The 57,671-nt window shown below is 53.4% G+C and carries 55 protein-coding genes, 1 tRNA gene and 1 other RNA gene (2 of these 57 only partly in view); 38 read left to right on the top strand and 19 right to left on the bottom strand.

The window, feature by feature from the left end:
• The 4 genes from A6A26_RS17625 to A6A26_RS17610 form a co-directional block, all read left to right on the top strand.
• Positions 1-574: the end of a sigma-54-dependent Fis family transcriptional regulator gene (locus A6A26_RS17625; protein WP_063879934.1), read on the top strand. Its footprint begins 1,313 nt before the window's first position; 574 of the gene's 1,887 nt are visible here — the last part of the coding sequence; the start codon falls outside the window, past its left edge; its stop codon occupies positions 572-574.
• 94 nt (positions 575-668) lie between these two features.
• Positions 669-1,616: a sulfonate ABC transporter substrate-binding protein gene (locus A6A26_RS17620; RefSeq protein ID WP_063879933.1), complete on the top strand. Its 948-nt coding sequence runs from the start codon at positions 669-671 to the stop codon at positions 1,614-1,616.
• A gap of 323 nt (positions 1,617-1,939) precedes the next feature.
• The gene (locus A6A26_RS17615; protein WP_063879932.1) at positions 1,940-2,332 is read left to right on the top strand and encodes a type II toxin-antitoxin system RelE/ParE family toxin; all 393 of its coding nucleotides are present in this window, start codon (positions 1,940-1,942) and stop codon (positions 2,330-2,332) included.
• The gene (locus A6A26_RS17610; RefSeq protein WP_063879931.1) at positions 2,322-2,675 is read left to right on the top strand and encodes a type II toxin-antitoxin system MqsA family antitoxin; all 354 of its coding nucleotides are present in this window, start codon (positions 2,322-2,324) and stop codon (positions 2,673-2,675) included. The genes A6A26_RS17615 and A6A26_RS17610 overlap by 11 nt, the downstream gene beginning before the upstream one ends.
• A 90-nt stretch (positions 2,676-2,765) precedes the next feature.
• Here the strand turns inward: A6A26_RS17610 and A6A26_RS17605 are convergent.
• The 5 genes from A6A26_RS17605 to pmrA form a co-directional block, all read right to left on the bottom strand.
• Positions 2,766-2,890: non-coding RNA, RtT sRNA (locus tag A6A26_RS17605), on the bottom strand.
• Positions 2,891-2,931: 41 nt separating this feature from the next.
• A tRNA-Ser gene (locus tag A6A26_RS17600) sits at positions 2,932-3,019 on the bottom strand.
• 206 nt (positions 3,020-3,225) lie between these two features.
• Positions 3,226-3,765, bottom strand: a complete 540-nt coding sequence (gene msrA / locus A6A26_RS17595; protein WP_063879930.1) for a peptide-methionine (S)-S-oxide reductase MsrA — start codon at positions 3,763-3,765, stop codon at positions 3,226-3,228.
• A 354-nt stretch (positions 3,766-4,119) separates the two neighbouring features.
• Entirely contained in the window at positions 4,120-5,190 is a 1,071-nt protein-coding gene (gene pmrB, locus A6A26_RS17590) for a two-component system sensor histidine kinase PmrB (RefSeq protein ID WP_063881194.1), read from the bottom strand.
• A gap of 5 nt (positions 5,191-5,195) precedes the next feature.
• Positions 5,196-5,873, bottom strand: a complete 678-nt coding sequence (gene pmrA, locus A6A26_RS17585) for a two-component system response regulator PmrA (RefSeq protein ID WP_063879929.1) — start codon at positions 5,871-5,873, stop codon at positions 5,196-5,198.
• A 96-nt stretch (positions 5,874-5,969) separates the two neighbouring features.
• Between pmrA and A6A26_RS17580 the strand changes: the two genes are divergently transcribed.
• The 18 genes from A6A26_RS17580 to A6A26_RS17495 all read left to right on the top strand — a co-directional run bounded on the left by A6A26_RS17580 (position 5,970) and on the right by A6A26_RS17495 (position 26,288).
• Positions 5,970-6,317 carry a hypothetical protein gene (locus A6A26_RS17580; protein WP_063879928.1) on the top strand — a complete coding sequence of 116 codons (348 nt, stop codon included), beginning with the start codon at positions 5,970-5,972 and terminating at the stop codon, positions 6,315-6,317.
• Between the two features lie 462 nt (positions 6,318-6,779).
• Positions 6,780-7,568: a trehalose-phosphatase gene (gene otsB / locus A6A26_RS17575; RefSeq protein ID WP_063879927.1), complete on the top strand. Its 789-nt coding sequence runs from the start codon at positions 6,780-6,782 to the stop codon at positions 7,566-7,568.
• Entirely contained in the window at positions 7,565-9,001 is a 1,437-nt protein-coding gene (gene otsA / locus A6A26_RS17570; protein WP_063879926.1) for an alpha,alpha-trehalose-phosphate synthase, read from the top strand. Before otsB ends, otsA begins: the two co-directional genes overlap by 4 nt.
• A gap of 1,027 nt (positions 9,002-10,028) precedes the next feature.
• A complete protein-coding gene (gene flhD / locus A6A26_RS17565) occupies positions 10,029-10,379 on the top strand; it encodes a flagellar transcriptional regulator FlhD (RefSeq protein WP_006120236.1) in 351 nt (116 codons plus the stop codon).
• Positions 10,379-10,957 carry a flagellar transcriptional regulator FlhC gene (flhC, locus tag A6A26_RS17560; RefSeq protein ID WP_063879925.1) on the top strand — a complete coding sequence of 193 codons (579 nt, stop codon included), beginning with the start codon at positions 10,379-10,381 and terminating at the stop codon, positions 10,955-10,957. Before flhD ends, flhC begins: the two co-directional genes overlap by 1 nt.
• Positions 10,958-11,087: 130 nt before the next feature.
• Positions 11,088-11,975 carry a flagellar motor stator protein MotA gene (gene motA, locus A6A26_RS17555; RefSeq protein ID WP_063879924.1) on the top strand — a complete coding sequence of 296 codons (888 nt, stop codon included), beginning with the start codon at positions 11,088-11,090 and terminating at the stop codon, positions 11,973-11,975.
• Positions 11,972-13,234: a flagellar motor protein MotB gene (motB, locus tag A6A26_RS17550; RefSeq protein ID WP_063879923.1), complete on the top strand. Its 1,263-nt coding sequence runs from the start codon at positions 11,972-11,974 to the stop codon at positions 13,232-13,234. The genes motA and motB overlap by 4 nt, the downstream gene beginning before the upstream one ends.
• An 11-nt stretch (positions 13,235-13,245) precedes the next feature.
• Entirely contained in the window at positions 13,246-15,240 is a 1,995-nt protein-coding gene (cheA, locus tag A6A26_RS17545; RefSeq protein ID WP_172823927.1) for a chemotaxis protein CheA, read from the top strand.
• A 23-nt stretch (positions 15,241-15,263) separates the two neighbouring features.
• Positions 15,264-15,761: a chemotaxis protein CheW gene (cheW, locus tag A6A26_RS17540; RefSeq protein WP_013026106.1), complete on the top strand. Its 498-nt coding sequence runs from the start codon at positions 15,264-15,266 to the stop codon at positions 15,759-15,761.
• Between the two features lie 265 nt (positions 15,762-16,026).
• Entirely contained in the window at positions 16,027-17,589 is a 1,563-nt protein-coding gene (locus A6A26_RS17535) for a methyl-accepting chemotaxis protein (protein WP_063879921.1), read from the top strand.
• A gap of 109 nt (positions 17,590-17,698) precedes the next feature.
• Positions 17,699-19,375 (top strand): methyl-accepting chemotaxis protein, encoded by a 1,677-nt coding sequence (locus tag A6A26_RS17530; protein WP_063881193.1) that lies wholly within the window; start codon positions 17,699-17,701, stop codon positions 19,373-19,375.
• Positions 19,376-19,457: 82 nt separating this feature from the next.
• Positions 19,458-20,330, top strand: a complete 873-nt coding sequence (cheR, locus tag A6A26_RS17525) for a protein-glutamate O-methyltransferase CheR (RefSeq protein WP_063879920.1) — start codon at positions 19,458-19,460, stop codon at positions 20,328-20,330.
• Entirely contained in the window at positions 20,330-21,379 is a 1,050-nt protein-coding gene (locus A6A26_RS17520; protein ID WP_063879919.1) for a protein-glutamate methylesterase/protein-glutamine glutaminase, read from the top strand. The genes cheR and A6A26_RS17520 overlap by 1 nt, the downstream gene beginning before the upstream one ends.
• Before the next feature lie 39 nt (positions 21,380-21,418).
• Positions 21,419-21,808, top strand: coding sequence for a chemotaxis response regulator CheY (cheY, locus tag A6A26_RS17515; protein WP_013026101.1), 390 nt, complete (start codon positions 21,419-21,421; stop codon positions 21,806-21,808).
• A gap of 9 nt (positions 21,809-21,817) precedes the next feature.
• Positions 21,818-22,459, top strand: a complete 642-nt coding sequence (gene cheZ, locus A6A26_RS17510) for a protein phosphatase CheZ (RefSeq protein WP_063879918.1) — start codon at positions 21,818-21,820, stop codon at positions 22,457-22,459.
• Positions 22,460-22,661: 202 nt separating this feature from the next.
• Positions 22,662-23,813: a flagellar biosynthesis protein FlhB gene (gene flhB, locus A6A26_RS17505; RefSeq protein WP_063879917.1), complete on the top strand. Its 1,152-nt coding sequence runs from the start codon at positions 22,662-22,664 to the stop codon at positions 23,811-23,813.
• Positions 23,806-25,899, top strand: a complete 2,094-nt coding sequence (gene flhA, locus A6A26_RS17500; RefSeq protein WP_063879916.1) for a flagellar biosynthesis protein FlhA — start codon at positions 23,806-23,808, stop codon at positions 25,897-25,899. The genes flhB and flhA overlap by 8 nt, the downstream gene beginning before the upstream one ends.
• A complete protein-coding gene (locus tag A6A26_RS17495; protein ID WP_063879915.1) occupies positions 25,896-26,288 on the top strand; it encodes a flagellar protein FlhE in 393 nt (130 codons plus the stop codon). Before flhA ends, A6A26_RS17495 begins: the two co-directional genes overlap by 4 nt.
• A 101-nt stretch (positions 26,289-26,389) precedes the next feature.
• Here the strand turns inward: A6A26_RS17495 and aqpZ are convergent, their stop codons facing one another.
• Entirely contained in the window at positions 26,390-27,085 is a 696-nt protein-coding gene (gene aqpZ, locus A6A26_RS17490; protein WP_063879914.1) for an aquaporin Z, read from the bottom strand.
• Positions 27,086-27,411: 326 nt separating this feature from the next.
• Entirely contained in the window at positions 27,412-29,142 is a 1,731-nt protein-coding gene (gene argS, locus A6A26_RS17485) for an arginine--tRNA ligase (protein WP_063879913.1), read from the bottom strand.
• 631 nt (positions 29,143-29,773) lie between these two features.
• Here argS and A6A26_RS17475 point away from each other — a divergent pair.
• A complete protein-coding gene (locus A6A26_RS17475; protein WP_063879911.1) occupies positions 29,774-30,334 on the top strand; it encodes a VOC family protein in 561 nt (186 codons plus the stop codon).
• Here A6A26_RS17475 and A6A26_RS17470 read toward each other — a convergent pair.
• Positions 30,331-31,473, bottom strand: a complete 1,143-nt coding sequence (locus tag A6A26_RS17470) for a MalY/PatB family protein (protein ID WP_063879910.1) — start codon at positions 31,471-31,473, stop codon at positions 30,331-30,333. The two genes, A6A26_RS17475 and A6A26_RS17470, sit on opposite strands and share 4 nt — an antisense overlap.
• 86 nt (positions 31,474-31,559) lie before the next feature.
• Between A6A26_RS17470 and cutC the strand changes: the two genes are divergently transcribed.
• Together cutC and A6A26_RS17460 are read left to right on the top strand one after the other, a co-directional pair.
• The gene (gene cutC, locus A6A26_RS17465) at positions 31,560-32,312 is read left to right on the top strand and encodes a copper homeostasis protein CutC (protein WP_063879909.1); all 753 of its coding nucleotides are present in this window, start codon (positions 31,560-31,562) and stop codon (positions 32,310-32,312) included.
• A gap of 227 nt (positions 32,313-32,539) precedes the next feature.
• Positions 32,540-33,382, top strand: coding sequence for a hypothetical protein (locus tag A6A26_RS17460; RefSeq protein WP_063879908.1), 843 nt, complete (start codon positions 32,540-32,542; stop codon positions 33,380-33,382).
• A 3-nt stretch (positions 33,383-33,385) separates the two neighbouring features.
• On the opposite strand, the gene A6A26_RS17455 is transcribed toward A6A26_RS17460, so the two are convergent.
• Positions 33,386-34,480 carry a glycerol dehydrogenase gene (locus A6A26_RS17455; protein WP_063879907.1) on the bottom strand — a complete coding sequence of 365 codons (1,095 nt, stop codon included), beginning with the start codon at positions 34,478-34,480 and terminating at the stop codon, positions 33,386-33,388.
• 147 nt (positions 34,481-34,627) lie between these two features.
• On the opposite strand from A6A26_RS17455, the gene A6A26_RS17450 reads away from it, so the two are divergent.
• Positions 34,628-35,251: a LysE family translocator gene (locus A6A26_RS17450; protein ID WP_063881192.1), complete on the top strand. Its 624-nt coding sequence runs from the start codon at positions 34,628-34,630 to the stop codon at positions 35,249-35,251.
• A gap of 3 nt (positions 35,252-35,254) precedes the next feature.
• Here A6A26_RS17450 and cmoB read toward each other — a convergent pair whose 3' ends face one another.
• From cmoB to A6A26_RS17430, 4 genes are all read right to left on the bottom strand, one after another.
• Positions 35,255-36,223 carry a tRNA 5-methoxyuridine(34)/uridine 5-oxyacetic acid(34) synthase CmoB gene (cmoB, locus tag A6A26_RS17445; protein WP_063879906.1) on the bottom strand — a complete coding sequence of 323 codons (969 nt, stop codon included), beginning with the start codon at positions 36,221-36,223 and terminating at the stop codon, positions 35,255-35,257.
• The gene (gene cmoA, locus A6A26_RS17440) at positions 36,220-36,948 is read right to left on the bottom strand and encodes a carboxy-S-adenosyl-L-methionine synthase CmoA (protein WP_063879905.1); all 729 of its coding nucleotides are present in this window, start codon (positions 36,946-36,948) and stop codon (positions 36,220-36,222) included. Before cmoA ends, cmoB begins: the two co-directional genes overlap by 4 nt.
• 80 nt (positions 36,949-37,028) lie before the next feature.
• A complete protein-coding gene (locus tag A6A26_RS17435) occupies positions 37,029-37,424 on the bottom strand; it encodes an MAPEG family protein (RefSeq protein WP_063879904.1) in 396 nt (131 codons plus the stop codon).
• 54 nt (positions 37,425-37,478) lie between these two features.
• Positions 37,479-38,300 (bottom strand): DUF72 domain-containing protein, encoded by an 822-nt coding sequence (locus tag A6A26_RS17430; RefSeq protein WP_063879903.1) that lies wholly within the window; start codon positions 38,298-38,300, stop codon positions 37,479-37,481.
• Between the two features lie 220 nt (positions 38,301-38,520).
• On the opposite strand from A6A26_RS17430, the gene aspS reads away from it, so the two are divergent.
• The 6 genes from aspS to ruvB all read left to right on the top strand — a co-directional run bounded on the left by aspS (position 38,521) and on the right by ruvB (position 44,064).
• Positions 38,521-40,299 (top strand): aspartate--tRNA ligase, encoded by a 1,779-nt coding sequence (aspS, locus tag A6A26_RS17425; protein WP_063879902.1) that lies wholly within the window; start codon positions 38,521-38,523, stop codon positions 40,297-40,299.
• The gene (gene nudB / locus A6A26_RS17420) at positions 40,299-40,730 is read left to right on the top strand and encodes a dihydroneopterin triphosphate diphosphatase (RefSeq protein ID WP_063879901.1); all 432 of its coding nucleotides are present in this window, start codon (positions 40,299-40,301) and stop codon (positions 40,728-40,730) included. The genes aspS and nudB overlap by 1 nt, the downstream gene beginning before the upstream one ends.
• Before the next feature lie 302 nt (positions 40,731-41,032).
• Positions 41,033-41,776 carry a YebC/PmpR family DNA-binding transcriptional regulator gene (locus tag A6A26_RS17415; protein ID WP_063879900.1) on the top strand — a complete coding sequence of 248 codons (744 nt, stop codon included), beginning with the start codon at positions 41,033-41,035 and terminating at the stop codon, positions 41,774-41,776.
• 36 nt (positions 41,777-41,812) lie between these two features.
• Positions 41,813-42,340 carry a crossover junction endodeoxyribonuclease RuvC gene (ruvC, locus tag A6A26_RS17410; protein WP_063879899.1) on the top strand — a complete coding sequence of 176 codons (528 nt, stop codon included), beginning with the start codon at positions 41,813-41,815 and terminating at the stop codon, positions 42,338-42,340.
• Between the two features lie 96 nt (positions 42,341-42,436).
• Entirely contained in the window at positions 42,437-43,051 is a 615-nt protein-coding gene (ruvA, locus tag A6A26_RS17405) for a Holliday junction branch migration protein RuvA (protein WP_063879898.1), read from the top strand.
• A gap of 8 nt (positions 43,052-43,059) precedes the next feature.
• Positions 43,060-44,064 (top strand): Holliday junction branch migration DNA helicase RuvB, encoded by a 1,005-nt coding sequence (gene ruvB, locus A6A26_RS17400; protein ID WP_063879897.1) that lies wholly within the window; start codon positions 43,060-43,062, stop codon positions 44,062-44,064.
• Here ruvB and znuB read toward each other — a convergent pair whose 3' ends face one another.
• Positions 44,065-44,850 carry a zinc ABC transporter permease subunit ZnuB gene (znuB, locus tag A6A26_RS17395; RefSeq protein WP_063879896.1) on the bottom strand — a complete coding sequence of 262 codons (786 nt, stop codon included), beginning with the start codon at positions 44,848-44,850 and terminating at the stop codon, positions 44,065-44,067. It abuts the gene before it with no gap.
• Positions 44,847-45,602 carry a zinc ABC transporter ATP-binding protein ZnuC gene (gene znuC / locus A6A26_RS17390; protein ID WP_063879895.1) on the bottom strand — a complete coding sequence of 252 codons (756 nt, stop codon included), beginning with the start codon at positions 45,600-45,602 and terminating at the stop codon, positions 44,847-44,849. The genes znuB and znuC overlap by 4 nt, the downstream gene beginning before the upstream one ends.
• A 77-nt stretch (positions 45,603-45,679) precedes the next feature.
• On the opposite strand from znuC, the gene znuA reads away from it, so the two are divergent.
• The 3 genes from znuA (at position 45,680) to lpxM (ending at position 49,061) form a co-directional block, all read left to right on the top strand.
• Positions 45,680-46,627, top strand: coding sequence for a zinc ABC transporter substrate-binding protein ZnuA (znuA, locus tag A6A26_RS17385; RefSeq protein ID WP_063879894.1), 948 nt, complete (start codon positions 45,680-45,682; stop codon positions 46,625-46,627).
• Positions 46,628-46,641: 14 nt separating this feature from the next.
• Positions 46,642-47,973: a murein DD-endopeptidase MepM gene (mepM, locus tag A6A26_RS17380; RefSeq protein WP_063879893.1), complete on the top strand. Its 1,332-nt coding sequence runs from the start codon at positions 46,642-46,644 to the stop codon at positions 47,971-47,973.
• A 113-nt stretch (positions 47,974-48,086) separates the two neighbouring features.
• Entirely contained in the window at positions 48,087-49,061 is a 975-nt protein-coding gene (lpxM, locus tag A6A26_RS17375; protein WP_063879892.1) for a lauroyl-Kdo(2)-lipid IV(A) myristoyltransferase, read from the top strand.
• A gap of 29 nt (positions 49,062-49,090) precedes the next feature.
• Here lpxM and A6A26_RS17370 read toward each other — a convergent pair whose 3' ends face one another.
• The 3 genes from A6A26_RS17370 to A6A26_RS17360 form a co-directional block, all read right to left on the bottom strand.
• Positions 49,091-50,323, bottom strand: coding sequence for an MFS transporter (locus A6A26_RS17370; RefSeq protein WP_063879891.1), 1,233 nt, complete (start codon positions 50,321-50,323; stop codon positions 49,091-49,093).
• Between the two features lie 85 nt (positions 50,324-50,408).
• Complete coding sequence (pyk, locus tag A6A26_RS17365; protein WP_063879890.1) at positions 50,409-51,851, bottom strand: pyruvate kinase; 1,443 nt, start codon at positions 51,849-51,851, stop codon at positions 50,409-50,411.
• 293 nt (positions 51,852-52,144) lie between these two features.
• Positions 52,145-53,008 carry a MurR/RpiR family transcriptional regulator gene (locus tag A6A26_RS17360; protein WP_063879889.1) on the bottom strand — a complete coding sequence of 288 codons (864 nt, stop codon included), beginning with the start codon at positions 53,006-53,008 and terminating at the stop codon, positions 52,145-52,147.
• A gap of 370 nt (positions 53,009-53,378) precedes the next feature.
• On the opposite strand from A6A26_RS17360, the gene zwf reads away from it, so the two are divergent.
• Together zwf and A6A26_RS17350 are read left to right on the top strand one after the other, a co-directional pair.
• Positions 53,379-54,854 (top strand): glucose-6-phosphate dehydrogenase, encoded by a 1,476-nt coding sequence (gene zwf / locus A6A26_RS17355; protein WP_063879888.1) that lies wholly within the window; start codon positions 53,379-53,381, stop codon positions 54,852-54,854.
• A 187-nt stretch (positions 54,855-55,041) separates the two neighbouring features.
• Positions 55,042-55,680, top strand: coding sequence for a bifunctional 4-hydroxy-2-oxoglutarate aldolase/2-dehydro-3-deoxy-phosphogluconate aldolase (locus A6A26_RS17350; RefSeq protein ID WP_063879887.1), 639 nt, complete (start codon positions 55,042-55,044; stop codon positions 55,678-55,680).
• A 47-nt stretch (positions 55,681-55,727) separates the two neighbouring features.
• Here A6A26_RS17350 and purT read toward each other — a convergent pair whose 3' ends face one another.
• A complete protein-coding gene (gene purT, locus A6A26_RS17345) occupies positions 55,728-56,906 on the bottom strand; it encodes a formate-dependent phosphoribosylglycinamide formyltransferase (RefSeq protein WP_063879886.1) in 1,179 nt (392 codons plus the stop codon).
• A 171-nt stretch (positions 56,907-57,077) separates the two neighbouring features.
• On the opposite strand from purT, the gene A6A26_RS17340 reads away from it, so the two are divergent.
• On the top strand, positions 57,078-57,671 hold the 5' portion of the coding sequence (locus A6A26_RS17340) for a tellurite resistance TerB family protein (protein WP_063879885.1). The gene runs 51 nt beyond the window's last position; 594 of the gene's 645 nt are visible here — the first part of the coding sequence; its start codon is at positions 57,078-57,080; its stop codon lies off the right edge, out of view.

Genomic DNA, 57,671 nt, shown 5'->3' with positions numbered 1-57,671 from the left:
AATAAACCAGATTGCCGATTTAAAGGGCAGACGTATTGCGGTGAATAAAGGTTCCAACGTCCATTTTCTGCTACTGCAAATCCTGGATGAGGCAGGGTTGACGCCGGAGGACGTGCGGATTGTTTATGCACCGCCTAAATATCCGTTAACGCCCAGCGATCTGAATGCCGTTGATGCATGGATGATGTGGGACCCTTTACTGAGCGAGGCGGAAAGCGGGGATCAGCTTCGGGTCATTGCCGACGGTGTCGGGCGAGTGAATAACCATCAGTTCTACCTTGCGGACCATCACTTCGCGAACCATTCGCCAGACCTGCTGCAGATATTGATGACCGCCCTGGAGCAGACAGGACGCTATATTGATGCGTACCCGCAAGAGGCCGCCGGGCTGCTGGCCGGAGAGCTGGGCATGTCCGATAGCGCGCTGCGACGTGCGTTAGCCCGGCGAAGCCATCAAACACAGTCGATGAACCTGGCTATCATTCGTGAGCAGCAGAGAATCGCCGATCGCTTTTATGCGCTCGGCCTGTTTCCCCGAGCGATTAACGTGCGTGACAGGGTATGGCCGCAATGACGTTTTATGACTAAAGATAGACGTTTTACGCATTAAGCTGTTTGCGCCTGATTTGTTATGTTGCGCTGATGACAACACCACTCAGGAAAGAGACATGAAAAAAATCTTATTTAGCGCGCTGCTTGCGGTCGCGCACATTGGCACTATCGTGACGGCACAGGCAGAAGAAAAGCTCAACGTGGTGAATATCGGTTTTCAGAAGGCCAATATTTTTGCCTTACTCAAATACCGTGGCACGCTGGACAGCGAATTCAAAAAGCAGGGGATTGCGGTGCACTGGGTGGAGTTTCCGGCAGGCCCGCAAATGCTGGAAGGGCTTAACATCGGCAGTATCGATCTGGCTGCAACCGGTGATGCGCCGCCAACCTTTGCGCAGGCCGCACAGGCTGACCTGGTTTATCTGGGGCACTCGCCGGCGAATCCACAAACCGAAGCCATTGTGGTGCCCGCAGATTCGACGATAAAAAGTGTCAAGGATTTAAAAGGCAAGCGCGTCGCCCTGAACAAGGGATCGGATGTGAACTATTTGCTGGTATCAGCCCTGGAGCAGGCGGGGCTGAGCTACAAAGACATCACGCCGGTTTATCTTCCTCCGGCTGATGCACGAGCGGCATTCCAGCGTGGCGCGGTGGACGCATGGGTCATCTGGGACCCTTACCTGGCGGAAGTAGAAACCAACGCGGGAGCGCGGCTGCTCAAAAATGCCGAAGGCCTGGTGCCGCACTACACTTTTTATCTGGCCAGTCGCAAATTTGCTGACGGTCATCCCGACACCGCAAAACAGGTTCTTTCAGAACTTGAAAAGCTGAGCAGCTGGGCCAATAAAAATCAGGGCGAAGCCGCTAAAATTTTGTCTGGCTCGACGGGCCTGCCCGAACCTATCTGGCAGCGCGCGCTGGCAAGAATGCCCTTAGGGGCCGAGCGAATGACGCCGGATGTCTTTAAAGAGCAGCAGACACTTGCGGATAAATTTACGCAGATTGGATTATTGCCGGTGAAGGTGGATGTCAGCAGCGCGACATGGTCACTGGATAAAAAATAAGGGATGGATGTGTTAAGGGCCTGCCGGGTAGACCGGTAGGCCTTTTGTATTGGTGGGGGATACATTTCGTAGCGTGTAATTTTTTGGGGAGCGGCTCGCACTTCGCGTACGCAAGGCGTGAACAGGGGAGGGGGGAATCTGAATCGCTGATAGTGTGGGCGGGTGTTATTCATGGCCAGCGGTAATGGCGATGCGCACCGATTGGATTTCTTGCTTTTTCACGAATAGCTTCAGACCCATTTGGACGTAAGACCAGGAGCCTCAGGCTTGTGAAGTGTAGTAATCATTACTATAATTCTCGCCATAACGAAAAGGGACTTTTCATGGGTTTTACGCTTTATGTTCATAAACGTTTTGACAGAGTGTTTAAAAAAACGCGTCTGACAGACAGCGTCCTGTGTTACGCAGCAGGTGACGTTATTACTGGCGTGTTTGAGGCTGACTTAGGCGGGGGCGTTATTAAAAAGCGCCTTGCTCTTCGCCAGGGCAAGCGTGGCGGCGCGCGAACGGTCATCTTCTTCAGACAAGGCACCAACCTGGTTTATTACGATGGATGGGTTAAAAACTTGTCGAGGAAATACGCCAGGGAAATCGATCAAGATCAGCTGGATACCTACAGGGATGTGGCAAGAATGTTTTTCCGTGCAAACAGTGAAGTGATGAGCCTGCTCGTCAGAAGCGGAATGGTCAGAGAGGTTAAATGTAATGAAAACTGAACCCGCCGAATTGAGCGAACTACTTGAAGATGCGAAAGCGTTTCACGCGTTAGGACTGGCAACAGATGAAGAAGTGGAGTCCATAGCAAAGCGCGCAAAAAATCGTGAACTCCGCGCGCGTATTGCAGCAGTAAAGCCCATGACGGCAACTGAAATTAAAGACGTGCGCATGCGTTGGGGAATGTCGCAATCGCTTGTGGCGCTCTCATTTGGCATGACGGTCGATAGCGTATCGAAATGGGAGCGAGGTGAAATCACACCGAGCCCGCCAGTGATGCGGATGCTGCAACTTCTTCGCGATAACGGCCCTGAGCTCTTTACCTCTAAGCATCAAGGTATGTAGACGCCGAACCCCGGTCGGGGCTTCTCATCCCCCTCAGCGGAGAATAGGTAAAAAAAAGCCTGAACGTGAGTTCAGGCTCTTCTTTGAAGATGGCGGTGAGAGGGGGATTCACTCGCTGCGCTCGCCCTGCGGGTGGCCTGCGGCCATGCAAAACGGCGGGGCCGTTTTGTCGAACCCCGGTCGGGGCTTCTCATCCCCCTCAGCGGAGAATAGGTAAAAAAAAGCCTGAACGTGAGTTCAGGCTCTTCTTTGAAGATGGCGGTGAGAGGGGGATTCGAACCCCCGATACGTTGCCGTATACACACTTTCCAGGCGTGCTCCTTCAGCCACTCGGACACCTCACCGCAAATTGTCGCTGACCGCGCTGGGTCAACGGGGCGCTACTATAGGGAGTCGGCCTGAAACGGTCAAGCACTATTTTTCTCTTTTGTTCTATTCGCTTAAGCTCTGAACGAATCGCATTAAGGCTGCGCAAAAGTCGGTTTTTTAGTGCAAAAAACGCGACAGTGCACAGCGCATTTGTCGGGAAGATTCGCCAGGATGCGTAAGCTTACTGCGCGCTTTTTACCCGGTTAGCAAAACTCTTACGCAGCTTTTGCAGTTTAGGTGGAATCACCGCCATGCAGTAACCGTTGCGCTGACCGGCACCTTCCCAATAATCCTGATGATAACCTTCCGCCGGATACCATGCTTTTAACGGCTCAATGGTTGTCACGATCGGGTCATTGTGATCCTGCTGAGCGCGCGCAATGGCCGCCCGGGCTTCTGCTTCCTGCTCCGGCGTCTCAACAAAAATAGCGGAACGGTACTGTGTACCGATGTCATTGCCCTGACGATTAAGCTGGGTCGGATCGTGGGTTGCAAAGCTGATGTCCAGCAAATCACCGTAGCTAACCTTCTCAGGATCAAAACCAATACGAATGGCTTCGGCATGGCCGGTGGCACCGCTGCACACCTGCTCATAGGTCGGATTAGGGCGCTCGCCACCGGTATAACCACTTTCCACTGACTCAACGCCGATCACATCTTTAAATACCGCTTCTGTACACCAGAAACAGCCGCCTGCGATCACTGCATATTCGATAGCCATAAAGTTACTCCTGTCTGGTCTGAAGGAAAGAGGTGGGGATGGGATCGATCGTTTTCAACGCCACAAGGCAATTCACTCCGTGTCAGCCTGTAGCAGGGTCAGGAAATGACGTGAGGCGAATGACTTAGCGTAGCAGGGATTGCTTGCCTGTGCCTGAAGGGAAACCTGAGGGCAGTGCGGTTTAATGTTTCCTTAATATAAGGAAGAGATACTGCATAAAACGTTATCGGAGAGACCAATGAAAACCACTAGCGTATCCGTCAGTTCTGTTTCGTCGCGCAGCAGCAGCGAATATCTTGCTACCATGATTGCCGTCTGCACAGTGATTGCCTTCCTGGCCTGCTGGTTCAACGGCTAAAGCACGCCAGCGAAGTTTACCCTGGCGCGGCAGCCTGAACGGTCAGGGCGATTTTCCAGCAGAAATTTTCCGTTATGCAGTTGGACAATCCGGCTGACAATACTCAATCCCAGCCCGATGCCGCCATAGCGCGTATCCATGCGCACAAACGCTTTGCTCAGTTCACCGCTCATACTCTCATCAATCCCGGCCCCTTCATCCTCTATAACCAGCGACATGCCGGTGGCGTTTTCAAGCCGAACCGTAATGTTGCCTTCGGGTGGGCTATAGCGATGGGCGTTCTCGACCAGATTACGCAGCAGCATCCTGAGCAATATGGCATCGCCTTTAACCACGAAAGCGTTTTCAACGTCCAGAGTGAGTGTCTGGTTACGCGCCTCAAGCATCGCGCTCAGCTCGGCTTCCATCGGCAGGATCACCTCATCCACCATCGCGACATTCTGGTAGCTGCCAGAGGTAAACTGCTGACCGGCACGCGTGAGTTGCAGCAACTGGGCGACATTTGCAGTCATCTGATCCAGCCGCTGTAATAAAGGCTGAGTATCGACCGCCTGATTACGTTGTAACAGCTCAAGATGTAACCGCAGCCCGGCCAAAGGCGTCCGCAGTTCATGGGCAACATCGGCAGTGAAGAGTCGTTCACGTTCCAGACTGGCGGTTAAGCGCGCGACGAGCCGATTAATAGCCTGCGTCACCGCGTCAATCTCCTGCACCGAGCCTTCAAAGACAATCGGTTCCAGATTCACTTCACTGCGACTTTCGAGTTCGTGCTGCAGTTGATAAAGCGGGCGCGTAATCCATCTTACCGCCTGATAGCACAGCAGCAGCGTCAGGGTAATCATCACCAGGCTTGGCAAGGCAAGGCTGACGATGGCTTCGCGCACTTCTTTATTAACGTGCTTATCCATATTGCGGTTATGCAGATGGGCTTCAACCAAAAACTGTACCTGTTCTTTGCTTTCATGCCAGAGCCACGCAACGCTGATCAACTGAAAAAACAGCATGATCAGGCCAATCGTGAGCATCAGCCGAAAACGCATCGTGGTGCCAGAGCGATAAGGATTCATGGTTATCACGACTCTTTTTCTGTACGCGACGGCGATAAGGCATAGCCGAAACCGCGCACTGTACGGATCATGCTTTTGCCAATCTTGTCACGCAGGTTATGAATATGAACTTCAAGCGTATTGGTGGAAGGTTCATTATCAAAGTTGTAGATGTCCTGATACAGCAACTCGCGATGAACCGGATGGCCCGCCTTAAGCATCAGGCGGGACAGGATGGAGAACTCTTTTGGTGTGAGGTCCAGTAGCGTATTGTCCAGATGAATCTGGCGGTGAGTCATATCCAGCGACAGATTACCCACCTCGACGCGGGAGTCACCCTGATTAACGTGACGCCTGATCAGCGCACGAATCCGTGCCAGCAACTCATCCAGTGCAAAAGGCTTTATCAAATAGTCATCAGCCCCGGCGTCCAGTCCCGCAATGCGCTCCTCTATGGTATCGCGAGCGGTCAGGATCAACACCGGCTGCATCTGCTTTTGCCGACGCAGACGTTGCAACAAATGCAGCCCGTCTTCATCTGGTAGGCCGATATCCAGAACCAGCAGGCTATAGAGCCCATTAGCCAGATGCGCTTCTGCGGAACGCGCCGTCGAAACACCATCACAAACGTAGCCTGCACCTTCCAGCGCCAGTACCAGTCCCTGTAAGAGCAGGGTATCGTCTTCAACAATCAATATCTTCATAATCGTTTTTTGGGGACCTTTACCAACCAGCGCAGGTTATTGGAAGAGAGGTTGCAGCGCCTCCGCCTCAACAGACTCGGATTTCTCAGGACATGCATGTTGAGCATTTTGACCGAAAACCAGAAGGCCGCCTATCGAATCCGGGGAAATGCGACTTTTACATCGCACGACGAATATCTGTTACAGGCATCCCGTACTCAATGCCTGAATGATACCGCGTTTACGCCGGCGGCCTGCCCGCATTTGCTAAGACCAGAAAGCGCGTTAACGTGCACGTTTATCGTAAAGCACGCATCCCTTTCGGCAAATACAGCGTTCAGCATTGGTAAAAATAATCTAATCAGTAAAAAAGGACAGTGCGCCAATTTAAAAAGGAATCATCAGAAAAAGAGGGTAGCCATACGCTATAAGAAAAAACAATTAATCACCCTTATTATCAATTGAGGAATATTCATTTAACCCAGAAGCAAAAGCCGGGATCAAAATGTCCAGAACAGACAGGACATATTTGCCGACAATAATATTGTCGAGTCTGCCTGTGAAAGATTAGGAAAACCTTAAACAGGTCCATTTATTACATTTATGTTTCGTCTGGATTTGCGCAAAAACGATCCAGTAATCGCGAAATGCAAGTGAAATTTTCTACGACCCTGTTAAAGCGAGACGGCTGGCACGGGAAATGCATATTTCTGGCAGAACAGAAGATAGCGACTACACTTTATGTGGCGACAATGACAGTCAGCGGGTTTATCAGCATTGAAACGCGTTTGTTTTTGGAGATAACGTTATAGAATTGCAGGGTTTTACCACGCACTCTCCTTACTTCATATGGCCTTGAGCCAACCTCTTGCTGAAATCCCTCTGCTGTAATGTCCTGATGATGAACCTATTTACAGGAGAAGACACGTGACCCAGACGGCAGATAGTGATGCCTCATTCCCGTCATTGAGCGGCGGTCTGTATGCCTTCTTTTTTGATGTTGATGGCACGCTGGCAGCGATTCAGTCCCAGCCAGATGCCGTTTTCATTCCAGAAAATGTCGTCGCACAACTGCAACGGCTCTCATCTTTATGCCACGGCGCACTGGCGCTGGTCTCAGGTCGACCCGTTGAACAACTTGACGCACTGGCGGCTCCTCTGCGTGCACCAGCAGCGGGCGTTCATGGCGCAGAACGGCGCGATGCGACAGGCGAGCTGCACCGGGTGACCTTGCCGGACGACGTTGAACGTCCGCTAAAAATCATGCTTGAGAATGCGATGGCGCAGTGGCCCGGCACGCAACTTGAAGCCAAAGGCATGGCGTTTGCGCTGCATTTTCGTCGCGCACCGCAGTACGAGCAGGATGTCATGCAGCTGGCAGAGGCGGCAGTCAGCCGTTTTGATGGCCTTGCGCTGCAGCCAGGCAAATGCGTCGTTGAAATCAAACCTACCGGTATTGATAAAGGCGCAGCCGTCCATAAATTTATGCAGGAAGCGCCATTCTCAGGCCGTATCCCCGTATTTATCGGCGACGACCTCACAGATGAAAAAGGATTCGCTGCAGTGAATGCGATGCAGGGGATCTCGATAAAAGTCGGAGAAGGCCCAAGCGAGGCACGTTATCGTTTACATGACGTTACGGATGTCCATGCCTGGCTTGAAAGAACACGATTACAATTAGAGAAAGACAACGTTGGTAAGGAGTTTAGGTTATGAGTCGTTTAGTGGTTGTATCTAACCGTATCGCCATGCCAAATGGGAACAAAACCAGTGCAGGCGGCCTTGCAGTCGGTATTCTGGATGCGCTTAAGAGCACTGGCGGACTCTGGTTTGGCTGGAACGGTGAGATTAGTGAGTTTTCAGGCGAGGAAGAAAACCCGGTATCGGTCATGGAGCACGACGGTATTGAGTACGCTTCTTTCCCTTTGAGCCAGAACGAGTACGATCTCTACTACTGCCAGTTCTCCAACACCGTTATCTGGCCTGCCTTCCATTACCGCCTGGATTTAGTGCAGTTCCAGCGTGAAGCCTGGGAAGGCTACTGCGAGGTAAATGATGCGGTGGCACAGCGCCTGAAGCCATTGATCCAGCCGGATGACATCTTGTGGATTCATGATTACCACTTTTTGCCGTTCGCCGCCGCGCTGCGTCGGGCAGGCATCAACAACCGTATCGGTTTCTTCCTGCATATTCCGTTCCCTACGCCGGAAATTTTCAATGCGCTGCCTCCGCATCAGGAACTGCTGGAGATGCTGTGCGAATACGATTTACTGGGTTTCCAGACAGAATCAGATCGCGTCGCCTTTCTCGACAGCGTCAGCCAACTGACCCAGTTGCAGAACAAGGGTGATAAGAAACATCGCGCCTACGGCAACACCTTTATGACTGAGGTTTACCCTATCGGGATTGAACCAGACAGCATTAAAGAGATGGCAGAAGGGCCGTTGCCACCGAAGATGGCCGCGATGAAAAAAGAGCTCGGCGATGCGCGTAATATCATTGCCTGTGAACGGCTGGATTACTCCAAAGGGCTTCCCGAACGCTTCCTGGCTTATGAAGCGCTGCTGGAAAACTATCCTCAACATCGGGGTAAAATCCGCTACTCGCAGATCGCGCCAACGTCACGTGGTGATGTGCAGGCTTACCAGGACATCCGCCATCAGCTTGAAACCGAAGCAGGGCGCATCAACGGTAAATACGGTACGCTTGGCTGGACACCACTCTATTACCTCAACCAGCACTTTGATCGTCGCTTGCTGATGAAAATCTTCCGCCTAACCGACGTCGGTTTGGTCACACCGCTGCGTGATGGTATGAACCTGGTGGCGAAAGAGTATGTTGCGGCGCAGGACCCGGATGACCCAGGCGTACTGGTGCTGTCCCGTTTTGCCGGTGCAGCTAATGAGCTGACCTCGGCATTGATAGTGAATCCTTATGATCGGGATGAAGTGGCCGCAGCGCTGGATAAGGCCATTACCATGCCCCGTACAGAAAGGATTTCACGCTATAACGACATGATGGCGGTATTACGCAAAAACGATATCACCGCCTGGCGTGAAAGCTTCTTACGCGATCTGGAAAAGATTGCGCCACGTAGCGCAGATCATGGAATAGCGAATAAAGTGGCAACCTTTCCTAAACTCGCCTGATGCCTCAGCAAGCCACGGATGGCTTGCTGTTTGCCGTACTTATCCCTTACCTCGCAAAACCTTTTCTCACCCCCACAAAACGCGTCTGGCCTCGCCAGTCCCATGACTCAGGTTTCTAATAGGTTATCCTTAACGCAAAGCCTCACCTGACCTGCGGCTGTACGGTATGACGCCATCCTGACCTCAGGATGAGTAACAAAAATGGCAAAACACTATTTTTACCTGGTTAAGCTAAAGTTCTCTTCAATTCTGCCGATAGTCTAAGTGCACAAAAGTATCCTGCCTGCAATTCATTCACGTTCTTAATGTAACTCCTTGTTACATCGACGATCGCCTCCTAAACACCTTGCTGTCGGCCTTTATACCGGATTGTCAGAAAGCGCCTAATCCTTCTGAGCTGCCTTTCATTACTGGTTGTCTTCAGGGGCCAGTAAACGTCTAACTGTCTAATTTGAATACGAATAATTGTTTCTGGTGACAGAGTATTCCACTGGTTTTATGGTTTTGGCTGGTTCTAAATAGGGCGCAAATTGCATTCGCGAACATAAACGTGAGCTCAACCACCCTGTTTCAATTCCGTCTTGGTTTTGTTGCCAATTAAGTCCTTGTCAGGACAAATCCCTACAAAAAAACACGGATTTGTTCAAAAATTAGCCATGCAAAGTGTGATCATAAAGTATTTCTGAAGAAAATAGGGGCAAAAGTGTGACCTGCGTCACACTTTATCTAAAATTTAACCTAACTGTCGTTGTATGTGAGGATCAGACGATATAGATTTGCCTTGTTTTCGGATTAGTCTTAAAAAATGTGAAAAGACCTCACGGAAGAAGGTTAACGACTTAAGAATAAAGTGGACTGAAAAATGACTTCTGACCCGGACGTAAAAGGGTCACAAAAAGAAGCAGTGCTCAGAACCATTGGCTGTTTATGATTAATTATTTTGCCATCTTTAGATTTACCAACCAGCAGCTCGATACGCAGAGAAGTTATCTGCGGTAAGTTACGTCGCGTCTCTCAGGATGGAAAAATGGGTACATCTGAATTACTAAAACATATTTACGATATCAACTTGTCATATTTACTGCTCGCGCAGCGATTAATTAACCAGGAAAAAGCTTCGGCAATGTTTCGCCTCGGGATTGATGAAAAGATGGCAGACGCATTGTCTGAATTAACCTTACCTGAAATGGTAAAATTAGCTGAGACCAATCAACTTGTGTGTCAGTTTCGTTTTACCGATAGCACCGTTATTAATCGCCTGACGCAGGAATCACGCGTGGATGATTTACAACAAATCCACACCGGGATTCTGTTATCCAGCCGTTTACTACGCAGCGCGTCTAAAGACGCCGCGCCTACTAAAAAGAGGGCGGTATAATGGGTGAAAAAAGTATTGTTCAGGAAGCACGTGATATTCAGCTCGCGATGGAGTTGATCACACTGGGTGCGCGCTTACAAATGCTGGAAAGTGAAACCCAGCTTAGCCGCGGTCGCCTGATTAAACTGTATAAAGAGTTGCGTGGTAGTCCGCCACCAAAAGGCATGTTGCCTTTCTCTACTGACTGGTTCATGACGTGGGAACAGAATATTCACTCTTCCATGTTCTGTAACGCCTGGACTTTCTTACTGAAAACCGGTTTGAGCAAAGGTATTGATGCGGTAATTAAAGCCTATCGTCTCTATCTTGAGCAGTGCCCGCAATCGGACGAGGGCCCGCTGTTGGCGCTGACACGCGCCTGGACCCTGGTGCGATTCGTTGAAAGCGGTATGCTGGAATTATCTGACTGCAAAAGCTGCAATGGTAGCTTTATTAATCATGCACATCAGCCCATTGGCAGTTTTGTTTGCAGCCTGTGCCAGCCGCCATCACGTGCCGTAAAAAGACGTAAACTTTCTGCAGATACTGCCGATATCTTTCCACAACTGCTGGATGAACAGGTTAAACAAGCCGTTTAAATTTGTTCGCAATGTGGAAGTCATCCAGCAGCGGTTAATCCCGCTGCTTTTTTTTTGCCTCCACGTGGTGAATATCACCTGGGTCTCTGGCTTAACGTCGACCAACACGTTACGGACGTAAGGATTTTTTGTGCTGATAATTATAGGTTACATCGTTGTATTAGGTTCCGTGTTGGGCGGATACGCTTTAGTAGGCGGCCATCTTGGCGCGCTGTACCAGCCTGCTGAACTGTTGATGATCGCCGGTGCAGGTCTGGGTGCTTTTCTGGTGGGGAACAACGGTAAGGCGATTAAAAAGACGCTGAAAGCCCTGCCGATGCTGTTTCGCGGGTCCAAATACAACAAAGCGGTGTACATGGATTTAATGGCCCTGCTTTACAGGCTAATGGCGAAATCTCGCCAGCAAGGCATGTTATCGCTGGAGCGCGATATTGAAGATCCTGCGCAGAGCGAAATTTTTGCTAATTATCCCCGCATCTTAGCCGATAAACAGTTAGTAGATTTCATCACTGATTATTTACGCCTGATGGTCAGCGGCAACATGAATGCGTTTGAGATTGAAGCATTGATGGATGAAGAGATTGAAACCTACGAACACGAGTGTGAAGTGCCTGCGCAAAGTATCTCAGCAGTAGGCGATGGCCTGCCAGCCTTCGGTATCGTGGCAGCGGTAATGGGTGTGGTACATGCCCTTGCATCCGCCGACCGCCCAGCTGCAGAGTTAGGCGCGCTGGTTGCACATGCGATGGTGGGAACCTTCCTCGGGATTTTGCTGGCATACGGTTTTGTTTCGCCTCTGGCGTCAGTATTACGTCAGAAATGTGCTGAAACGACCAAAATGATGCAGTGCGTCAAAGTGACATTGCTGTCCAGCCTGAATGGCTACGCACCGCAAATCGCCGTCGAGTTTGGTCGTAAAACGCTTTACTCAGCCGAACGTCCTTCGTTCAGCGAACTGGAAGAGCACGTTCGCAACGCGAAGAACCCGGCTAAACAGACTTCGGATCAGACCTCATGAAACATGGCAATCGCCCAATTGTGCTGATTAGAAAGCGCAAACATAAAAAACATGAAGGAGGACATGGCTCATGGAAAATTGCCTATGCCGACTTTATGACGGCGATGATGGCATTTTTTATGGTGATGTGGCTGCTGTCGATCGCCAGTCCACAGCAGTTGATCCAGATAGCGGAATATTTTCAGACGCCATTAAAAGTGGCGCTGACGGGTGGACAGCGAAGCAGCGATAGCAGCAGTCCTATCCCCGGCGGCGGTGACGATGCGACCAAGAAGGATGGCGAAGTTAAAAAGGTTGTGGATATGGATGCGCAGAAACGCAAGCTGGATGAGATTCGCCTCAACCGGTTGCGTGAAAAGCTCGACCAGCTGATTGAAGCCGACCCACGCCTGAAAGCACTGCGTCCGCATTTGATCATCAATATGGTGGAAGAAGGGCTGCGTATTCAGATTATCGATAGTCAGAATCGCCCAATGTTCAAAACCGGCAGTGCTGAAGTTGAACCTTATATGCGCGATATTTTGCGTGCGATTGCACCGGTTTTGAATGATATCCCCAACCGAATCAGTATCGCGGGGCACACGGATGACATTCAGTATGCCAGGGGCGATAAAGGCTACAGTAACTGGGAGCTGTCGGCTGACCGTGCCAATGCTTCCCGTCGTGAGCTGGTGATTGGTGGCCTGGATGGCGGAAAAATTCTTCGTATCGTCGGCATGGCTGACACGATGAAACTGAAAAACCGCGGTGGTGATGATGCAGTAAACCGCCGTATTAGCCTGCTGGTCTTGAACCATGATACCGAAGCCGCGATTGAAAAAGAGAACGCTGAAAGTGACGCCGTTCAGGTCAGCGATCCGGCAGCCATTGAAAAGGTGACAGCACCCTCAGCTTCAATAGGGAATGCGATAGACAACGTGACGTCTGCGCCTTCATCCGCTGCCACATCCGCGGGTGCGGCTAAATCAGCCACATCCACGCCGCCATCATCATCGAGCGGTGCGGTAAAAACAGGAACTTCCACGCAGCCAGCGTCTTCGACGGGTGCGGTGAAAACAGCAACATCCGCACAACCAGCGTCTTCGACTGGTGCGGTAACCACAGTATCTCCTGCACCGTCAGCTTCGTCGACGAGTGCGGTGATAACAGTAACCTCTGCACCGCCAGCGTCATCGGCTGGTGCGGGTAAAATAACCTCCGCGCCGCCAGCATCATCGGCGGGTGCGGTGACTACAGCAGCCCCCTCACAGCAGAGGTGATTCCCGTGAGCATGGACATCAGCGATTTTTACCAGACGTTTTTTGATGAAGCCGATGAGCTGTTAGCGGATATGGAGCAACACCTGTTGGGACTCGATCCCCAGGAGCCAGACTCTGAACAGCTTAACGCCATCTTCCGCGCCGCCCATTCTATTAAAGGCGGAGCCGGAACCTTTGGTTTTACGGTTTTACAGGAAACAACCCATATCCTGGAAAACATTCTGGATGGTGCTCGTCGCGGCGAGATGCAGCTCAGCACCGACATCATCAATCTGTTTTTGGAAACTAAAGACATTATGCAGGAACAGCTAGATGCTTATAAAACCGCGCAAGAGCCTAACGCGGAAAGCTTCAAGTATATCTGTGAAGCATTACGCCAACTGGCGTTAGAGGCTAAAGGTCTTCCGGTTGCAGCACCGGTTGTGGTTTCACTTGATGTGCCAGTAAGTCAGGCAGAATCAGCGAAAGCGGGCGCAGACAGCGTCCACCTGCAGCTGGTCGATCTGAAAGAAAAAGACATCGACCTGATGCTGGAAGAGCTGGGTAACCTCGGCACGCTCAGCGACGTCAAGAAAGGCTCGACGTCTCTTGAGTGCCACATCACTGGCGTCGGTAAAGACGATATTGTTGCCGTACTCTGCTTTGTGATTGATGAAGCACAGATTCGCTTCCCGAGCGCAGACGCCGACGCTGCTGCAGCGGCGGAAAGCGATGCTGAGCCTGAGGTTGCAGAAGTGCAGACCGCCACCGTGACCGAATTGCCGGTTGCTGCCGTCAAGCGCGAAAGCAAACGTGTTGCCGCACCGGCCAAGACCAGCGAATCAAGCAGCATCCGTGTTGCCGTAGAAAAGGTCGATCAGTTGATTAACCTGGTGGGCGAACTGGTGATTACCCAGTCTATGCTGGCGCAGCGTTCAGGTGAGCTGGACCCGGTTGCCCATGGCGAACTGCTGAACAGCATGGGGCAGTTGGAGCGTAATGCACGCGACCTGCAAGAGTCGGTGATGTCGATTCGTATGATGCCGATGGAATATGTGTTCAGCCGCTTCCCGCGTCTGGTTCGCGATTTGGCCAGCAAACTGGGCAAAGAAGTCGAGCTGACCTTACTCGGCAGTTCTACCGAACTGGATAAAAGCCTGATCGAACGTATCATCGATCCGTTAACGCATCTGGTGCGTAACAGTCTTGACCACGGTATTGAGTCGCCGGACAAGCGTATTGCCGCAGGAAAAGTGGCAACGGGCAACCTGACGTTGTCGGCAGAACATCAGGGCGGCAACATCTGTATTGAAGTGTCAGATGACGGTGCGGGCCTTAACCGTGAACGTATTCTTGCTAAAGCGCTCACATCCGGCTTGCCGGTTCACGAAAACATGAGCGACGAAGAAGTTGGCATGTTGATTTTCGCCCCAGGCTTCTCCACCGCAGAACAGGTAACCGATGTGTCTGGTCGTGGTGTGGGCATGGATGTGGTGAAACGGAATATCCAGGAAATGGGTGGTCACGTTGAAATTGCCTCTAAACAAGGTAAAGGCACCACGATCCGTATCCTGCTGCCGCTGACGCTGGCCATTCTGGACGGTATGTCAGTGCGCGTAGCCGATGAGGTCTTCATTCTGCCGCTGAACGCGGTGATGGAATCATTACAGCCTCGCGCAGAAGAGTTAAAACCGCTGGCGGGTGGCGAGTGTGTTCTGGAAGTCCGTGGTGAATATCTGCCGCTGGTTGAGCTGTGGAACGTCTTTGATGTGAAAGAGGCCAAAACAGAAGCGACGCAAGGCATCGTGGTGATTCTGCAAAGCGCGGGCAAGCGTTACGCGCTGCTGGTAGACCAGTTAATCGGTCAGCATCAGGTTGTCGTTAAAAACCTGGAAAGCAACTATCGCAAAGTACCAGGTATTTCAGCCGCCACCATCCTCGGCGATGGCAGCGTGGCGTTGATTGTTGACGTTTCGGCGTTGCAATCACTTAACCGTGAAAAACGTGTGGCCGGCGCTGCCGCCTGATTGATAACGAAAAGGTAAATAACATGAGTGGAATGGCAACCGTGACAAAAATTGCTGGCGAAACCGTTGGTCAGGAATTCCTGGTGTTCACGCTGGGTGATGAAGAGTACGGCATCGATATTCTTAAGGTTCAGGAAATTCGCGGCTACGATCAGGTAACCCGCATTGCTAACACGCCTGACTTTATTCGTGGCGTGACCAACCTGCGTGGCGTTATCGTGCCCATCATCGATTTGCGTGTGAAGTTTGCACAGGCCGATGTTGAGTACAATGAGAATACGGTCGTAATCGTCCTTAATCTGGAAAACCGCGTAGTCGGTATCGTGGTTGATGGCGTTTCTGATGTCCTGTCGTTGACGCAGGAACAGATCCGTCCTTCACCAGAGTTTGCGGTGACAATGTCCACCGAGTACCTGACCGGTCTGGGTGCACTGGGCGACCGCATGTTGATTCTGGTTGACATCGAGAAGCTGCTGAGCAGCGAAGAGATGGCGCTGGTAGACAACCTGCGTACTGCCTAATCTTCCTTCACGGGTCAGTGAACGCTGGCCCGTGTTGATCTCCATAGCTTTCTGCATTCTCGCCTGCTTCAAACGCGTTAACAGCGTTCGCAATATGTTAATTCTTCTTGCGTTGTCTGTGATCGTTCCCGCTAAATAACACAATTGACTGATATCAATAATTACAAAAGCCTTAAACGCTGCTTTTTCCTCGATCTTCACTAAAACATCTCATCTTCCCGCCGATACAGCCCCTGCACTTTACTTATTACGCTCGGGGAAAACGATGTTAAAACGAATAAAAGTGGTGACCAGTCTTATTGCGGTACTGATGCTTTTCGGTGCCATGCAGCTGCTATCGGGCAGTCTGTTCTGGTCAGCGCTGCACAAAGATAAAGAGGCCTTTGCCCTGTCGCAAATTTCCACCCGAAATGTTGCGGCGATGACCGATGCTTATATGGCGCTGAATCAGTCACGTACCACGCTCAACCGCGCCATGCTGCGCTTACAAACCAGCCTGGCGACACAGATGAATGGCGGTCAGCTGGAGAGCCTGACAGATAAAGCCATCAGCGAAGCCAACAAAGGTGAACAGTTCCTGACGGAGTTTAACGCCATTCCTGAAACGCCAGGGGCCGATACCGAATTGCGCGATCAGCTGCAACACAATTTTGCCGCCTACCTGACCGGACTGCGCGGCATGATCGCCAGCCTGAAAGCGAAAGATCTGGAAGGTATGTTTAAACAAAACATTGAGCAGAAACAGCAGGCGATGCAGGCCACCTATTCAACATGGCGCATGAAGCAGAGTGAACTGTCTGCGCACGGGGCAGAGCAGAACCAGCAGGCCTTTACCCAGATGATGTGGCTGCTTGGCATGGTTGGCGTACTGGTTATCGTTGTCATCATGGGCTGTTGGTTTGGGCTGCGCCAGCTTCTTATCCATCCTCTGCAACGTCTGCTGGTGGATATTCGGACCATCGCCTCTGGCGACCTGACGCAACCCATTCTGGTGGAAGGCCGCAATGAGATGAGTCAGCTGGCAGAGGGCATTCATGAGATGCAACGCTCTCTGGTTTCCACGGTGGGTGAGGTGCGCAGTGGATGTGATGCCATTTTCACCGGCGCCAGCGAAATCGCCGCTGGCAACAACGATCTTTCTGCCCGTACGGAAGAGCAGGCAGCATCGCTTGAACAAACCGCTGCCAGCATGGAGCAGTTAACCGCGACGGTGAAACAGAATGCGGATAATGCCCGCCAGGCTTCTCAGCTGGCGCAAACGGCATCGGAAACTGCGCTGCAGGGTGGCAAGGTGGTGGACGGTGTTGTAACCACCATGAAAGAGATTGCCGGCAGTTCGAAGAAAATTGCTGACATCATTAGCGTGATCGATGGCATTGCTTTCCAGACCAACATTCTGGCGCTTAACGCCGCCGTCGAAGCGGCACGTGCAGGTGAGCAGGGCCGTGGCTTTGCCGTCGTGGCGGGTGAAGTGCGCAATCTGGCGCAGCGCAGTGCCCAGGCCGCTAAAGAAATTAAAGGCTTGATCGAAGACTCCGTCGCGCGCGTTGACAGCGGTTCCCTCCAGGTTGAAAGCGCAGGCAGCACCATGAATAACATCGTTGGCGCTGTAACGCGCGTCACCGACATCATGGGCGAGATTGCGTCTGCTTCTGACGAACAAAGTCGCGGCATCGACCAGGTAGGTCAGGCCGTAACGGAAATGGATCGCGTGACGCAACAGAACGCCTCACTGGTTGAAGAGTCCGCCGCCGCCGCCGCTGCGCTGGAGCAACAGGCCAGCTCACTGTCACAGGCCGTGGCCGTATTTAAAATTTCCCGCTTATAAGTTTTCCAACACTTTTTACGGCCGGCGTGAACCTCTCTTCACGCTGGCCGTAAAGTTCCGCACGTCCGGGCCGATAAACAGAATCGAATTGCTAATGAATGAGGTTTCTATGTTTAGTCGAGTACGTGTTGTCTCCGGTCTTCTATGTGTATTGGCACTGTTCGCATTACTGCAAATTTTTTCAGGTGGTGTGTTTTACAAGACGGTGACGGAAGATAAAGAAAACTTTGCCTATAACCAACGTCTGAGTACTCTTCAACGCGCCATGGGCACCTCCTGGGTGGCACTGGTTCAGGCGCGAAATACCTTAAACCGCGCCGGAATTCGTTATTTACAGGACGGACAAATGGCGGGTTCAGGTGCCACGGTAAAAGAATTAGTGGCGCTGGCAGATAGCGAATTAAAGCGCGCCGAGGAAGGCTATGCCTTGTTCAACGCGAATCTTTCTGAGAAAGGCAAAAGCGCAGCTAACGTGCTGACGCTGCAGGCGAACTATAAGCAGTTCCATGACGGGCTCGCTGAACTGATTGTGTTTCTGGGTAACGGTAACTTTAAGGGATTTGTTGATCAGCCGACGCAGAGCTATCAGGACAAATTCCAGAAAGACTACGATGACTGGCTCAATTATAACCTTAAGCTGAGCCAGCAGGGTGTGGATGCCAATGATGCCGCCTATAAGAGCATGATTATGCTGGTGATCGGTACGCTGGCGGTCACGCTGTTAGTGATCGTGCTGGTATGGAACCTGATGCGAAGCCTGCTTATTCGCCCGCTTAAACAAAGCATCGAACACATTCAACATATCGCGAATGGCGATCTGACGCAGCCGATTCATATCTCGGTGCGTAACGAAATTGGCGATTTGCTGACCTCCCTGCAAGACATGCAACAGGCGCTGGTACGTACTGTCAGCACCGTACGTGACGGTGCTGATGCGATTTATACCGGTGCCAGCGAAATTGCTGTTGGCAATAACGATCTCTCGTCCCGAACGGAACAGCAGGCGGCGTCGCTGGAGCAAACGGCGGCCAGCATGGAGCAGCTTACCGCAACCGTGAAGCAAAATGCGGAAAACGCCCGTCAGGCTTCGAAGTTGGCGCTTAACGCCTCTGAAACCGCGCAGCAGGGCGGCAAAGTCGTGGATGGCGTGGTGACAACCATGAAAGAGATTGCCGGCAGTTCGCGCAAAATTGCCGACATTATCAGCGTGATCGATGGTATCGCTTTCCAGACCAATATTCTGGCGCTTAACGCCGCTGTTGAAGCCGCGCGCGCAGGCGAACAGGGCCGTGGCTTTGCTGTCGTCGCGGGTGAAGTGCGTAACCTGGCCCAGCGTAGTGCGCAGGCGGCCAAAGAGATTAAAGGGCTGATTGAAGATTCTGTTGGTCGGGTTAACACCGGTTCAGTCCTGGTCGAAAGCGCGGGCGACACCATGAGTGAAATCGTCAGCGCGGTGACGCGCGTTACCGACATCATGGGTGAAATTGCCTCTGCATCCGACGAGCAAAGCCGTGGCATTGACCAGGTGGGCCAGGCGGTGACGGAGATGGATCGCGTGACACAACAGAATGCTTCACTGGTTGAAGAGTCTGCTGCAGCCGCGGCTGCACTGGAAGATCAGGCCAGTAACTTAAAACAAGCGGTTTCTGTCTTCAATATTGGTAAAGAAATTGTCACGCAGGCCGTTAACAAGACTACGGCGGTAAAAAATTTACGTTTAGAAAGTCCGTCAGAAGGTATTCGCCAGCCATCACCACGCGGTGATGAGAACTGGGAAACCTTCTAATTGCCTGGATGGCCCAACCGCTGATGTGCGGTTGGGCGTAGCAGCAGATGTTCAACAGGTTTAGTTCAGGCCAGGTGCAAAGATGAAGAAATCGACGTTATTAGATCAACCGGAGGCGACCACGCTGCTGTCACAAATGGTACAGCGCCTGCCCCTCTCCGATACCCATTTTCGCCGTATCAGCCAGCTCATTTATCAGCGTGCGGGTATTGTGCTGGCCGATCATAAGCGCGAGATGGTTTACAACCGTCTGGTTCGTCGTCTGCGCACGCTGAATATTGATGACTTTGGTCGCTACCTGGCGCTGCTAGAGAATGATCAGAACAGTGCAGAGTGGCAGGCGTTTATTAATGCGTTAACCACCAACCTGACGGCTTTTTTCCGTGAGGCGCATCATTTTCCAATCCTGGCGGAACATGCACGTAAACGTCAGGGTAATTTTAGCGTCTGGAGTACGGCTGCCTCAACCGGCGAAGAACCTTACTCTATCGCGATTACGCTGGCAGAAACATTGGGCGCGGGACCGGGTAAATTCCAGGTTCACGCCAGTGATATCGATACTCAGGTGTTGGAAAAAGCCGTGGCGGGCGTTTACCGCCAGGAAGAGCTGCGCACGCTGTCGCCTGCACAGTTACAGCGTTTCTTTTTACGTGGCACGGGTCCGCATGCTGGCATGGTTCGTGTACGTCCGGAACTGGCGAACATGGTGAACTACAGCCAACTTAATTTGCTGGCAAACGACTGGGCCTTACCCGGACCTTTCGATGCGATTTTTTGCCGCAACGTAATGATCTATTTCGATAAAGAAACACAAGAAAAAATTCTACGCCGTTTTGTTCCCCTGCTTAAGCCTGGCGGCATCCTGTTCGCCGGACACTCAGAGAACTTCAGCCAGATTAGTAAAGAGTTTTGGCTGCGTGGGCAAACCGTGTATGGACTGACGAAGGAAAGATGATGAGCAAAATTACCGTGATGTGCGTAGATGACTCTGCGCTGATGCGGCAACTGATGACCGAAATCATCAACAGTCATCCTGATATGGAAATGGTGGCGACTGCCCCCGATCCATTAGTGGCACGCGATTTAATTAAACAGTTTAATCCGCAGGTGTTAACGCTGGATGTGGAAATGCCGCGCATGGATGGCCTGGATTTTCTTGAAAAACTGATGCGTTTACGGCCGATGCCCGTCGTTATGGTGTCATCACTGACCGGACAGGGCTCAGAAATCACGTTGCGCGCGCTGGAGTTAGGCGCCATTGATTTCGTCACCAAGCCGCAGTTGGGTATTCGTGAAGGCATGCTGGCCTACAGCCAGATGATTGGTGACAAAATTCGCGCCGCTGCCCGGGCACGTTTGCATGTGCGTAACGTGATGCCAGCACCGCTCACGTTGAAAGCCGGCCCGTTGCTGAGTAGTGAAAAGTTGATTGCCATTGGTTCATCAACGGGGGGCACAGAAGCGATTCGTCACGTTTTGCAACCGTTACCCGCGACCAGCCCGGCGCTGCTGATTACACAACATATGCCGCCAGGTTTTACCCGTTCCTTTGCTGAACGGCTGAATAAGCTGTGCCAGATCACGGTGAAGGAAGCGGAAGACGGCGAGCGTATTCTGCCAGGCCATGCCTACATTGCGCCCGGCGCGATGCATATGGAACTGGGCCGTAGCGGTGCCAACTACGTGGTGAAACTGAATGAAGGTCCGCCGGTCAACCGGCATAAACCTTCCGTCGATGTCTTATTTAAATCGGTTGCGATCAACGCAGGGCGTAATGCCGTCGGCGTCATCCTGACCGGTATGGGTAACGATGGGGCTGCAGGCATGCTGGAAATGCATCGCGCCGGCGCCTGGACCATCGCACAAAATGAAGCAAGTTGTGTCGTTTTTGGCATGCCACGCGAGGCGATAGCCAGCGGTGGCGTGAGCGAAGTAGTGGATTTAAGCAACATCAGCCAGCATATGCTGGCGAAAATTAGCGCCGGACAGGCATTGCGTATATAACAGGCCCGTCCTGCCGGGCGAGATAACACAGGAGTAGATATGGCTGATAAAAACATGCGCTTTTTGGTAGTGGACGACTTCAATACGATGCGTCGTATTGTGCGTAACCTGCTGAAAGAGCTGGGCTTCAATAACGTAGAAGAAGCAGAAGACGGCGTTGATGCGTTAGGCAAACTCAAGGCAGGTGGTTTCGATTTCGTGATCTCTGACTGGAACATGCCGAATATGGATGGCCTGCAACTGCTGCAGACCATTCGTGCCGATGCTGCCATGGCGAGTCTGCCGGTACTTATGGTGACGGCGGAAGCGAAGAAAGAAAACATTATTGCTGCCGCTCAGGCGGGTGCAAGCGGCTACGTAGTTAAGCCGTTTACGGCCGCCACGCTTGAAGAAAAGCTGGGCAAAATTTTTGAAAAACTGGGTATGTAAGGAGATGTGATGAGCGACCTTCCGAAATCAGCTGAGCAAGCCGCGGCACATGATATTATTTCCCGCATCGGTTCACTGACCCGCATGCTGCGTGACAGTCTGCGTGAGCTGGGGCTGGATCAGGCCATTGCAGAAGCTGCTGAAGCCATTCCTGACGCCCGCGACCGTCTGGACTATGTAGTACAAAAGACCGCCCAGGCGGCCGACCGGGCGCTGAACAGCGTCGAAGCTGCGCAACCGCACCAGGATAAAATGGAAGCGGGAGCGGTAGCGCTGAAAGGACGCTGGGATGCGTGGTTTGAAAATCCAATTGAACTTGCCGACGCGCGCGAACTGGTGACGGATACGCGTGAGTATTTAGGGGAAGTGCCTGAGCACACCTCTTTTACTAACAAGCAGTTGCTCGACATCATGATGGCGCAGGATTTCCAGGACCTTACCGGTCAGGTTATCAAGCGCATGATGGATGTGATCCAGGAAATCGAGCGCCAGTTGTTAATGGTGCTGCTGGAAAACATGCCAGAAGTCAGCGCCGAGAAACGTCAGGTTGGCACCACGCTGCTCAATGGCCCGCAGGTAAACTCTGCTGCGCCAGGCGTTGTGGCTAACCAGGACCAGGTTGATGACCTGTTGGATAGCCTGGGCTTTTAACCGCCAGCCTGTCTGGCGATGGCTGACCCACTACCGGGTCGCCATCGCCCCCTTCTTCAAGATGGCCTGTTTCTGACAGGCCACTTCTCTTTTCTCTTTTGCCATCCGTGAAAGAGCGCGTGTTTTTCACGTTTTATCCACGCTTTAACCAAACCCAAATTTGGCATTCTATGCTCAGAATTCCTGCCAACCGAGGTGTGTGGTGTCAGAAAATAGCGACGAAGACAAAACAGAATCGCCCACGGCCCACCGACTTGAAAAAGCACGTGAAGAAGGCCAGATTCCGCGTTCGCGCGAACTGACCTCATTGCTGATGCTGTTAGCCGGCATCATGATTTTATGGATTGGCGGCACCATGATGGCTCACCGACTGGGTGCCATGGTGTCAACCGGGTTACGTTTTGACCACGGCATGGTCACCGATGACAAAATCATTATTGCCCATGTCGGCAATCTGATTATGCAGGCTCTTGGCGCACTGTTGCCGTTACTGGGTGGACTGGTTCTGGTCGCCATCGCCTCGCCGATGCTACTGGGCGGCGTGGTGATTAGCGGTAAATCCATCAAAGTGGATTTCGGCAAGCTTAATCCGCTGACGGGCTTTAAACGTATGTTTGCGGCGCAGGCATGGACCGAACTGTTTAAAGGGATACTGAAAACCATCCTGGTTGGCTGTGTGGCAGGCTGGTACATCTGGACGCACTGGCCGGATATGCTGCGTCTGATTGCCGAGTCACCCACAACGGCACTGATTCACGGCATGGATATGATTGCCATCTGCTGTTCGCTGGTCATGCTCGGGTTGATCCCCATGGTGGGCTATGACGTTTTCTGGCAACTGTACAGTCACTTTAAAAAGCTACGCATGTCGCGTCAGGAAATTCGCGATGAGCATAAGCAGCAAGAGGGTGATCCGCATGTTAAAGGACGCATCCGTCAACAGATGCGTGCCGCAGCCCGGCGTCGCATGATGGCCGATGTCCCCAAAGCGGATGTGATCGTCACTAACCCGACGCACTATTCGGTTGCCCTGCAATATAACGAGAAAAAGATGAGTGCACCGAAGGTTATCGCCAAGGGCGCAGGGGATATTGCCTTACGCATTCGTGAACTGGGCGCGGAACATCGTATCCCGGTTCTGGAAGCACCGCCGCTGGCGCGTGCGCTGTACCGACATACTGAAATTGGACAACACATTCCGGGCGCGCTGTATGGCGCTGTGGCAGAAGTGCTGGCCTGGGTCTGGCAGCTACGTCGCTGGAAGCGCGAAGGCGGCCTGATACCCGTAAAACCTAAAGACCTGCCGGTCCCGGCAGAGATGGACTTTGCAGGAGAGAACAAAAACGATGGCTAATCTGGCCGCTAAACTACGCCTACCGGGCAACTTCAAAGACATGCAGTGGCAGGTGCTTGCTGGCCCGGTCCTGATCATCATGATTTTGTCGATGATGGTCCTGCCGTTACCGCCATTCATCCTGGATCTGTTGTTCACCTTCAACATTGCCTTGTCGATTATGGTGCTGCTGGTCGCGATGTTTACCCAGCGGACGCTGGAATTTGCGGCGTTCCCGACCATTTTGCTGTTTTCGACCTTACTGCGCCTGGCGCTGAACGTCGCCTCAACCCGTATCATTTTGCTGGAAGGTCACACGGGTGCGGCCGCAGCCGGACGGGTGGTTGAAGCCTTTGGCCACTTTCTGGTCGGGGGCAATTTTGCCATCGGTATTGTGGTGTTTATCATCCTGGTGATTATCAACTTTATGGTTATCACCAAAGGTGCTGGCCGTATCGCTGAAGTGGGCGCGCGTTTTGTGCTTGATGGGATGCCCGGTAAACAGATGGCCATCGACGCCGACCTGAATGCGGGGTTGATTGGTGAAGATGAGGCGAAACGCCGCCGTGCCGAAGTCACCCAGGAAGCCGACTTTTACGGCTCAATGGACGGTGCCAGTAAGTTCGTACGCGGCGATGCCATCGCGGGCATTATGATCATGGTGATCAACGTGATCGGTGGACTGTTGGTCGGTATCGTTCAGCACGGGATGGCCGCAGGACAGGCGGCAGAGACTTATACGTTGCTGACCATTGGTGACGGCCTGGTCGCCCAGATCCCGGCGCTGGTTATCTCCACGGCGGCAGGTGTGATTGTGACCCGCGTAGCGACCGACCAGGACGTGGGTGAGCAGATGGTGGGGCAGCTGTTCAAAGATCCCCGCGTGTTGATGCTGAGTGGCGGGGTGATTGGTTTGCTGGGCTTAGTGCCGGGCATGCCAAACTTTGTTTTCCTGCTGTTCACCGCCGCATTGCTGGGCCTGGCATGGTGGTTACGTGGCCGTGAAATGCAGCCTAAAACGAATATCGAATCGCCGGGCAGCCTCACCAAATCCATGGACACACCGGCATCGGCTGAAGCCTCCTGGACCGATGTCCAACTGGAAGATACGCTGGGCATGGAAGTGGGCTACCGCCTGATTCCGATGGTCGATCATAACCAAAACGGCGAACTGCTCGGTCGTATCCGCAGCATTCGTAAAAAGGTGGCGCAGGACGTCGGGTTCCTGCCTCCGGTGGTGCATATCCGCGACAACATGGAATTGCCACCAGCCCGCTATCGTATTCTGATGAAAGGCGTGGAAATTGGCAGTGGTGACGCCTATCCGGGACGTTGGATGGCGATCAACCCAGGCACCGCCGCGGGGACCTTACCGGGTGAAGCCACGGTGGACCCGGCCTTTGGCCTTGCCGCCGTCTGGATTGATGGCGCGCTGAAAGAACAGGCGCAGATTCAGGGCTTTACCGTGGTGGAAGCCAGTACCGTGGTGGCAACCCACCTTAATCATCTCATTGGTCAGTATGCCAGCGAGCTGTTTGGTCGTCAGGAAGCACAGCAACTGCTGGACCGCGTCTCTTCAGAGATGCCTAAACTGACCGAAGATTTGGTGCCGGGCGTTATCAATCTGACCACCCTGCATAAAGTTCTGCAAAACCTGCTGGTAGAGCGTGTCTCAATTCGCGATATGCGCACCATTATTGAAACCCTGGCGGAGCACGCCCCGGTACAAAGCGATCCGCAGGAACTAACCAGCGTGGTACGCGTGGCATTGGGTCGGGCAATTACCCAGCAGTGGTTCCCGGGTAACGGTGAAGTTCAGGTGATTGGACTGGATGCCACACTGGAGCGCCTGTTGCTGCAGGCCCTGCAGGGCGGTGGCGGACTGGAGCCGGGGCTTGCCGACCGTCTGTTAGCGCAGACGCAAGAAGCATTGCAGCGTCAGGAGATGATGGGCGCACCGCCGGTATTACTGGTGAATCATCCATTACGTGCCTTACTGGCCCGCTTCCTGCGCCGTAACATGCCGCAGCTGGTGGTGCTGTCAAATATGGAATTAAGCGATAATCGCCAGATTCGAATGACCGCCACCATCGGAGGCAAACAATGAGATCGATGATGCTGTTTGCGCTACTGCTGCCGATGTTTGCTCAGGCCGCAGATGGCGCATGGAGTGCCAGCGCCGCAGGGCCATTGCTGGTCAATCGCGGGAGCTGGCAATCGTCCCAGCCGTTGACGCCGCCGGGAGAGGTCAAAGGGGCAATCAGCCTCGTAAACTGGCGCTATCAGTTTACCCAGCCTGCGCCGTCAGGCCTGCAGGTTCGGCTTTGTGCTGAGCAGCGTTGTACCGATCTGGAGGGGGCAAATGGTGGGACGCGCGGTCTTACCGGGGTTGCCGCAGGTGAAACGTTGCACATGGTGTTTGGTTTCGCCGGCAGCGGAAGCTTACCGCCGGGACTAAAAGTGGTCAGCACAGAAGTGACGGTCAATTATCACTGAGTCGGGCCATCAACCGGCTCAGGTCAGACCGACAGCGTGCGATCCTGTTGCCGCTGCCGGTCTGGGCGATGACCCACAGGTTCGGTCATCACCGTCATCCATTAGTCGTTACTTGCCAGCAAATAACGATAGAGCAACCCGCCAGTTACACCGCCCACCAGCGGCACCAGCCAGAATACCCACAACTGCTGTAACGCCCAGGTTCCCTGGAATACCGCCATCGCCGTACTGCGCGCCGGATTCACCGACGTATTGGTTACGGGAATGCTGATTAAATGAATAAGCGTTAAGGCCAGGCCAATCGCCACCGGCGCGAAACCCGCAGGCGCGCGTTTATCGGTCGCACCCTGAATGATGATCAGAAAAAAGGCGCTGAGCACCAGCTCAGTCACCACGGCTGCGCACAGTGAATAGCCGCCTGGGGAATGTTCGGCAAAGCCATTGGCAGCGAAACCGCTGGCTGCCACATCAAAACCAGCCTGGCCCCGTGCGATCAGATACAGCAGAGCCGCCGCGGCGATACCGCCAGCCACTTGCCCAATCATATAGGGGAAAATAGTCTGATATCCGATGCGGCCACCGGCCCACAGCCCCAGAGTGACGGCAGGATTAAAATGCCCGCCTGAGAGATGACCAACAGCAAAGGCCATGGTCAGCACGCAGAGGCCAAAAGCCAGAGCCACGCCAGCAAAACCAATCCCGGTTTGCGGAAAATTCGCGGCGAAGAGGGCGCTCCCGCAACCCCCCAATACCAGCCAGAATGTACCGATGAATTCGGCAAATGTTTTTCTTAACATCGATGGATTATCCTTTCTCGAAATACGTAAAGACCTGATGAAATGCGGGCTTATAGTAGAGTCCGGTACTGAGAATGGCATCACGTCATGAGATTTTGCCGATAAACAGGGGATGTAGGTTGTCTGCGCCGATCGGGCTGCCGCCAGGCATGACGATGTCTTGTTTTGAGGCAATAGCGTGCTGATTTATGTCGTTACCACCTTCAGGTGCGAAGACAGGCATGCAGAGGGGCGCAGAGGAAATCATGAGGCAGCGGGGGATAAGGCAGGTGGGCAGGATGACAGACAGGCGCTGAGTTTGAGTGAGGACTCAGCGCCTTAAGCAATTACATGCGATCGACGGTTTTGATACCCAGCGTATCCAGCCCCAGCTTCAGGGTTTTAGCGGTCAGGGCAGCAATCTGTAAGCGGCTCTGGCGGGTCGCGTCATCCTCTGCCGCCAGAATCGGGCAGTGTTCGTAGAAGCCAGAAAACAGACCGGCCAGGTCGTAGAGGTAAGCACACATCACATGCGGCGTGCCGTCGCGGGCAACCTGGGTGATGACCTCTTCGAACTGCAGCAGGCGCGTTGTCAGGAGGGCTTCACGATCATCGCTCAGGGTGATGTCTGCCTGAATCGTCTCGGCCTCGATGCCCGCTTTGCGGAATACGGACAGCACACGCGTATAAGCGTACTGCATATAGGGCGCGGTGTTACCTTCAAACGCCAGCATGTTGTCCCAGTCAAAGATGTAATCCGTGGTACGGCTTTTTGACAGGTCAGCATATTTCACTGCGCTGATGCCCACCACTTCCGCGAGCGAAACTACGTCGTCTTCGCTCATATCCGGGTTTTTTTCGCGCACCAGCGTGTAAGCACGCTGATAGGCTTCATCCAGCAGATCGGAAAGTTTAATGGTACCGCCACTGCGGGTCTTAAACGGACGACCGTCTTTGCCCAGCATCATGCCAAATGCGTGATGCTCAAGCGGGACAGATTCAGGTACATAGCCGGCTTTACGCACGATGGTCCATGCCTGCTGCAGATGCTGATGCTGGCGCGAATCGATGTAATAAATTACGCGATCGGCGTGCAGCGTCTCGTAACGGTATTTCGCACAGGCAATATCGGTTGTGGTGTAAAGATAGCCGCCGTCTTTCTTTTGAATGATGACGCCCATCGGCTCACCTTCTTTATTCTGGTATTCATCCAGAAAAACGACCGTTGCACCCTCGCTTTCGACCGCTAAGCCTTTTGCTTTCAGGTCGGCGACAATACCGGGCAGCATATCGTTATAAAGGCTTTCGCCCATGACATCTTTACGGGTGAGGGTGACGTTCAGACGGTTATAAATATGCTGGTTTTGACTCATGGTGATATCAACCAGCTTTTTCCACATCTGACGGCAGTACTCGTCGCCGCCCTGTAACTTCACCACGTAGCGGCGCGCACGCTCCGCAAAATCAGGGTCTTCATCGTAAGTGCGCTTGGCTTCACGGTAAAAGCCTTCTAAGTCTGCCAGCGCCATTTCGGCGTGGTTCTCGTTTTGCTGTTTCTCAAGAAAGGCGATCAGCATACCGAACTGCGTGCCCCAGTCGCCAACGTGGTTGGCGCGGATGACGTTATGTCCCAGAAACTCCAGGGTGCGCACGGCCGCATCACCAATAATGGTGGAGCGTACGTGACCGACGTGCATCTCTTTCGCCACGTTCGGCGCAGAGTAATCCACCACCACCGTTTGGGGTTCAACGGTGCTAACACCGAGTCGCGGATGATGCAGTGCTTTTCTGGCGTTATCTGCCAGCCAGCTGCGATCGAGAAAGATATTAATGAAACCCGGTCCGGCAATCTCAACCTTGCTGGCGATACCGCTAAGGTCCAGATGTTGAATGACGGTTTCGGCTAGTTGTCGTGGCGCCTGGCCCAGTTTTTTAGCAACGGCCATAATGCCGTTTGCCTGATAATCACCAAACTGAACTTTGGCCGACTGGCGAACCTGAGGTTCACAATCGGAGGGAGCACCAGCCAGCACCATAGCCTGACTGACTTTTGCGGAAAGAAGCGCCTGAATATTCACCGGATTACCTTAAATATGCTGAGAAAAGCACGCTGACAGCGCAGCGTGCTGTCATCATCATTCTGCCGGATGGAGTGACCAGAGCTATCATCAGGCAGAACGGAAAAAATGAGGGAAAAAGTATACGTGAAATGTCAGCTTGAGTCAGTAACTGGATAAAGGCGGGGGAAACAGGCCCGAAAATGTTTCCCGGCGGCGTCAGCGACGGCGTGCGTGGCGCGCGTTTTTAACACTTTTGTCTTCTCGCACCTTCCAGTGGCGCGCAAGGGCAAATCCCATCAGTGCGATCAATGTTGCAACAACGATGAGCATAGTCATAAAAACTTTCCTTATAATGGTATCAATGCAAATTTATAAGAAAGGCGACGCAGCTGCAATCAGTCCGGGATTAAATGAGACTTATCTTATTGTATTAATTATGTTCAATAAAAACATTATATTAACTGGTGTTTATCAACTTAAGAGTGGATCTAAAAAGAAGATAACTCTGAATTAAAAACGTTATTTATTCGCTTTAGCTGAAAATAATCACTCAAATAAGATGAATCTCACCCTTTTGTCATTTACGATTCAACGTTGACAATGAGTTACGAACCTTAAGTAATTAAATTTGATCGGGAGAGAAGTAACAGTGAGTACCCCCTTTCCAGCAGAACTGGACGACTTACGCGACGATCTGGCCGCCTTTGAACAACGGTTACAAAAGTTTTCACAACGTTTGGGGTTAAGGGCTGACGAACTGCACGTCGATCACGTTGCTGTGCGCTGTCACCAAAACGCCACCGCCGAACGTTGGCAGCGGGGATTGGCACAAATGGGGCGGCAGTTCTCGGCGGCCATGATTAATGGTCGTCCTGTCTGCCTGTTCAAACTGTATCAACCTCTGGTTATTGCCAGTTGGCACATTGACGTGATTGAACTGCCGTGGCCGGGAGAGAAACGTTATCGCCATGAAGGCTGGGAGCATGTGGAAGTGGTATTGAGGGGCGAGCCAGAAACCCTTGGGATGCGTGCGATGGCGCTATTGTCTGACCACGCGCTCGCACAACCCGGTATTTCTTTTAAAACCAGCTCGCCTAAAGGGGAAAATGAGCGTCTGCCTAATCCGACCCTGGCGGTGACCGATGGAGAAACCACGATAAAATTTCACCCGTGGAGCCTGGAAGAAATCGTAGCCAGTGAGCAGTCTTAGGCGAGAGCCTCGACGGCGCGTTTAAGCCGTTTGACCGCTTCTTCCAGCAGGGCGCGCGGGCAACCGAAATTAATCCGCACAAAGCGGTCATCGCCAAAATCGCGACCCGGGGAGAATCCCAGTCCGTGCTTTTCGAAGTAAAGTGCCGGACTGGCCACCGGCAAGTCGCTGGCATCGATCCAGCCAAGATAGCTGCCTTCGGGGGATGTCATTGAGAGCCCGGGCAGCGCATTCACCTGAGAAACCAGCCAGTCGCGATTACCCCGCAAATATTCAAGCTGTGCATCAAGCCAGTCATCATTGTCGCGCCAGGCAACCTCGGCAGCGACCAGCGCCAGAATATCCACCGAGGGCACAATGCCCTGACGCACGGCGGTAAAACGCGCGCGCAGTTCGGGGTTGGGGATGATGGCGACGGAGGCGCCCAGGCCTGCAATATTAAAAGTTTTTGAGGGGGACAGCAGCGTGACGCTGCGCTGGGCAGCATCATCGCTCAGCGAGGCAAACGGAATATGCTGCAAGCCCGGCGTTAACAGCAGATCGCAATGAATCTCATCAGAACACACGAGTAAATCATGCTGTTGGGCAAATGCCAGCTGTGCCTCCAGTTCCTCCCGACGATAAACGGTGCCGCCTGGGTTCTGAGGATTACAGAGCATTAACAGCTTTTTGTCCTGCATCTTTCCCTCCGCTGCGCGCAGATCCATCACCCAACGTCCTTGCTGCAAGGTTAATGGCAGGCTCAGCTGATCGCGCTCTGCCAGTCTGGCGGCCGAACGGAAAGGGGGATAAATCGGTAAGGGGGCAACGGTGCCTTGCTGTGGCGAGGTAAAGGCCCGAACCGACAGATTTAAGCCGCAGACCACGCCGGGTAAAACCACTATCCATTCGGGATCAACCTGCCAGTGATAGCGCGATGCACAACGTGCGATCAGCGCTTTTATCAGGCCGTGAGGCGCATCACCGTAACCAAAAACGCCGTGTTCCACGCGACTTTTAATGGCTTCAATGATCGACTCAGGCGATCGAAAATCGGTATCGGCGACCCACAGTGGCAGAATATCCTGACCCGCATATTTGTGCCATTTAAGACTATCACTGTGACGGCGGTCTATCCGTTGGTCAAAATTGAATGTCATAGTTAGTTTTCCACGTAAACTGTTCTAAGGGATAAGCATACCTGACGAATTTGGCGTGAACAGGAAGCCATGTAAAGGAGAAGAGAATGACCACACTGGAAATTTGTTGCTATGGCGTGGATTGTGCATTAACCGCCCAGCAGGCGGGAGCCGATCGCATTGAGCTTTGCGCGGCGCCACGTGAAGGCGGACTGACGCCTTCTGCAGGCATGCTGGAAGTCGCCCGTCGTGACATTTCTGTTCCGGTGCATCCTATCGTTCGCCCGCGCGGCGGCGACTTTTGCTATTCCAGCCGTGAATTTGAAACGATGAAGTCAGACGTTGCGCGCATCCGTGAACTGGGGTTCCCTGGCATCGTGCTGGGTATGTTGGATGAAGATGCCAATATCCACGCCAGCCAGATGCGCCAGATTATGGCGCTTTGCGACGGTATGGCGGTGACCTTTCATCGCGCCTTTGATTTGTGCCATCGGCCTAAGCGATCGCTTGAGGTGCTGACGGACTTCGGCGTCCGGCGCATCCTGACCTCTGGCCAGCAACAAAGCGCGGAAAACGGAATTGCATTATTGAGGGAACTTAATGAATACAGCACAGGTCCAATCATTATGGCCGGTGCTGGGGTACGTCTCAGCAACCTGCAAAAGTTTCTTGATGCGGATATCCGCGAGGTACACAGCTCGGCCAGCCACCTTGTGGCATCGCCGATGCGCTACCGCAAAGCGGGTGTCTCCATGTGTTCCGAAGCCGAAATTGATGAGTTCAGCCGTTACTGCGTCGACAGCGATGTCGTTGAAGCAATGAAAAGCGTGATGCAGATGAATACCGCCCGAGTAGCCTGACTCACTACCAGTTTTGCCGCGCAGCACGCCGTTTGATGACGTGATGTTTGCAAGTACCAAACCCCAGCACATTTGCTGGGGTATTTTTTGTCCAAAATTCCGTCAGGACGCCTCTGGGATGACCTGTGAGGCAATCGTGCTGTCAAAATAATTCTGCTTTCCTTCATCAGTCGGTTCCTGCTATTTAAGGTAAACCGTTAACGACATTGACGTCCGAGGCTCATACCATGCGATGCGTTCTGCTGTCCGCTGTAATCACCCTGATTTCATTCCCCTCTTCATGGGCAGCAGCATGCCAGCCACACAATAAAGCGGTGACCAACAGTAATAACTGGATTCTGCTGGGCGGTAGCGCAAAGGGTGAGGTACGTCAGGTCATCGCCGGTGAGTTTGGCAAAGACGTTAATTCACAAAAGCGGGTGCTGGGGCAGTTCGACCGCTGTGGCGATCTGCTGGTGGCCGATATCAGCTACGACAAAAATGAGCGTAATGTCATCCTGAGCATGGAGCAACACCTGGTGCGGGTTCAGGGCGGCTGGGTCGCGGAATATGCCTATCTGGTTAAAGTGTTAAAGCAGGGTAGCGAAGTGGTGGTGGATAATCGCCAGGGCACGATTAACTGGCAGAAGGGTAAAAACGGCAACATCATCAGCGCGTCAGATAAATTTATCAGCATGGGCAAAGACGGTTTTACCGATACGACTTACCGTTATGACAACGGCTTCCGTTTGCTGAAAAGTGTTGCGCGGGGAACCGATCCCGTCAGTAACGGTGAATACCGTTATCAATGGAATTCGCAAGGTCTGGTAACGCGTTCGACCTCGGCCCGTCGCAAAGATACTTACACCTACGACAAGCAGGCGCGGGAACTGCGCCTGAATGGCACCGCGACGACCGACGTCAGCACCTTGCGCTCCGTCGATGAATGCCAGTTTTGGGATGAAAAGGGCAACTGCACGCTGAGTTATCTGAATGAAACCGAAGTGTTCGAAAAAGGGACCATTCAACGTCACCTCAGCGCGGTCTATAAATACCAGTACTGGGATAACCCCGCTGAGGCGACGGAATAGCGATTATTTTACCGTCTGACTAAAGGCATCCAACCCCAGCAGCGCATGGGCAATCTGCTCCGGTGCCAGGTTGGGGTTAAGGTTTTTCAGCGTATCGCCTTCACTGTTGGCCAGTGCCCCTATTTTTACCAGATTCTCCCAACTTACCCCGTCCAGATGCATCTCTTTCAGCGTTGTTGGCATATTGATGGAGCGGTAGAAACGGATGTAGCGGGCAATTTCCTCATCGGGACGCTGCTCCAGTACCATCTGGGTTAAGGTGCCGTAGGCCACTTTCTCACCGTGAGTGAGGTGGTGAATATCGCCTTCAATGGCGGTAAAACCATTGTGAATGGCGTGCGCGCCTGCCAGACCGGCATTCTCAAACCCCAGTCCTGACAGCAAGGTATTCGCTTCCACCACCGCCTCGACCGCAGGCGTCACGCGTTTTTCTTTAACGGCCACATAGGCGCTGTAGCCCCACGTTAATAAGGTCTCTTCGCAGGCGCGGGCGATTGCCAGCCCGGCAATGGTCGGATCGCCATTCACCATCGATTTAGCATGGCTACGGGCTACTGCCTGGGCTTCAACCCAGGTGGCCAGACCATCCGCAATGCCCGAGGCAAATAAGCGAGCAGGCGCGGCGGCGCAGACTGCGGTATCGACCAACACCAAATCCGGGTTTTTACTGTAGAAGCGATAGCTTTCAAAGACGCCGCTGTCAGAATAGATCACCGACAGGGCACTACAGGGCGCATCGGTGGAGGCAATCGTCGGCACGATAACCACCGGTTGCTTGAGTTCATCGGCAACTGCTTTAACGGTATCCAGCGTTTTACCGCCACCCAGCCCAATCACCACGTTACAGCCTTGTTGCTGTGCCTGCTGGCTGAGGCGGGTGATTTCATTACTGGACGCTTCACCATTGAACTGCTGGCGAATAACCTTCACGCCCGCCTGGGTCAGCGTTGAGTGCGCCCGCTCACCGACCAGTCCCCAGACGACATCGTCTGCCACCACAAAAGCATGATTACCCAGCTCGGCGACATAGTTTCCCAGTTCATCAAGTACGCCAGCACCTTGCACATATTTGCGGGGTGAAGAGAAAATAAATTTCATAAACGTTGCTCCTGGTTACATAAATGAAGGCCGTTACCGGCCCGAAGATAAAGCCCTTAAAAAGAATAGCAGCTAATGCTTTTTTGCTGGCTGTACAGACAGAAATGCGCTTGATATCGTGAGTCGGTGTTTATCGGGGATACGCGTATGACGGCTTCTTTACTCTCTTTCCTGTTTGCTATTGTGATTTTGACCCTGACACCGGGATTTGATACCGCCTTAATCCTGCGTTCGGCAGCGGCACAAGGCTGGCGGCGCGCCAGCGCCACGGCATTGGGCGTGGCCTCAGGGTGTTTGTTGTGGGGGATAGCGGTGGGGCTGGGATTGGGCGCGCTGCTGCTGGCCTCTGAAATGGCTTATAACCTGTTGAAGTGGATAGGTGCGGCCTATTTACTTTATCTGGGCGTCAAGTTGCTGTGGCACCCACGCACCCAGAGCGCGTCGCTGCCTGCTGAAGCCGTGGTTCAGCAAAGCCATCTGGTCTGCTTTAGCCGTGGCTTGCTGGGTAATCTGCTGAATCCCAAAGTCGGCGTTTTCTATGTGACATTTTTGCCACAGTTTATTCCGCAGGGTGCTTCCGTGGCGATTTGGTGCAGCCTGATGGCGTTGACGCATATGCTGGTGGGATTGGCCTGGAGCACGGTGCTGATCGGCAGCAGCCATTATTTTGCTGCGCAGTTAAAACGGCCTCGGGTACTGAAGGTCATGGACCGTTTAACCGGCTGTGTGTTTATAGGCTTTGCGGCGAAACTGGCGCTGTCTCGCCGCTGAGGGCTACGGTTTTGTGGCAACCAGCACGGCGCGCAGCGGGGCTGGATAACCTTCAACGGTTTTGCTGCTGTCGTCGGGGGCGAGAAACTCGGCCAGTGATTCACTGGTCATCCAGTCGGTACGGCGCTGCTCTTCGGTGGAGGTCAGGGCGAAATCAACAATACGCACGTCAACAAAACCGCACTTCTCCAGCCAGCTTTTCAGCGCCTCAGCCGAGGGGATAAAATAGACGTTGCGCATCTGCGCATAGCGTTCGCCTGGCACCAGTACCTGATTCACATCGCCTTCGATCACCAGCGTTTCCAGTACCAGTTCGCCGCCGTTCACCAGCTGATTTTTTAACTGGAGAAGGTGGTCAAGCGGGGAGCGACGGTGATACAGCACGCCCATGGAAAACACCGTATCAAATGCCTGAAGAACCGGCAGTTGTTCAATGCCGAGCGGCAGCAAATGGGCGCGCCGATCGTCATTCAGCAGTTTACGCACGGCTTCGAACTGGCATAAAAACAGCTGCATGGGATCGATACCTACCACCAGATGCGCGCCCGCACCAATCATGCGCCACATGTGATAGCCACTGCCACAACCGACATCCAGCACGGTTCGTCCGGCCAGCGATGAAATATGAGGCAGCACGCGCTCCCATTTCCAGTCCGAACGCCATTCGGTATTAATCTCAGTCCCATACAGAGAATAGGGGCCTTTACGCCACGGCATCAGGTTTCGCAGCAGTTTCTCAATGCCCTGACGATGACGATCGCTGATATCATCACGATCGGCGCTCACACTATTCAGCAGATCCAGCCGCTGGGGTTCCAGCAGCGGTAAATATTCCAGTGATTTGTACCAGTCACGGAAATGTCCATGCAAATTTTCCCGCTGCCAGTCGCTGATCTGTGCGGGCAGCACTTCCAGCCATTTTGCCAGGGGGCCAACGGCGATTTGCTGATAAAAACGGCCAAAGTCGATCATTTTAATGCCACCAACGAACCAAAATTAAAGCACTGAAACCATAACTCAGCATGGGAAAAACCCGCCTGCTTCAGGCGCGCCTTGTGCGCTTCCACGCTGTCGGTCAGCATGACATTTTCCAGCATGCTGCGCTTCTGGCTGATTTCCAGCTCGCTGTAACCGTTGGCACGCTTAAAGTCATGGTGCATGTTAAACAGCAGTTCGCCGACCTCAGGATCTTCAAAGCTAAACTTCTCAGAAAGCACCAGCGCACCACCGGGATTCAGCCCCTGCCAGATTTTACTTAACAGCGTAAGACGGGCCGGTGGCTCAAGAAACTGCAGGGTGAAATTGAGCACGACCAGAGAGGCGTTCTCAATCTCAATGTCACAGATATCCGCTTCAACCACGCTAACCGGCGTATCGGCGCGAAAGGCATCGATATGGCGGCGGCAGCGCTCGACCATGGCCGGAGAGTTGTCCACGGCAATAATCTGGCAGCCGGGCACGTGAATATTGCGGCGCACCGAGAGCGTGGCGGCACCTAATGAGCAGCCAAGGTCAAACACCTGGCTGTTGGGCTGGACGAACCGTTCAGCCAGCATCCCAATCATCGAAATAATATTGGAATAGCCGGGCACCGAGCGCTGAATCATGTCGGGAAACACTTCAGCTACACGTTCGTCAAAAGTCCAGTCGCCCAGTTTTGCAATGGGCGCAGAAAAGAGTTGATCGCGATCAGACATATCGAAAATCCGAAGAGACAGCGGAAAGGGCGCTATTCTGGCAGAAACTGCCGCGGCCTGCACCCTTTAAGCCGCGAACATTAATGCAGCGTGAGCACCAACTGCCAGGGGAGATAAATGAGGTTAAAAACCACCATTCCGCACAGGGCAAACAGCGTCAGCATCATGCCGTATTTACGGCCGCTCATGGCGTCATTGCGCAACCCATAAGCGTGCAGGAAACGGCCAATAAAAAACAGGATGCCCGTCAGGTGAACCATCCAGACATCTGCGCCGTTCATTTCCAGGGTCACGAGTAGCAGCAACGCCAGGGGAATCGTTTCAATGGCATTGCCGTGAATGCGGATAGCCATATTCAGGTCGTGATGGCCGCCATCCCCAAAGGCAACCTTGTGCTGACGCCGAAAGCGAACGACGTTGAGCGTGAACTTCATTATCAGTAAAGCACCTATAACCACATATAACGCGCTGATCATCATTGATTCCTTTTTTATCGATATCACCAGAGGGGGCGAGGCTGCCCATTGCTATCAGAATAGCGAATCCTGTTGCGGCCAGTCAGGTCCGGGACCGATGCTGGCATCAATTTTTTGGAGTTCAGGCCATAAAGCCTGCACCAGCGGAAAAACCTGTCCCATATCCGGCGTGTGAATAAACACCAGCGGTTCACTCTGGGTGTGCCATTCCGCCAGCTTTGTCAGCCAGATGTGAAACAGTGGCAGGCTTTCTTCCAGATTGTCGCTGCCGACAAAGCGAATCATGGGCCGCGAACCGGTCAACAGCGCGTGCGGCGGAACGCGAGGCTTTTGCTGACGGGCGTGAAGCGCTGCCGGACTTTGCGAGGTTGAGCTATGGACCGGGCGGCTGTCCAGTACGACGCGATTCACGCCACGCTGCAGCAGACCGCGGTTCAGGGCGCGTTCTGCCTCACCTTTGGCAAAAAACGCGGCATGACGCACTTCTACGCCATAGGAAAAATGCGCCGGTAAACTGTCCAGAAAGCGCCAGAGATCGTTCAACTGGGCGGGCGAAAAGCTGGCAGGCAGCTGTAACCAGTACTGACCAATGCGATCGGCGAGCGGTGTCATCAGGCGAAAAAAGTCGGTGACTAAATCGTCAGTATTTTGCAGAGCTGCCTGATGGCTAATGCTGCTGGGAAACTTAAAACAGAAACGAAACTGGTCATGTGTCATATCCCGCCAGCGCAGGACCGTTTCGGTATCCGGCAGCGCATACAGCGTGGTATTGCCCTCCACCGTGCCGAAATAACGCGCATAGTCAGCCAGGGTTTCGATGCCCCATCGCTTCCAGTGCGCATGGTGCCATTGTGGCAAACCAATACGAAGTGTCACGCCTGACTCCCGCCGTTGAGTGTGATAGTAATTATCCTGTAAGGCAGTATATTGACGCAAACAGGTGAAAAGCGAACAGGAAATGCCGCGCTTTAACGTGGCTCCACTTATCCTGTTTGCCTTTTTCCATTATAATAGCGGCCTTTTTTACGACAGCACCTCATCAGGTTACGCGGCCCGGTGCTGTCAGCTGCAGCGGCGAAGTTAAAAGGATAGTGTTATGCGTACAGAGTATTGTGGACAGCTCAATCTGTCTCATGTAGGTCAGCAAGTCACGCTTTGCGGCTGGGTCAACCGCCGTCGCGATCTGGGAAGCCTGATTTTTATCGATATGCGCGACCGTGAAGGTATTGTGCAGGTATTTTTTGATCCCGATCGTCAGGATGCATTCAAGCTGGCTTCTGAACTGCGTAACGAATTCTGTATCCAGATCAGCGGAACTGTGCGTGCGCGGGACGGGAAAAACAAAAATGCCGATATGGCGACCGGTGAAGTCGAAGTGTTTGCCGAAACGCTGAATATCATTAACCGCTCCGAACCGCTCCCGCTCGATTCCAATCAGAACAACAGCGAAGAAGCGCGTCTGAAGTACCGCTATCTTGATCTGCGTCGTCCGGAAATGGTTGAGCGCTTAAAGACCCGTGCGAAAATCACCAGCTTTGTGCGTCGCTTTATGGATGAGGCGGGCTTCCTGGATATTGAAACGCCGATGCTGACGAAGGCTACGCCGGAAGGCGCGCGTGATTACCTGGTGCCGAGCCGCGTGCACAAAGGGAAGTTCTACGCACTGCCTCAGTCACCGCAGCTGTTTAAGCAGTTGCTGATGATGTCGGGTTTTGACCGCTATTATCAGATCGTCAAATGCTTCCGTGATGAAGATTTACGCGCTGATCGCCAGCCTGAATTTACGCAAATCGACGTGGAAACCTCCTTCCTGACCGCGCCGCAGGTGCGTGAGATTATGGAACGCATGATCCGCGAACTCTGGCAGAGCGTGAAGGGCGTGGACCTCGGTGAGTTTCCGCAGATGACCTTTGCCGAAGCCATGCATCGCTACGGGTCTGACAAACCGGACCTGCGTAACCCGATGGAACTGGTGGATGTTGGCGATCTGCTGAAAACGGTGGAATTCCAGGTGTTCTCCGGCCCGGCTAACGACGAGAAAGGCCGTGTTGCCGCGCTGCGCGTTCCCGGCGGTGCGCAGCTGAGCCGTAAACAGATTGATGAATACGGCAAGTTTGTCGAGATCTACGGTGCCAAAGGTCTGGCATGGATGAAGGTAAATGAACGCGCGAACGGTCTGGATGGCGTGCAGAGTCCGGTGGCGAAATTCCTTAACGCTGAGATCGTCGAAACCGTTCTCAGCCGCACCGGCGCTCAGGATGGCGATATCCTCTTCTTCGGTGCCGATCGTGCCAAAGTGGTGGCAGATGCGTTAGGCGCACTGCGTCTGAAAGTGGGCCGCGACCTGCAGATCACCGATGAGAAAGCCTGGGCACCGCTGTGGGTTATCGACTTCCCGATGTTTGAAGAAGATGACGAAGGTGGTCTGGCCGCAATGCACCACCCGTTTACCGCACCGAAAGCGATGAGTGCGGAACAGCTGGCGGCCGATCCTACCCAGGCCGTAGCGAATGCTTACGACATGGTGATCAACGGCTATGAAGTGGGCGGCGGTTCTGTGCGTATCCATAACGGTAAAATGCAGCAGACGGTGTTTAGCATTCTGGGCATAGAAGAGCATGAACAGCGTGAGAAGTTTGGCTTCCTGCTGGATGCACTGAAGTACGGCACGCCGCCGCATGCTGGCCTGGCCTTTGGTCTGGATCGTCTGACCATGCTGTTAACCGGTACCGATAATATTCGTGACGTTATCGCCTTCCCGAAAACCACGGCAGCGGCCTGTATGATGACTGAAGCGCCAAGCGAAGCCAATCCGGCCTCACTGCTTGAATTAGGCATTAAAGTCTTGAAGAAAGATAAGCTTGAGAATAAGTAATGCCGTATAAACATCCGGTTTCTGTGTTAGTGGTGATTGTTGCGCAGGACAGTGGCCGGGTGTTAATGCTGCAGCGCCGTGATGACCCGGACTTTTGGCAATCGGTCACCGGCAGCCTTGAAGCGGATGAAGTGCCGCTTCAGGCCGCTGAGCGCGAAGTGGGTGAGGAATTAGGCATTGATGTGCAGGCCGAGCAGCTAACAATAGAAGACTGTCAGCGTGAAATCGACTTTGAGATTTTCCCGCACTATCGGCATCGTTACGCGCCCGGCACCACGCACAATCGTGAGCACTGGTTCAGATTGACCTTACCGACTGAGCGCGACCTGCTGCTCACTGAGCATCTTGCCGCGTGCTGGCTTGAGCCTGCCGCCGCCGCGGCCCTCACTAAGTCCTGGAGTAATCGTCAGGCGATTGAAGAATTTATTTGAATGCTTGCCGCAACGCGTTATTTGCGCGGCGAATGCATTAAGTTTTATGAAGCGGGTAAGTTTTCACACAACTTCACCAACGCATTGAACAGTCGAGCGCAATCGGCGCAGCGAGGCCGGTTACCGCCAGCGTACCGCAACCGACGCGTACTTGGGTACGTGAGGATGACGGGTGATGCTCGCCCCTTCGGGGCCGCCTTTTCCGGGCGTTCAGGTTGTCTGCAACCTGGGTGAGCACTGGCGGGAGTCGGGTTCGCACGTCAGATAGCTCGGGCGAAATAAAAGATTGGAGAGAAAGTAAGATGGCTGGACACAGTAAATGGGCGAATACCAAGCACCGCAAGGCGGCTCAGGACGCCAAGCGCGGTAAAATCTTCACCAAAATCATTCGTGAGCTGGTCACGGCGGCCAAACTGGGCGGCGGCGATCCTGGCTCGAATCCGCGCCTGCGTGCGGCGATGGATAAAGCGCTGTCCAACAACATGACGCGTGACACCATGAACCGGGCGATTGCACGCGGCGTGGGCGGTGAAGATGATTCCAATATGGAAACCATCATTTATGAAGGTTACGGTCCTGGCGGGTCGGCCGTGATGATTGAGTGCCTGAGTGACAACCGCAACCGTACCGTTGGTGAAGTGCGTCATGCTTTCACCAAAACCGGCGGCAACCTGGGCACCGACGGCTCCGTAGCCTATCTGTTCAGCAAAAAAGGCGTGATCTCCTACGCACCGGGACATGATGAAGATGCGGTCATGGAAGCGGCGCTGGAAGCGGGTGCAGAAGACGTGGTCAGTTACGATGACGGTGCCATCGACGTGTTTACCGCGTGGGAAGAGATGGGTGCAGTGCGTGATGCGCTGGAAGCGGCTGGCCTGAAAGCCGACACGGCCGAAGTGGCGATGATCCCGTCAACTAAAGCGGAAATGGATGCGGAAACGGCCCCCAAACTGCTGCGTCTTATCGATATGCTGGAAGACTGTGATGACGTGCAGGAGGTTTACCATAACGGTGAAATCTCCGACGAGGTGGCGGAAACGCTTTAATGCTGTACTGCCGCATGCTCAGGCTGGAGACGCGTTATGTCGATTATTTTGGGGATTGACCCCGGCTCACGCGTTACCGGTTATGGGGTGATTCGTCAGACCGGTCGCCAGCTCACTTATCTGGGCAGCGGCTGTATTCGTACCAACACAACGGAATTACCAGCACGTCTCAAGCTGATCTATGCCGGGGTTTGCGAAATCATTACGCAGTTTTCCCCGGATTTTTTCGCGATAGAGCAGGTTTTTATGGCGAAGAATGCGGATTCTGCCCTGAAGCTGGGGCAGGCGCGAGGTGCTGCTATCGTGGCGGCGGTTAACCATGATTTGCCGGTATTCGAATATGCGGCGCGTCAGGTGAAGCAAACGGTGGTGGGCACAGGCGGTGCGGAAAAAAGCCAGGTTCAGCATATGGTCAAATCCCTGCTGAAACTGGCGGCGAATCCGCAGGCCGATGCCGCCGATGCACTGGCAATCGCCATCACGCACTGCCACGTTGCACAAAACGCGGCGCGCATGAGTGACAGCAAGCTGGTGCTGAGCCGTGGCAGATTGCGCCAGAGTTAACAGTAACCGCATCTTAATCGCTATCAGGCTGGATATTCATCCAGCCTTTTTTATGGTATAAATTCCGCCACATACTTTGGATAAGGAAGGCATCAGGTGATTGGTCGTTTACGGGGCATTATTCTGGAAAAGCAGCCGCCGCTGGTGCTGCTTGAGGCGCATGGCGTCGGCTATGAAGTACATATGCCAATGACCTGTTTTTATGAACTGCCTGATCTTAATCACGAAGCGGTGATCTTCACCCAATTTGTGGTACGTGAAGATGCGCAACTGCTGTTTGGGTTTAACAGCAAGCAGGAACGCGCGCTGTTCCGCGAGTTAATTAAAGTGAACGGCGTTGGCCCTAAGCTGGCGCTGGCGATTCTGTCGGGCATGTCGGCACAGCAGTTTGTCACGGCAGTGGAAAAAGAAGAGATCGCCGCGCTGGTTAAACTGCCGGGCGTGGGCAAGAAAACCGCTGAACGTCTGGTGGTGGAAATGAAAGATCGCTTTAAAGGCATGCATGGCGATCTGTTTGGCGGGGATTCGGCCTTTACGCTTACCACGCCTGGCCCGGAGCCGGAGACCAACGACGCAGAAGCGGAAGCGGTTGCAGCGCTGGTTTCCCTGGGTTATAAACCGCAGGAAGCGAGCCGTATGATCAGCAAAGTTGGCCGCCCTGATGCGGATTGCGAAACGTTGATCCGTGAAGCGCTCCGCGCTGCTATTTGAGGTAATTCATGATTGAAGCCGATCGCCTGATCTCCGCTGTCAGCATTAACGAAGAAGAGGGCCTCGACCGCGCTATTCGTCCGAAAATGCTGACCGAATATGTGGGCCAGCCTCAGGTGCGCGAGCAGATGGAAATTTTCATCAAGGCTGCGCAACTGCGCGGCGATGCGCTGGATCATTTGCTGATTTTTGGTCCGCCCGGATTGGGTAAAACCACACTGGCCAATATTGTGGCAAACGAGATGGGCGTTAATCTGCGCACAACCTCTGGCCCGGTGCTGGAGAAAGCGGGCGATCTGGCGGCGATGCTGACCAACCTCGAACCTCACGATGTGTTGTTTATTGATGAGATCCACCGCCTTTCGCCGGTGGTGGAAGAGGTCCTTTATCCGGCCATGGAAGATTACCAACTGGATATTATGATTGGCGAAGGCCCGGCAGCGCGCTCAATCAAACTGGATCTGCCGCCCTTTACCCTGATCGGTGCCACGACGCGGGCAGGCTCGCTGACCTCGCCCTTGCGCGATCGCTTCGGCATCGTACAGCGTCTGGAGTTTTATCAGGTAAAAGATCTCCAGCATATCGTAGGCCGGAGTGCCGCCTGCCTTGGCCTGGCGCTGAGCGAAGAAGCCGCGCTGGAAATTGCCCGCCGCTCTCGGGGCACACCACGTATCGCCAATCGCCTGCTGCGTCGGGTACGCGATTTTGCGGAGGTGCGTGCAAATGGTCTTCTGAGCGGCGAGGTGTCGGTAACAGCACTCAATATGTTGAATGTGGACAGTGAAGGCTTCGACTATATGGATCGTAAACTGTTGCTGGCCATTATTGATAAATTCACCGGTGGCCCGGTGGGGCTGGACAACCTGGCGGCGGCGATTGGTGAAGAGCGGGAAACGATCGAAGATGTCATCGAGCCATTCTTGATTCAACAGGGCTTTATTCAGCGCACACCGCGCGGCCGGATGGCCACGCAGCATGCCTATCGCCACTTTGGTATCACCAAAGACGCGTGATTACAGCGCCGGTTTGCGCACCATGCTGAGCATAAAAAGTATGGCTGCGCACAGCACCACTGAAGGGCCGGCAGGCGTGTCATAAAATGCCGAGAAGGTTAATCCACCGGTTACCGCTATGATCCCAATCAGTACGGCGACCGCCGCCATCATTTCAGGTGAACGGGCAAAGCGCCGGGCAGTGGCGGCCGGAATAATCAGCAGCGATGTGATGATCAGTGCGCCAACAAATTTCATCGCCACACCAATGGTCAATGCGGTTACCAGCATCAGCATCAGTCGGGTGCGTTGAATATTGACGCCGTCAACCTGAGCCAGCTCCGGGCTGATGGTCATCGACAACAGTGCGCGCCACTGCCAGGCCATCACGGCCAGGACGAACAGCACGCCAGCCGCCATCGCCCACAGATCGCTGGGCGTTACCGCCAGCAAATCACCAAACAGATAGGCCATCAAATCCACCCGGACATTCGACATCAGGCTCACCACGACCAGCCCAAGTGAGAGTGCACTGTGTGCCATAATCCCCAGCAGCGTATCAATCGCCAGATGTGGGCGGCGTTCCAGCCAGACCAAACCCAACGCCAGACAGACCGTCACCATGATCACGGCGTAATAGGGATTGACGTTGAGCAGTAAACCAAAAGCGACACCGAGCAGTGAGGCATGCGCCAGCGTATCGCCGAAATAGGACATCTTACGCCAGACGACAAACGAGCCCAGTGGACCGGCCGCCAGCGCCAGCATCACGCCGCCCAGCCAGCCCGGAAGCAGTAATTCAATCATGATGGACCCGGTCCTTTGCGTAATACGATACGTCCCTGAAGATCGTGACGGTGATTATGATGATGACGATAGATAGCCAGTTCCTGCGCGCCACGCGGTCCAAACATCGCGATAAACTCCGGATGCTGTGACACCGCTTCAGGCGTACCTGAACAGCAAATATGATGGTTAAGACAGAGCACTTCATCCGTTTTTGCCATGACTAAATGCAAATCATGGGAAACCATCAGCACGGCACAATTCAGTTCATGACGCAGCTGATTGATCAGATCGTAAAGCGCGACTTGCCCGTTAACGTCCACGCCCTGAGTCGGTTCATCCAGCACCAGCAACTGAGGCTGACTGAGCAGGGCGCGGGCCAGTAACACGCGCTGGGTTTCGCCGCCCGACAGTTTCTGCAACGGTGATTTCAGCAGGTGTCCGGCCTGAACGCGCTTCAGGGCCGGCAAAATATCCTGATTACGGGCGCCACGTGACAAACGCATAAACCGCTCGACCGTCACCGGCAGCGTAGGATCGATATGCAGTTTCTGTGGCACGTAACCGATACGCAAGTCCGCACTTCGGCGAACCTGACCGGACGTGGGCGCAAGCAGGCCAAGTACCACCCGAACCAGCGTCGATTTACCCGCGCCGTTAGGACCCAGCAGCGTTAAAATTCTACCAGGATGAAGTTCTAAACTCACGCCAGATAACACCGGGCGATGATCAAAACTAATGGATACGTTCTCAAGTGTGACAAGTGATGGCATAAGATTTACAGGTTGCACAGAATTTCGAATGTTATAATATCACATCCAATCTGTTGATGACGAAGGAATGACGCATTATGTTACATAATAAAAAAGGGGTATTTTTTACCCTGACTGCGATGGCTTTTGCGACCTCTGCTGTCTTACCTGCGCATGCCACTATCGTGGCCTCAATTAAGCCCGTAGGGTTTATCGCCTCGGCCATTGCTGATGGCGTGACGCCCGTGGACGTTTTGCTGCCTGATGGGGCATCCGAACACGATTATGCCTTGCGTCCCTCTGACGTAAAACGCTTACAAAACGCGGAGTTAGTTGTTTGGGTTGGTCCTGAAATGGAAGCTTTCATGACCAAATCGGCCGCAGCACTGCCCGAGAAAAAGAATCTTGAGATAGCGCAAATTTCCGGCGTAAAACCGATGCTGCTCCGCGGTGGTGAAGAGGATGATCATCATGACCACGACGATACTGAGCACGATCACGATGCAGAGCATCACCATCATCATGGTGAGTTTAATATGCACTTGTGGATGTCACCAGAGATAGCGAAAAAAACCGCGGTTGCAATCCATGGCAAATTATTGGAACTTATGCCGCAGGATAAAGCCAAACTTGACGCCAACCTGCAGCACTTTGAGGCAGAATTAGCGAACACAGATAAGCGCATTATCTCACAGCTTGCTCCGGTTAAAGATAAAGGGTATTTCGTTTTTCACGATGCTTACACGTACTTTGAAAAACACTACGGTCTCTCGCCCACAGGGCATTTTACCGTTAACCCAGAAATTCAGCCTGGAGCACAGCGCTTACATCAAATTCGAACACAGTTGGTTGAGAAAAAGGCCGTTTGCGTCTTTGCTGAGCCACAATTCAGGCCGGCGGTCATCGATGCTGTTGCCCGTGGAACCCAGGTGCGAAAAGGCACGCTCGATCCACTGGGCACAGACATCAGCTTAGGAAAAGACAGCTATGTGAAATTCCTCTCACAGTTGTCGAGCCAGTATGAGACCTGCCTGAAAGGAGCATAGAGGAATAGTTCAACGTGCAGCAGATAGCCCGCTCTGTCGCCCTCGCATTTAATAATTTGCCGCGCCCCCACCGCGTTATGCTGGGATCGTTAACCGTTGTCACTTTGGCCGTCGCAGTCTGGCGGCCTTACGTCTACCACCCCAGTAACGATGTGACCCCCATCGTCAAAACTATCGAACTGGACAAAAACGAATTTCGGACACTGCTTCCTGAAGCCAGTGAACCCATCGATCAAAGCACCCCTGAACCGGATGAAGAGCTTCCTGCGGATGATGTCGATCAGGATGTTGCAGACAGCGCTGGTACGCATGAATACACGGTTTCTTCTGGTGACACGCTCAGTAGTGCATTGAATCAGTACGGTATCGACATGGGCGATATTAACGCCCTGGCCTCCAGCGATCGTGATCTGCGTAATTTACAGGTCGGTCAGCAGCTTAGCTGGACGTTAAACGACGACGGCGCACTGAACACCTTTACCTGGGAAATTTCGCGTCGGGAAACCCGCACCTATGAGCGCACCGATAACGGTGGCTTTAAAATGCAGTCGCAGATGCAGCAGGGCGAATGGCGCAATAGCGTGATGCAGGGTGAGGTACACGGCAGCTTTGCCGCCAGTGCCCGCCGTGCCGGCCTGACCAGTGGTGAAGCCAGCAGCGTCATCAAAGCGATGCAGTGGCAAATGGACTTTCGTAAGCTGCGTGCAGGCGATAAGTTTAGCGTGCTGATGTCACGTGAAATGATGGACGGCAAGAGTGCTCAAAGCCAACTGCTGGGTGTGCGTTTACGCAGTGGAGGTAAAGATTACTACGCCTTCCGTGCGGATGACGGCAAGTTCTATGACCGCAGTGGCGCAGGCCTGGCTCGTGGCTTTATGCGCTTCCCGACCGTCAAGCAGTACCGCGTGTCGTCTAATTTTAATCCCCGTCGCCTTAATCCGGTAACGGGACGCATTGCGCCTCATAAAGGCGTCGATTTCGCCTTACCGATCGGTACCCCTGTTCTGGCGGTTGGCGATGGTGAAGTCGTGGTGGCCAAAAATGGCGGCGCAGCCGGTAACTATGTTGCCATTCGGCACGGGCGTCAGTATATGACGCGCTATATGCACCTCAAAAAAGTGCTGGTGAAACCGGGGCAAAAAGTGAAGCGTGGCGATCGTATTGCGATCTCTGGCAACACCGGCCGTTCAACCGGTCCACACCTGCATTTCGAGATCTGGATTAATAACCAGGCTGTGAACCCCTTAACGGCCAAGCTACCGCGTATGGAAGGGCTGGCGGGTAAAGAACGAACACAGTATCTTGCTCAGGTGAAAGGCTGGCTACCCCAGTTGGGACTGAAGTAAGTTTTTGATAAAGTCGACGGTATTGCCGTCGACTTTTTTTATCTCTGGCGCAGGATGATTGCAAATTTACTCGTCGCCACTATCATTAGCCCGTCATTGATTGAGGCGAGTGCATGGAAACCCGTAAAAAAAATAACAGTGAATTTATTCCCGTTTTTGAACTTTCTTTTTTAAAACCAAAATACTGGGGCAGTTGGCTGGGCATTGGTGCGCTGGCTGGTATTGCGTTAGTACCGGCAAAAATGCGCGATCCGCTTCTGGGGCGGCTGGGTAAATTTGCCGGAAAGCTGGCGAAAGGAGCGCGTCGCCGTGCGCTGATTAATCTCTATTATTGCCTGCCTGAACTCAGTGAATCTCAGCGTGAAGCGATCGTGGATCAGATGTTTGCGACTGCGCCACAGGCCATGGCAATGATGGCGGAACTGGGCATGCGCGATCCGGCTCAGGTGCGAAAACGCGTTGAGTGGCACGGTCGTGAAATTATCGATCAGATGCTCGCCGAAAAGGAAAACGTGATTTTCCTGGTGCCGCATGGCTGGGCCATCGATATTCCCGCCATGCTGCTGGCGTCAGAAGGGCAAAGCATTGCTGCGATGTTCCATCACCAGAGCGACCCGCTGTTGGATTATGTCTGGAACCGCGCCCGACGCCGCTTTGGTGGACGTATGCATGCGCGCGAAAACGGCATTAAACCCTTTATCAGCTCGATCCGTCAGGGATACTGGGGCTATTATTTGCCCGATCAGGACCACGGCCCTGAACATAGCGAGTTTGTGGATTTCTTTGCGACCTATAAAGCCACGTTGCCTGCTGTTGGCCGGTTGATGAAAGTCTGCCGCGCGCGGGTTATACCGATGTTTCCGGTTTATAATGCCGAAAGCCATAAGCTGGAAATTTATGTCCGTCCGCCGATGGACGATTTAGTGGAAGCCGATGACCGTCAGTTGGCTCGCCGGATGAATGAAGAAGTGGAAGTGTTTGTGCGCCCTCATCCGGAACAATATACCTGGATATTAAAGCTGCTTAAAACACGCAAAGCGGGAGACAAAGAACCCTATTCGCGTGACGAGCTGTATCCGCGCAAATAACATGCAGGCCGCAAGGCGGCCTGCATGATTTAAAGTGGCGTCACTTTTGCGTGGCGCTTACGTTCGCGCAGAAACATCAGCACCAAACCAAACCACAGTATGCCGCTGATAAAGTTAATCAGGCTAAACCCGATCACCCCGCTGTTAAAATAAAAATGCTTAGCCAGTTCAATGCCCGTGGCCAGCGTCATAATGCTGACCATGCCCAGCATCGCCGCTACGCTGCCTTTGCCCTCATCGCTGGCATACAGCGTCAGGCGATAAAGACCGGCATTGACCATGCCGCCGCCAAACGCATACAAACTGAGTCCCGCCGTAATAAACAGGTAGCTGTGCGCGTTAAGCAGTGTGGCTAACAGGGCGAGACTCAGGCCCAGCAGTATCGGCCATGCCGCAAACCTGACGGGCTGTTCTATCGGCATCCGGCCTACCAGCTTACTCAACGTCACGTTGCCGGCGATCATCGCCAGAAAAACCGGGAGCTGGAGCAGGGCGTACTGCATACGGGAAAGCCCTTCATCCCGCATTAAAATCACCGGGGACAGCGCAACCCAGGTCAGGATGGGGATAAACACCAGCCCAATAGCGAAAGAGCCAAACATCACCTGACGATCTTTGAGAAGACGGCCGTAGTTGCGTGCCAGCACAGGCAGCGCAACAGACTGGGTGCGATCCCCGGCGGTTTCAGGCATGACGCGCCATAAAACGATAAATGCCACAGCGCTACAGGCGGCGAACAGCCAAAACATACTGCGCCAGCTTCCCACTGTCAGCCAGGCTGCGCCCGCCAGCGGGCCGGCAAGGGGAGCCAGTAAGGCCACGTTTGCCATCAGCGCCATGATGCGCACCGCTAAGGCTTCGTCAAAAGCTTCCTGGATGGCCGCATAACCTACCGCGCCAATAAAACACAGGCTGATGCCCTGGACGAAACGCAGGCTGACAAACTCCTGAATATCACTGACCCAGGTGGTCAGAATGCAGGCGGCAGCGAAAAACAGAATCCCAAACAGCAATACTGGCCTACGGCCATATTTATCTGACAGCGGGCCAAGTAACCACTGCAGCACAACGCCGCCCAGTAAATAGGCTGTGAGAGAGGTGGATACCCATTCTGCGCCTACATCGAATTCGGCAGTCACCAGCAACATGCCGGGTTGAATCATATCGTGAGCAATATAGGTCGCAAATTCGTACAGCACCATCGCCAGCGGAAACAGCATCATGCGACCAGTGAGCTGGCTGATGGGTTGGTAACGGGCCATCCGGCCTCCTTGTCAAAAAACAAAAACGCGACTGCAGGGCAGTCGCGTTTCCAATGGTAATACAGGTGAGGCTAAAAAGGCGGAATTAATCGACGCGCAGCACACGACCTGTATTGGTTGTGCCGGTGGCACCCATGACGTCACCCTGGGTTACCACAACCAGATCGCCAGACACCAGGAAGCCCTTGTCGCGCAGCAGATTTACCGCATCATGGGCGTTAGCCACGCCTTCATTGTTGCTGTCAAAGAACACCGGTGTGACACCACGGAATAAGGCCGTGATGTTCAGCGTGCGCTCATGACGAGACATGGCGAAGATGGGCAAGCCAGAGGTAATGCGCGAAGTCATCAGGGGCGTACGACCGGATTCCGTCATGGTGATAATCGCGGTTACACCCTGCAGGTGGTTGGCGGTGTACATCGCCGACATAGCGATAGCTTCTTCGATATTGTCAAACTGTACGTCCAGACGGTGTTTGGAGACGTTAACGCTTGGGATTTTTTCTGCACCCAGACAGACTTTTGCCATGGCAGCTACCGTTTCAGCAGGATACTGGCCTGCGGCGGTTTCAGCTGACAGCATTACGGCATCCGTCCCATCCAGCACGGCGTTGGCCACATCCATAACTTCTGCACGGGTTGGCATTGGGTTTGTGATCATCGATTCCATCATTTGGGTCGCGGTGATGATGGTACGGTTAAGCTGGCGGGCGCGGCGGATCAGCGCTTTCTGGATACCGACCAGTTCAGGATCGCCAATCTCGACGCCAAGGTCACCACGGGCGACCATAACAACGTCTGAGGCCAGAATGATGTCGTCCATGGCTTCCTGAGAGGCAACCGCTTCAGCACGTTCCACCTTGGCGACCATCAGGGCATCACAGCCGGCATCACGCGCCAGACGACGTGCATAGTGCATGTCTTCGCCGCAGCGCGGAAAGGAAACGGCCAGGTAATCAACGTTAATTTTTGCCGCAGTAAGGATGTCTGCTTTGTCTTTCTCGGTCAGCGCTTCCGCCGACAGACCGCCACCCAGTTTGTTAATGCCTTTGTTGTTAGAGAGCGGGCCACCAACCGTGACTTCGGTAAAGACTTTTACGCCCTGAACTTCCAGCACCTTTAACTGTACGCGCCCATCATCCAGCAGCAGGATATCGCCAGGCACCACGTCTTCAGGCAGACCTTTATAGTCGATGCCCACGCGCTCTTTATCGCCTTCGCCTTTCCCCATTGACGCATCCAGCAGGAAAGGGTCACCGACGTTCAGGAAGACTTTGCCTTCTTTAAAGGTTGAAACGCGGATTTTAGGCCCTTGCAAGTCGCCAAGAATGGCAACATGCCGCCCCAGTTTTGCCGCAATCTGGCGCACTTTGTCAGCACGTAGTTGGTGATCTTCAGCGGTGCCGTGGGAAAAGTTAAGACGCACGACGTTAGCGCCAGCAGCAATGATTTTTTCGAGGTTATTGTCGCGGTCAGTGGCTGGGCCGAGGGTGGTTACGATCTTGGTTCTTCTTAAACGTCGGGACATAGGGATTCCTTTGGAGGTTGGAACTGAGCTGAATCATTACATTTTAAGGGGTTAACCTATCAGATCATGCTTACCACACAGAGGTATTATTATACATTCGAGTGTGTCAGAACTGTGGCACCGGGCCTTAACGAAGTAAAGTAAAGGCATTTTTCTTAGATACAATACTGAGACTCACCAAGGAAGTCATCCCCTGGACGGCTTTAGCGAAAGCTTAATTGACCAGACGCAAGCCAGGTCGCTTTTTCGCACAGGCTACGCGCCAGCCAGATGCTGCCCGACCAGCCGGTGAATCAGGAGATATCGTTATCGGCGATAGCGGTTTTGTCGTAGCGCGAGGCCTTCAGGGCTTCTTTAACCCGCTTCAGGTTCTGCCGGAAGGATGGCCCCCGTTCCAGCGTAAATCCGGTAGCCAGCAGATCGATCACGGTGAGTTGAGCCAGTCGCGAGACCATTGGCAGATAGATATCGGTGTCCTCCGGCACATCGACGAGCAGCGCCAGCGTGGCGTTAAGCGCCAGCGGCGAGCCTGCTGACGTGATGGCGATAACGGTAGAACCGTTGGCGCGCGCGAGCTGCGCCAGCTCGACCATATTGCGGGTGCGCCCGGTATGGGAGATCAAAACAAACACCTCGTTGTCACGGCTGTTGATACAGCTCATGCGTTGCATCACCACATCGTCTGACCAGATAACCGGCAGCTTAAACCGCAAAAACTTGTTGAAGGCGTCATGCGCTACCACGGCGGACGCACCTAAACCAAAGAAGGTAATTTTATCGGTACGCGTTAAATAAACCACGGCCTGTTGCAGGGCAGCAAGATCGAGGCTGTCCCGTACCCGCTGAAGACCGGCCAGGGCGGAATCGAAGATTTTCTCGCTGTAGCGCTCAACGCTGTCATCTTCCTGCACATCCCGACTCAGCCAGTTAGGTGACTTCACCAGGGCCTGGGCAAGCTGAAGTTTAAAGTCGGGGAAACCCGCCGTGCCCAGGTGTCGGCAAAAGCGGTTTACCGTGGGCTCACTGACCTCGGCTGCCCGAGCCAGCGTGGCAATACTGGAATGTATCGCTTGCTCAGGTGCGGCGAGAATATGGTGTGCCACTTTACGTTCTGACTTACTGAGCACAGTCATCTGCGCACGAATTTTATCCAACATAGTCCTGACCTGCTAAGCATGGCGTATCTGTTAAAATGAATAATTGCTGTTGTTACAGTTAATTAACAGAGAATATACCCTGCCTGACCGACAGGGGCGCAAGGTCTGATAAGTCTGCAGCACTTTTTTTTGCGATAATCAGGCCCACGCTGGATTTTTGCCAGACAATATTTGACACAGAAAAATAGAGGAAAGCGCACGGGTCAACCTACCTCAGATGCTAATTGGGTGCAGAGTTAGCGTCGCGACGCCGCTGGCTGGTTTACCTGGCCTGGGGAAAAAAGTACATTGTGCTGAAAGAACATGACAACGTGAACCCGGTGCTCAGGACGCAACGCCACCGGGACAATCCTGCAACGAGGAGAGGAAAATGGCGGTAACACAAATAGCCCAGGCATGCGATCTGGTAATTTTCGGCGCCAAAGGCGATCTCGCCCGTCGTAAACTATTGCCCTCGCTGTATCAGTTAGAAAAAGCGGGCCAGATTCATGAAGAAACCCGAATCATCGGTGTGGGCCGGGCTGAGTGGGATAAAGCTGAATACACCAAAGTGGTGCGTGAAGCGTTAGAAACCTTCATGAAGGAAAAGATTGATGAAGCGCTCTGGGACAAGCTCAGCAGCCGTCTCGACTTCTGTAATCTTGATGTGAATGATACCTCGCATTTCCCACGACTGGGTAAGATGCTGGATCAGAAAAACCGTACCACCATCAACTATTTTGCCATGCCGCCAAGCACCTTTGGTGCCATCTGTCAGGGACTGGGCAAGGCGAAGCTGAATGACAAGCCGGCGCGTGTCGTGATGGAGAAGCCGCTGGGCACCTCGCTGGAAACGTCAAAAGAAATTAACGACAGCGTGGGCGAATATTTCGACGAGAGCCAGGTTTTCCGCATCGACCACTATCTGGGCAAAGAAACGGTGCTGAACCTGTTAGCCCTGCGATTTGCCAATGCCATCTTTGTGAATAACTGGGATAACCGCACGATCGATCACGTGCAAATTACCGTGGCCGAAGAAGTCGGTATCGAAGGCCGTTGGGGCTATTTTGATAAAGCCGGGCAGATGCGCGATATGATCCAGAACCATTTGTTACAGGTTCTGACGATGATCGCCATGTCTCCACCTTCCGATCTCAGCGCGGACAGTATTCGCGATGAGAAAGTGAAAGTGCTGCGCTCGTTGCGTCCAATCGATCAAACCAACGTCCGCGAAAAAACGGTGCGCGGTCAGTACACGTCTGGCTTTGTGCAGGGCAAGAAGGTACCAGGCTACCTGGAAGAAGAAGGCGCGAATAAAACCAGCGCTACTGAAACCTTTGTGGCTATCCGCGTGGATATCGATAACTGGCGTTGGGCAGGCGTACCTTTCTACCTGCGTACCGGTAAACGTCTCCCGACAAAGTGTTCAGAAGTTGTGGTGTATTTCAAAAACCCTGAGATGAACCTGTTCAAAGATTCCTACTCTCAGTTACCACAGAATAAACTCACTATTCGTCTGCAGCCTGACGAAGGTGTTGATATCGAGATCCTGAACAAAGTGCCAGGCCTGGATCACAAACATAAACTGCAAACCACCAAGCTGGATCTGAGCTACTCAGAAACCTTCAACCAGTCTCATCTGGCGGATGCCTACGAGCGCCTGTTACTAGAATCCATGCGCGGTATTCAGGCGCTGTTTGTGCGTCGCGATGAAGTGGAAGCCGCCTGGACGTATGTGGATTCGATTATCGATGCATGGGCCGCAGATGGCGATTCATCCAAGCCTTATCAGGCAGGGACGTGGGGGCCGGTTGCTTCCGTCGCCATGATTACCCGTGATGGTCGTTCCTGGAACGAATTTGAATAAATGCCTCAGCCCGCCGCGTGCGGGCTTTTTTTTGCACTCACTCTCAAAAATGAACTGCCGTTTTAAAAATCTCAACCTGCAATAGACGGATAAACCCCTGTTCCTGTATGGTAGTAGCGCTGTTAACAGGGCTGACGCTGTGTTTTCTCCGGCGTGCCGCTCCCAATGTTATGCATCAGGGGATGTGATGAAAAACTGGAAAACGAGTGCCGAACAGATTCTGAAAACCGGACCGGTCGTGCCGGTAATTGTGGTTAATAAACTGGAACATGCGGTTCCTATGGCGCAGGCGCTGGTCGCAGGCGGCGTCAAGGTGCTTGAGGTGACGTTACGCACCCCCGTGGCGATGGAGGCACTGCGTGCCATTATCAAACATGTGCCTGACGCCATTGTAGGGGCCGGCACCGTGCTTAACCCTCAACAGCTGCAGGAAGTCACAGACGCGGGTGCTCAGTTTGTGATCAGTCCGGGTATTACTGAGCCGTTGCTCAAGGCTGCGGTGGAAGGCCCGATCCCGCTGATTCCAGGTATTAGCACGGTGTCAGAATTAATGACGGGTATGGATTATGGTTTGCGGGAATTCAAATTTTTCCCGGCGGAGGCTAACGGCGGGGTAAAAGCGCTGCAGGCTATCGGCGGGCCTTTCCCTCAGGTCCGTTTCTGTCCGACGGGCGGTATCTCACCAGCGAATTACCGTGACTATCTGGCGCTGAAAAGCGTGCTTTGCATCGGCGGCTCCTGGCTGGTGCCCAACGATGCACTGGAAGCGGGTGACTGGCAACGCATTACCCAACTGGCGAGTGACGCCGTCGCTGGCGCGAAGTAAAGCAAGTCAAAAGTGTGCGGTGAGTCCCGGACTCACCGCAAACGGCATTAACCCTGAACGCTGACTGCTGCCGCGCTGGCGACCGCGCGCGCAACGGCTTCTTCGGTTGTATCAGCACAGGCCAGGGCGACGCCCAAACGGCGCTGACCCTCGATGTCCGGTTTGCCAAACAGACGCAACTGTAAACCTGCACCCAGCGCGGCTTCCACATTCACGAACTGCACATTCTGGCTGGTTAACTGCGGCAGGATCACGGCTGACGCAGAAGGGCCGTACTGACGAATGGCACCAATGGGCAGACCAAGAAAAGCACGAACGTGAAGGGCGAACTCAGACAGGTCCTGTGATATCAGCGTCACCATACCGGTATCGTGCGGCCGGGGTGAGACTTCACTGAATACCACGTCATCGCCACAGACAAACAGCTCCACGCCGAACAGTCCATAGCCACCTAAGGCTTTTACCACGGTTTCAGCGATATGCTGAGCACGTTGCAGTGCCAGTTCGCTCATCTGTTGAGGCTGCCAGGATTCGCGGTAATCGCCGTCTTCCTGACGATGGCCAATGGGTGCACAAAAATGAATGCCGTCAACGGCACTGATGGTCAGCAACGTGATCTCAAAATCAAACTTCACCACGCCTTCGACGATAACGCGTCCTGCGCCCGCACGGCCACCTTGCTGGGCATAGTCCCAGGCTTTTTCCAGCTGGCTGGCATCCCGGATAAAGCTCTGACCTTTACCTGAAGAGCTCATCACCGGTTTAACGATGCATGGAAACCCTATCTCGGCGGCGGCAGACACAAAATTATCTTTACTGTCGGCAAAACGGTAGCTGGAGGTAGGAAGCGCCAGCTCCTCTGCCGCCAGACGACGAATGCCCTCGCGGTTCATGGTCAGGCGCGCGGCGCGTGCAGTGGGCACCACGTGCTGGCCTTGCTGCTCCAGCTCCAGAAGCTTATCGGTCGCGATAGCTTCAATTTCGGGCACGACAAAGTGAGGCTTTTCCTGCGCGATAACGGCGGCCAGTGCATCACCATCCAGCATGTTAATCACATGGCTGCGATGGGCAACATGCATCGCAGGCGCATCGGCATAGCGGTCAACCGCGATCACTTCCACACCCAGACGCTGACATTCCAGCGCAACTTCTTTGCCCAGTTCACCTGAGCCCAACAGCATAACGCGCGTTGCGGCAGGGCGCAGCGCAGTTCCGAGAGTCGTCATAAATCCACCTAAAATCAAAGCAGTCAAAATGCGCGCGCAGTATATACGAAAACGTTTGCGTTCTCACCCCTTCTGCTGTTGAGGCAGGGTTTGCGCTACTTTTCCTGCTCTGACGTTTCCTGACATCTTTTTGGTAATGATGATGTTTCCGAATGGTTAAGGGAGTGAACGATGAATAACTGGCTGCAACAGATTCAATCGCTACTGGCTACAAAAAGCAGCGATGGCAAATCCAGCGGTGGATTGAGCGATATGTTGGCTCCGGGTGCACTGGGTGGGCTGGCGGGCATGCTGGTGGCCAGCAAATCATCCCGGAAGTTGTTAACCCGCTATGGCGGCAAAGCATTGATTATCGGCGGCGGTGCAGCAGCAGGGGCTGTACTGTGGAACAAATACAAACAACGGGTGCGGGAAACCCATCAGAATGACCCCGGCTTTGGCGAATGGCAAACGCCTGTGGATCAGCGGGCAGAACGTCTGGTAACCGCTCTGGTCTTTGCCGCCAAAAGTGATGGTCATATCGACGATCGGGAACGCGCAGCGATTGAGCAAAATATCCATCAGGCAGGCTACGGTCAGGATGCCGAAACGCTCATCCAGCAGGCTATGCAGCGACCGCTGGACCCTGAGTGGCTCGCCGCTGATGTCAAAAATGAAGAAGAGGCGCTTGAACTCTATTTTCTGAGCTGTGCCGCCATTGATGTGGACCATTTTATGGAGCGCAGCTATCTATCGGCACTGGGCGATGCGTTAAAAATCCCACAG

The organism is Pantoea sp. OXWO6B1, assembly GCF_001641135.1.
Lineage (GTDB): Bacteria > Pseudomonadota > Gammaproteobacteria > Enterobacterales > Enterobacteriaceae > Pantoea > Pantoea allii.
The sequence above is the reverse complement of the archived record's forward strand: the minus strand, read 5'-3'. Positions and strand labels throughout refer to the sequence as shown.

What these genes read in the sequence shown, in the direction of transcription:
- A6A26_RS17370 (WP_063879891.1), bottom strand. Translation starts at nt 50,323, where the DNA reads ATGGCCCGTTACCAACCCATCAGCCAGCTCACTGGTCGCATGATGCTG.
- cmoB (WP_063879906.1), bottom strand. Translation starts at nt 36,223, where the DNA reads ATGATCGACTTTGGCCGTTTTTATCAGCAAATCGCCGTTGGCCCCCTG.
- aqpZ (WP_063879914.1), bottom strand. Translation starts at nt 27,085, where the DNA reads ATGTTAAGAAAAACATTTGCCGAATTCATCGGTACATTCTGGCTGGTA.
- A6A26_RS17610 (WP_063879931.1), top strand. Translation starts at nt 2,322, where the DNA reads ATGAAAACTGAACCCGCCGAATTGAGCGAACTACTTGAAGATGCGAAA.
- aspS (WP_063879902.1), top strand. Translation starts at nt 38,521, where the DNA reads ATGCGTACAGAGTATTGTGGACAGCTCAATCTGTCTCATGTAGGTCAG.
- ruvC (WP_063879899.1), top strand. Translation starts at nt 41,813, where the DNA reads ATGTCGATTATTTTGGGGATTGACCCCGGCTCACGCGTTACCGGTTAT.
- A6A26_RS17535 (WP_063879921.1), top strand. Translation starts at nt 16,027, where the DNA reads ATGTTAAAACGAATAAAAGTGGTGACCAGTCTTATTGCGGTACTGATG.
- A6A26_RS17470 (WP_063879910.1), bottom strand. Translation starts at nt 31,473, where the DNA reads ATGACATTCAATTTTGACCAACGGATAGACCGCCGTCACAGTGATAGT.
- A6A26_RS17615 (WP_063879932.1), top strand. Translation starts at nt 1,940, where the DNA reads ATGGGTTTTACGCTTTATGTTCATAAACGTTTTGACAGAGTGTTTAAA.
- A6A26_RS17350 (WP_063879887.1), top strand. Translation starts at nt 55,042, where the DNA reads ATGAAAAACTGGAAAACGAGTGCCGAACAGATTCTGAAAACCGGACCG.
- A6A26_RS17415 (WP_063879900.1), top strand. Translation starts at nt 41,033, where the DNA reads ATGGCTGGACACAGTAAATGGGCGAATACCAAGCACCGCAAGGCGGCT.
- otsA (WP_063879926.1), top strand. Translation starts at nt 7,565, where the DNA reads ATGAGTCGTTTAGTGGTTGTATCTAACCGTATCGCCATGCCAAATGGG.
- cheZ (WP_063879918.1), top strand. Translation starts at nt 21,818, where the DNA reads ATGAGCGACCTTCCGAAATCAGCTGAGCAAGCCGCGGCACATGATATT.
- nudB (WP_063879901.1), top strand. Translation starts at nt 40,299, where the DNA reads ATGCCGTATAAACATCCGGTTTCTGTGTTAGTGGTGATTGTTGCGCAG.
- A6A26_RS17620 (WP_063879933.1), top strand. Translation starts at nt 669, where the DNA reads ATGAAAAAAATCTTATTTAGCGCGCTGCTTGCGGTCGCGCACATTGGC.
- zwf (WP_063879888.1), top strand. Translation starts at nt 53,379, where the DNA reads ATGGCGGTAACACAAATAGCCCAGGCATGCGATCTGGTAATTTTCGGC.
- motB (WP_063879923.1), top strand. Translation starts at nt 11,972, where the DNA reads ATGAAACATGGCAATCGCCCAATTGTGCTGATTAGAAAGCGCAAACAT.
- A6A26_RS17360 (WP_063879889.1), bottom strand. Translation starts at nt 53,008, where the DNA reads ATGTTGGATAAAATTCGTGCGCAGATGACTGTGCTCAGTAAGTCAGAA.
- pmrA (WP_063879929.1), bottom strand. Translation starts at nt 5,873, where the DNA reads ATGAAGATATTGATTGTTGAAGACGATACCCTGCTCTTACAGGGACTG.
- A6A26_RS17580 (WP_063879928.1), top strand. Translation starts at nt 5,970, where the DNA reads ATGTTGAGCATTTTGACCGAAAACCAGAAGGCCGCCTATCGAATCCGG.
- cheR (WP_063879920.1), top strand. Translation starts at nt 19,458, where the DNA reads ATGAAGAAATCGACGTTATTAGATCAACCGGAGGCGACCACGCTGCTG.
- znuC (WP_063879895.1), bottom strand. Translation starts at nt 45,602, where the DNA reads ATGCCATCACTTGTCACACTTGAGAACGTATCCATTAGTTTTGATCAT.
- pyk (WP_063879890.1), bottom strand. Translation starts at nt 51,851, where the DNA reads ATGTCCCGACGTTTAAGAAGAACCAAGATCGTAACCACCCTCGGCCCA.
- cheY (WP_013026101.1), top strand. Translation starts at nt 21,419, where the DNA reads ATGGCTGATAAAAACATGCGCTTTTTGGTAGTGGACGACTTCAATACG.
- znuA (WP_063879894.1), top strand. Translation starts at nt 45,680, where the DNA reads ATGTTACATAATAAAAAAGGGGTATTTTTTACCCTGACTGCGATGGCT.
- A6A26_RS17460 (WP_063879908.1), top strand. Translation starts at nt 32,540, where the DNA reads ATGCGATGCGTTCTGCTGTCCGCTGTAATCACCCTGATTTCATTCCCC.
- A6A26_RS17435 (WP_063879904.1), bottom strand. Translation starts at nt 37,424, where the DNA reads ATGATCAGCGCGTTATATGTGGTTATAGGTGCTTTACTGATAATGAAG.
- purT (WP_063879886.1), bottom strand. Translation starts at nt 56,906, where the DNA reads ATGACGACTCTCGGAACTGCGCTGCGCCCTGCCGCAACGCGCGTTATG.
- A6A26_RS17450 (WP_063881192.1), top strand. Translation starts at nt 34,628, where the DNA reads ATGACGGCTTCTTTACTCTCTTTCCTGTTTGCTATTGTGATTTTGACC.
- A6A26_RS17530 (WP_063881193.1), top strand. Translation starts at nt 17,699, where the DNA reads ATGTTTAGTCGAGTACGTGTTGTCTCCGGTCTTCTATGTGTATTGGCA.
- flhD (WP_006120236.1), top strand. Translation starts at nt 10,029, where the DNA reads ATGGGTACATCTGAATTACTAAAACATATTTACGATATCAACTTGTCA.
- cheA (WP_172823927.1), top strand. Translation starts at nt 13,246, where the DNA reads ATGGACATCAGCGATTTTTACCAGACGTTTTTTGATGAAGCCGATGAG.
- lpxM (WP_063879892.1), top strand. Translation starts at nt 48,087, where the DNA reads ATGGAAACCCGTAAAAAAAATAACAGTGAATTTATTCCCGTTTTTGAA.
- msrA (WP_063879930.1), bottom strand. Translation starts at nt 3,765, where the DNA reads ATGGCTATCGAATATGCAGTGATCGCAGGCGGCTGTTTCTGGTGTACA.
- pmrB (WP_063881194.1), bottom strand. Translation starts at nt 5,190, where the DNA reads ATGAATCCTTATCGCTCTGGCACCACGATGCGTTTTCGGCTGATGCTC.
- A6A26_RS17520 (WP_063879919.1), top strand. Translation starts at nt 20,330, where the DNA reads ATGAGCAAAATTACCGTGATGTGCGTAGATGACTCTGCGCTGATGCGG.
- flhC (WP_063879925.1), top strand. Translation starts at nt 10,379, where the DNA reads ATGGGTGAAAAAAGTATTGTTCAGGAAGCACGTGATATTCAGCTCGCG.
- ruvB (WP_063879897.1), top strand. Translation starts at nt 43,060, where the DNA reads ATGATTGAAGCCGATCGCCTGATCTCCGCTGTCAGCATTAACGAAGAA.
- cutC (WP_063879909.1), top strand. Translation starts at nt 31,560, where the DNA reads ATGACCACACTGGAAATTTGTTGCTATGGCGTGGATTGTGCATTAACC.
- cmoA (WP_063879905.1), bottom strand. Translation starts at nt 36,948, where the DNA reads ATGTCTGATCGCGATCAACTCTTTTCTGCGCCCATTGCAAAACTGGGC.
- flhA (WP_063879916.1), top strand. Translation starts at nt 23,806, where the DNA reads ATGGCTAATCTGGCCGCTAAACTACGCCTACCGGGCAACTTCAAAGAC.
- znuB (WP_063879896.1), bottom strand. Translation starts at nt 44,850, where the DNA reads ATGATTGAATTACTGCTTCCGGGCTGGCTGGGCGGCGTGATGCTGGCG.
- cheW (WP_013026106.1), top strand. Translation starts at nt 15,264, where the DNA reads ATGAGTGGAATGGCAACCGTGACAAAAATTGCTGGCGAAACCGTTGGT.
- A6A26_RS17455 (WP_063879907.1), bottom strand. Translation starts at nt 34,480, where the DNA reads ATGAAATTTATTTTCTCTTCACCCCGCAAATATGTGCAAGGTGCTGGC.
- A6A26_RS17495 (WP_063879915.1), top strand. Translation starts at nt 25,896, where the DNA reads ATGAGATCGATGATGCTGTTTGCGCTACTGCTGCCGATGTTTGCTCAG.